Source organism: Sphingopyxis sp. LARHCG72 (assembly GCF_052871675.1).
This window is the reverse complement of sequence record NZ_JBIXJU010000009.1, coordinates 112,814-153,515: the sequence shown is the minus strand read 5'-3', so window position 1 is coordinate 153,515 and position 40,702 is coordinate 112,814. Positions and strand designations below refer to the sequence as shown.

Sequence of the window (40,702 nt, the reverse complement as noted above, 5' to 3'; positions counted from 1 at the left end):
GAATGCTTCTACAACCCGACCCGGCGTCACTCGACCCTGGGTTACCTCAGTCCTATCGACTTCGAACGTGAAGCTGGGGTAGCCTGAATGAACTTATCTCGGCGTCCATCAAACCGGCAGCAGGCCAAAGGTCGGCACCGCCGAACTGACAAATGCCCAAATCGAAGCCTATCTCGCGATCGCCAGGGCCAACGGGATCGACGCGGTCATTACGGTCTCGAACCAGTTCACCCCGCTACCGACCCACCATCCGCTCAACGTCAGCGCGGCGCTCACGCGGAAGGTCGCGCTATTCCACTGGTCGTGGGGCTATGTCATCACCCAGGCGCAGCTGCTTCGCGAACTGGGCGAAGTCGAGGATCGCGAACAATTGATCCTGCTCGCCGAATTACAGCGCTTCCTTCTGCATCCGAGTTCCGGCGTTAAGGAGTTCCACCAGATGCCCCCGGCATGGTCCGATCTCAGTGCGAGCATTGCGGCGGGAGGAACAGCAAACGCCAAAAATCCGCTAAGCCAGGACGTCGTCGGATCCTGGCATCAGGCGCTAGACCGGCTAACAAGCGTCCTCAGCCGGCAAATCGGCAATCACGTCAAACTCGTAATGAACAAGGCGGACGCGATCGACCCCGCGCAGCGTCAGAAGACAGCGCTCGCCGAGCTGGCGTCCTTCAGCTGCCTTCGCAGCGAGCTCCTCGTTCCGGACGCCGCCGCGCCGGTCCAGATATGTGCGGACTTCGGAAAAAGGGCGCTCAGCTTCCAGATGCGCCTCAAGGCCCCAGCCGACAGGAAGTCGACAAAGGCGCGACTATCCTGGCTGCTGCGCCAGCTTGCCGATACCGAACCCGCGGACCTCCATGTCCGTCTGCTGTGGCCGGGCCGCTCGCCGTCCACCCAATATCCGCTGCAAAGTCTGCTCGCCGATCCTGAAATCGCCGCTGCCGATCGCCCCGGCATGGCTGTGCATAGCTTTGAGATATTGCTCGTTCGGGACCTTGGCGCCAAATTCGGACAGCGCAAGATCATCATCAGCGAATTGCTGGGCTCGGCCAGCTCCTTTCACGACAGGGTCGGTGCGAGGCTCGCCGCGTGGCGGGCGAGACCGCCCAAAATCTCCGAAGGCAAGCTCGAACCTGTTTCGGTCAGCACCGAGGCGATGCGCGACCAGGTCGAGCGAGAAGCGCTGGACCGGGCGGGATAAGCATGCCCGTCGATGTGGAAAACCGGGACACGGCACCCTTCCGGACCGCTGCGCGCATGCGAGACATCCCCGGTCTCGGCACCTGCCATGTCTCGGCGGCAGGCAAGTTCGCGCTCGAACGCGAAAGCGCAAAGCACCGGCCTGCCGCAAGCCGTCCGGCTCCCTCTTCCGGTTCGGCTGACCGGCTTTTCGCGCTCAGCGAGCGGGCCCAAGCGGCCGCGCGGCTCGCGGAAGCCTCTGAACTCGATTATCTTATCTTGGTGCCGACGCTGCGCTGCAATCTCAGTTGCAGCTATTGCCAGGTCTCGCGGGCCCCTGTCGATCAACCCCGCTTCGACTGGAGCGACGAGACACTCGGCCAGGTGCTCGCACTCCTCGCATCGCTCCCGACGCCTTCGATCAAGATCGAGTTCCAGGGCGGCGAGCCCACCTTGCGGCTTGATCTCGTTGAGGCGATCATCGCCGCCTGCGACCGGTTCGAGGAGAAGCAGTTCGTCATCTGCACGAACTTAAGCAGGCTCGACGAACGGTTGATGGCGCTCCTCGACAATCCCGACGTCTTTATATCGACGTCGCTCGATGGTCTCGCCGCAACCCACACGGCCCAGCGCACTGGCAGCGCTGAACGAACGAGCGAGTTTTTTGCCAACGCCCGCGCCATCATCGCCGAGCATGGTGCCGACAAGATTTCCGCGCTTCCAACAATCGACCAGACGCGCCCGACCGATCCCGACGAACTGATCGACGCTTATCTTGCGCTTGGCCAGACGAACATCTTCCTGCGTCCGATCAACTATCAGGGATTTGCGCGCAAGCGCCACGCGGCGGCGAACGCCGACCATGACGATTGGTGGGCCTATTATGATCGCTTCATTACCCGCATCATAGCGCGCAATTTCGCCGATCGGTCGGTCGTCTTCGAGGAGAGCTATCTCACGCTCTGCCTTGCTCGAATCTTCCAAGCCGGACACGACCGCCATGTCGATCTGCGCAACCCCAACCCGGTCGGCGCCGACTATGTTCTCGTCGATTTCGACGGCACCGTCTATCCCACCGACGAGGCGCGAATGCTCTCGCGCTCGGGCGTTGTCGACCTCGCGATCGGGACCGTCGCGACAGGATGGGATACTCCGGCGCGCGCGCTTCTCGACCGCCATTCGACGAACATCGGCGACCCGGCATGCGATTCCTGCGCCTACCAGCCCTGGTGCGGACGCGACCTCGTCGACGATCTCTCGCGCTACGGTACGATCGCGGTGCCGCGGCACGAGACATTCTTCTGCCGGAAGCATCTCCACATGTTCGATCTTGCGATGCGCCTGATTTATGATCCCGATCCTGCGGTTCGCTACTCGCTCGCGAAATGGACGGGGCTCGCGGGCGATCGCCTACCTGAAATGGTCGAGCTTTCATGATCCCGCTTCTCGTCCCCGCCAGCAGCGACGCGCCGGCACGCTTCGTGACGCGCCTCGTCGGTGCAGGAGCGGCAGGCCAACGAGAGTCGGCGCTAATCGAGCGCTCGAGCGACGCGGCGCTGTTCGCCGGCGAGAACGGCCTGTTCTCGATCACGACCGACCAGCCGCTCATCGGCGATGTCGTCTGCATCGATCCCGCGCGGCGTACGGCAGAACGGCTCATCCGGGCAAACTCGCCGCACAATACGTTTCTCATCACCGAGCAATGCGACCAGCTCTGCGTGATGTGCAGCCAACCGCCGAAAAAACGGCACGACGACCGGTTCGAGGAATATCGTCAGGCGATAAGGCTCGCGCCGGAGGGTGCGGTGATCGGCCTTTCGGGCGGTGAGCCGACGCTCCACAAGACGGCGCTTTTCGGGCTGCTCGCCGAGGCGAAAGCCGATCGCCCCGACATCTTCTTCCATATCCTTTCGAACGGCCAGCATTTTGAGGCCGACGACATTCCAGATATCCGCGCCTCAGCCGCGAACAGCCTGTGGGGCATCCCGCTCTACAGCCATCATGCCGGAACGCACGACGCGATCGTCGCCAAGCCCGGCGCCTACGACCGGCTTTTCGACTCGCTGGCTCACTGCCTTTCGGGCGGGATGCGGATCGAACTGCGCACGGTTCTCCTGCAAGCAAACATGTGCCAGCTCCCCGAGCTTGCACGCCTGATCGGCAACCATCTCGGCTTCCTCAGTCAATGGTCGATCATGCAACTGGAGAATATTGGGTTCGCGAAGAACCGCTTCGGCGCGCTCTATGTCGATCACGGTCTCGACTTCGCGCCGATTGCGAACGCGATCGACGTCGCGACGCTCTTCGGCATTCGCGTCTCGCTGTTCAATATGCCGCGTTGCTCGGTGCCGACAGCGTACCGGTCCTACGCCGCCAATTCAATTTCGGACTGGAAGCGCAAATATGCGCCCGCGTGCGAGACGTGCAGCGACCAGCCCTCCTGTCCCGGTTTCTTTGCCTGGTATCCCGACAGTCATATGCGAGTGACGCCCCTATGAGTACACGTCAGTTTCTCATCCCGAGCCTGCTTCTTGCCGGTTTCATCGCGGCCCCCGGCGAGGCGGCCGCGACGCGCCCCGGTCTCACGGCTGCGGACGAGACCGGTGAGCCGGTCTCCGACGAAGCGCGCCAGCTCTTCCGTAGCCCGCCCGTGATGGAACTCGCGCGGCATCGCTCGCACAGCAGCCATCGCAGCCACTCGAGCCATTCCAGCCACCGGTCGAGCAGCGGCGGGAGCAGCATTTACAGGCCTGCACCCATTTATGTGCCTGCTCCGGCACCGCGCCCGGCACCCGCACCGATCTTCCGCCCGGCCCCAGCCCCCTCGCCGAATCCTTCTCCGGGCCATATCGTTCCCGAAGCAGTCTCGCCGTCCGGCGACGCGCCCTGGACGCTCTACGGCGGAAGCGCCGCGGCGAAGGAACCGTTCACGGCCAAGGTCAAACAAGTCCAGAAAGGCCTCAAGGCGTTCGGCTATTATGGTGGCGAGATCGATGGCATCGTGGGGTCGGCCACCAAGGCGGCGCTCGAACGATTCCAGGGCGCCTTCGGCCTCAAGATTACCGGAACGATTACACCCGAGGTCCTGACGACGCTCGAGATCGGGAACTGATCGGCAGGAGGCCGACGAGCTCATATCGACAACGCCGGCGCGTCCCCACGTCTCAGTCGGCGGGCGCCGGATACACGGCGCCCGACCGGCGCTCCACGCTCTTGTCGATCGTGACAGGTGCGACGCGCTTCAACCCGCACACCCATCGATCGGGAGAGAATGATGAACGCTTTGATCCAGTGGCTGGAAGCCCATGACAAGCTCGCCGGCTGGGCGCAATTTGCCGGCGCGATCGCGGCGATGGCGGTCACCTATCTCACCGTGTTCATTCCGATCTGGCGCCGGAAACGGCAATTAAACGAAGCCGGAACGCGCCTGATTTCGCACGGGTATGAGGCCATAGAAAGCTATCATCGCGCGCTTTGCAATTTCGTGCCCTTCCCCATCTCGATCAAAGGCGCGGCACTCCACATGGGCATGGTCATCGAAGAACTGGGCCGCTTTCCGGCGCATGAACTCGATGACCAGGGCAGCCGGTCCGTCGCCAGGAACATCGTCGCGACTGGCGCGCTGCTCGCCGGCCTCAAGCTTTTCCTCGAAGCGACGGCAAGCGAGATGGGCGATCGGCAGGCAACGGCGGAAGAGCATCAGTCTCTTCGCGACTTCGTCGCACAGCAGCTGGACCTGCTCACCAAGATGATCACAAATCAAGAACTCAAGCGTCCATGGCCGGACGCTCCGGCCCCGGTGCCGTCGTGAAGGGTCACGGCCGCCCCGTTCCGCTTCGATTTCCGACCCCCGCGCTCGCGGTTCACCTCTGGCGGAACGAACATCTCAATAGAACGAACATCTCAAACGCCATTATACTGTCCAAAGGCGTCAGATTCGACGGCGATCAGGGTCGCTTTAAGCTAGTTTCCACATCTAAATATTAGCCGAGGCTCGCTCAGTTCGTCAGGAGGCGCGATTGGACCCACCCTGCTCCGCCCCAGAGCGCACGTCCGATCGCCGGCGATTGGCCCGGGTCCGCAACCACGAAAATTGCCGCGCGCTCCATCTCGTCATCCGCCGCCGGCATCGCGGGGCCGATCGCCATGCCGATCACCGGGTCGGTGTCCTGCTCGTAGCGCCACTTCAGCGTCGTGCTGGTGACCGCGATGAAGCGCGACTGACTGTTGGCGCTCAGCGCGAGCGTCCGCTGATGGGCCCACCGTCCGCCGGCGAGATTGCAGTCGAGAACTGGCACGAGAACCCAGTCTGGTTGGAAATCGTCGATGAGCTGCGCCGCGATCGAGAGCTGCGTATCCTGGCAGATCAGGACGACGACGCGCCCGAACCCGTCCATGTCAGCGACATGGATCGCCTTCGCCGCGGCATTATTCTCCAGCACGGAGTCCGGGTTTTCAGGGCAGCAGAGACCCAGCGCCTTGGCTTTGTCGGCACCAATGGCAGCAGGCCATAGCTTGCGTTGGCGGCAAAGCTCCTTACCGACGCTATTGACGAGGACTGCTTCATTAAAGCGCTGGCCATTTTCCTCTTCAAGGCTGTGCTGCGTGCCGAGCAAAAGAAGCTTGGGCGCGCCGGGCATCGTCACCAGTCCCCGGCTGATCGACTGGCGGTGCGCATCGGACATCACGAGTTCGGGCGCGACGGCGATATCTTGGCCCGCATTCGCTGCAAGCGCTGCCATGAAGCGGTCGGCGCCGTCGAGGTGTTCAGATGGGCCATAATAGGCGAAGCGATTGCCGCCAATCTCAACTGGGTGAATATCGAGGTCTTCGGCGGTTTCGGCAAGCGGTATGAACAGAATGCGTTCAGCGCCCGGCGACGATACGGGTTCAACGCCGTCGATGAAATCCATTCCCACATGGCCAAGGGTGACCTCGACGGTCCGCCCCTTCTCCTGCAGTTCAAGGGAAACGACGCTTAAGTAGCTGAACCGGTCGGCGAGGGTCTCGGCACTGCTTGCATGCGGATGCCGGGCAGTTCGCAGAAGCGGCCCGCGCGCAACGAGCGCTTGGGAGGCGTCGACATGATAGGCGCCGGTACCTACTCGAAGATCGCGAAGGTCGCGCAGCCAGTCGGGTATTAGCAGGTCGGCCGCTGGCGCGCGCGGCGTGCGCGGATGGATGCGTCCGAACAGGTCGTCGATTGCCACCATCGCCGCGAGCTGGCGTCCGAGCGTATCGGTGCTGCCCGACGCGATCAGCACTTCCAGTCCTTCGGCCGCCTTGACGGGGTCGGCTTGGCCGGCAATGTCAAGCGCGGCACCCCTGAAGCCGGAGCCTGGCGAGACGGCGACGCTCCGCGCGCTCGGCGTCAAGGCCGCGACCTCGCGCCACAACATCATGAAAAGATGCGCCGGCGTAGGCGCCGTCGCTGCCCCGGTCATTCCGCGTTACCGTGTCCGCTCTCATCCCTTCCGCGCGCGCGCGGCGAGTAGACTTTCTCCAATTCGGTGAGTTCGGCGAGCGCAGGCATGTCGCCGGCAGCGCTCAGGGCCTCGATCATCTTGCGCAGCCCCGATGCGAGATGCGGGTCGCCTTGGCGCGGTGATATCGTCGCGCGTCGGCGCCCCGCGAGCCGGGCAACGGTTGCCGAGACGCGCCCGAGGTTGCGGACGGCATCGTTCCATCCGGGCGGCCGATCACGTGCGAGCAATTCGACAATACCCCCGGCAGTGTATAGGAAGGGCGCGACAGTCCTCGGCAGGCGAGCCTGATTGTTCGCAAAAGCGGTTAGCCGTTCGGGGCGCAGCATTACTTGGACGAACTCGAGAAGCTTTTGAGCGTCTCCAAATTCGAGGAGGGGCTGGGCGAGCTCGACGAAAAGATAAGATGCAGTGCTGAGGCCTATGCCGGCTCTGGCTGCTTCGACCGAGAAATTGGCCCGTTCGCCTATGCCGATCCGGGTAGGAAAGCGGGTCGCAAGGCGCACGGCGAAATCATAGCGGAGCCGCGCAAATTCCGCGCGGTCGGCGCCGAGTTGCACGGTGCGCTCGTAGCCCCGCAAATATTCGCCGATCGCGCGTTCGGCGTTCGAACGCTCCCCTTCTTGGCTGGCATAGGCGTCTCCGCGCAGCAGATGCATGTCGATCTCGGCGGCCAAGCGCTGCGCATCCTGATCCGGCGACAGGTCGTGGCGATCGAGCCCGTCAATTAGCTGGGAGATTTCGGCCAGAGTCTGGAAGATGGCATTATCTTCCCGCTCCAAGACATGAATCCGCGCCGCGCGGCGGCGATAGCGAAGCCGCTGCAGCCTAGTCGCGATCGTCGGGTCGGGCGCCAATAGCGTTTCGAGCTCGTCAAGCAGCGAGAGCTCTTCGTCGTCGGCGAGCACATAGCCGACCTGATCGAGGATCTTAATCAGCGTGTCCACGAGCGGCAGGCGCCATTGGCTTCCGCGCTCAAGGTATCGCGCCCGCAGCAGGTCGGCGAGCTGGTTAAGAATGTCGAGAGCCTCGAAACTCCCCATCTCGTCAGCGATATCCACAGCCGCCTTGGCGAGCGCCGCTATATAATCATCATCCAGTTCGGCGTCATGTTCGAGTTGGGCATCCAGCGCGCTTTCGACGAGATGGGCGATTTCTTCCATGGCGCGCTCGGGAACCGATTCCTGGAGTTCGAGCAGGTAGCTCGCCGTGGCGTGCCGCGGCTGCAGGCGCCGGCGGATACGCTCCACCCAGTTTTCAAAGAGTGCGGGCATCGTAAGGTCGCGCCGCAGCAGCCCGCTTGCGAGCTGCAGATAGTTTTGGGACAGGGGATCTTTGAGAGGGTCGTTCGCCATAATCGGCGCAAGTGCTTCGTAAAAGGGCACGTTCGGTGCAGCGTTGACGCCGAGAAGCCGAAAATCCTCGTCGAACGCGTCGCCGGAAAAGCCGCCGGTGGTTGTGAGATCGTGCCGGGCCCGCGCGCGCGCGCTCGCTTCTTCAGAGGTGCCGCTGCTTGAGAGCCGCATAGGCACGACCCTGAGCTTCACCTCTTCCGAACGCTTTGTACGGATGGCGCCCGCGACCTGCGCAATGCCTTCCATATTCTGGCGGTTAAGGACGAAGCAGAGCGCCACCTCGTCGGGAAGCTGCATCGTGCAGATGCCCGCCACGTCGGCGAGCCCAGTCCGGCTGTCGATCAGGACTAGATCATAGTTTGCTTTGGCCCACCTCCGGAGCGCATTTAGCAAGATGCCGCCGGCATCCTTGCTGAAAAAGGTCGTCCAAGAGAAGACCGACAGCGCTTCCTCATAGGCAAGCTTGCCGGCGACATGATCGGAGCCCGCCCGCAGGATGTCGAGCCGGCCGCCGTTTTCATTCATTTCATTATCGATCAGCGACCGAGCGAGATCATCAAATGCTTCACCGGTTTCGACGCGCTGGACAAATTCACCAAGCGCAAGCTGGTCTTCTGGGCCCCGAATGATCTCAACCCATTTCCATGCAATGTCGAGAATGCCCGGCGCCGTCTTGAGCGCTTTCGCTTCTTGCGGTTCGACAAGGCCCTTGAAATAATATCCGACGCCGGGCGCCTCAAGATCCCAGTCCATCACGAGGACGCGCAAATTGTTCATCGCGGCGATGAAAGCGACATTGGCGAGTGCCATGCTGCGCCCCACACCTCCCTTGTACGAATAGAAAGTGAGGATGCGACCGTCACGATTGCCGCTCAAGAGGGTGTATCCGACAAAGCTGGCACATCCGAAAAGACGCCGTCAGTCGAAAAGGTCTGCGCGACAGACCAGTGCGCAGGCAGTTTGTCGAGAGCGTTCGTCAACATATCATCGAGCGTTGCGCGCGGGCGCGGTAGCGCCAGAACGGAACGCGCGTTCGCACGGCCCACAGCTTCTGCCGCAGGCGTCAGGAAATTATGCACCGCCTGCCCGTCGCGACGAAAATCGGCAGCGCCGATCTCGCGCAGCCGGGCGAGTTTGCGGCTGACCGTCTCGAGACGTTCGCCGGTAATTTTCGCCAAGTCACTATTGGTGAGCGAACCGCCAAGCAATGCCTCGACATATGGCGCATAGCCCTCCTTCGCGAGCGTTTCCGCAAATTCCTCGCCGCAGCGACGATCGATGGCCTGCGCCGCGATCGTCTGCGCCATGCCGAGCTGCCCGAGCAGATAAGCGATGCGATGCGGATTCTGGATGTCGCCATCGCGAATGGCATCGACGACCTCGGAGGGCGCCTTAGCGAGACCATCGCGCAGCCCCGCGACGAGTTGCGCGCGCAGTTCGGCGACAGGCGCATCGCGCGGATCAACGATTGCCTCTTCGATGCGAATAGCGAGCAGGTTAAGCACATCCGCCGACACCTCGGCGACGCCTTTTCCACGTTTAAGGGCCGCCGCAAGCGGCGCACAGCTATGGGTCGGTCGGGTCATGCGGGGTCTCCTAGGACCGATATAGACCGAAATTGCTACCGATCAATTACCGATCATTGATCGCTGATTGACTAGATAGCGTTTCGTCGCGATTCGCAAGCATGTTAACCTATCGCCTAGTCCTAGGGTTGCGCTCCTCTTTCGCGGGAACATTCGATCCGCATCCGACGATCGTCCGCTTTCAAACCGTGCCGATCCAAAATTCTAGCGCCAGACCTCACGCGAGCGGTGATCGACACAATGACAGCTTTCGGGCGTCGTCCGATCACGCCTTAAAAGACCGGCATGAGGCGCAAAGCTGCGGTGCGCCACAATACCAAAACGCCCTATCCAACACCGTCAAAGGCATGAAACCCATCGACAAGAATCGGCTAGTCTGGCATAGTGAAACAACAGTCTGAAACCCGCATCGGAAATGCGTGAGGTAGGATGTGTGGTAAGAATTTCGAGTGAGCGAGTTCGCCTAACCACCATTACAAATGGTTGGGTTTTCTGTCCAGAATTCTCACTCCCCTCCATTTTCTCCCCTTAACGGGGCTGAAATGACTGGCCTTTTCGACCGGGGCCGCAAACATCCCTCAGCCATCGACGCGAGCTCCGCGTGCGAGTTCATGCCTCGATCGGCGAGGTCCCCTTGACCAGCGCACCCGCGCCGACGCACTCGAACCGGGCGGTGCCCGATGCGACGGTCTTACCCACGACGGTGGGCCAGGCGGGTTGAGCCGAAGTTTTCCCGCCAACGATACATTTATAGGCATAGCCGTTGTCGGCAGTCGGCAAGATATATTGACCCTTGCCATATTTGGCGGCCGAAACGAAAGTGAAGCCGAAGATGCCGGCGCGCACGCATAAGTTATATTCATAGCCGCCAGCGGCGGGATCGCGGTCGATTTTGAGACCGACGGGCAGCCAACGCCCATTCTGCCCACCTGCATCACGCTGGGCAAAACCGCGAAACCGTGCGCCGTTCGACACCGTGACCTGGGCGGTTTCCAAAGCGCCGTCCCAGACGTCGCATTCCGAGTTAAAACGGACATATCCGCTGAGCGCGATCGACGAATTGATGTAATTCCCTACCGACAGCACGCGCGTAATGCCGGTCACTTCGATTGGCTGGTTCACTACATTGCCACGCAGATGGATCTGCCCCTGGTCGTTCGTCGCCGAATAGGTGAGGAACTTGCCGCCCCTCCCCTCACTCTGACAGCTTTCGATGATGACCGGATCCGGCCCACCGCCACCGATCTCGAACATTTTGGAGGTGTCGGAGACAAGTCCCGCGGCGCATTGGCTAATCCGCATGAAACCGGGGGTGATCAGCTTGAAAGCAACGCCCTCCAATTGCTCGAACCCGATGCGCTCGATGACGGAGAAATCCGCCGCATTGGTCGCGTCGATGACAAAACCGTTCACACAGCTGTGAAACGTGCTGTCTCGAAAGCTGATCTCGTCGCACTGCTCGAGCGGCGCCTTTTTGCTGCTGTCGCCCCACTGCACCGCGGTTCCGGCGCCGAATATGAGAAGATCGTTGAAGACCAGGCCCTTGGTTGACGGCTTGTTGTCGGACCCGATGCTGATCGCCCGGGTATGCGCAACGGCGTTGCAATCGATGCCGAGACGCGAGAGGCGGCACGTCTGGACCGATCCATAGCGGATGGCAGGCGATGCGGCAGGCCCGCGATACCGGATCCATGTCCCTTCGAAAATATTGCCATTGTCGTAGCGATAGCAGGCGCCCTGGCCTTCGAGCGAAATACCGCTGGGTATGACAAGCGTGGAACCGGTGCGGAAACGACCGTTCAGCCGGACCGTGCCGATTCCATTCGCATGCGCGAAATCGATCGCCGCCTGGATCGCCGCCGCCGCGTCGGTCTTTCCGGTCGGGTCGGCATTATAGGGCGCATCGGTAACCCAGACTTCCTGTGCAAGGCGCCGGCCGACGCTGTTCCCTTCATTTTTCGCGTCATGCGAAAAGCCCACCATCTCTCCGCCGGTGGTCGAACGGAGATGGTCGATATAATCCTGGACGCTGCCCCCGCCGTCGACCGCGACATAGTGCGCTATCGACGGAACGCCCTGCGCCGGGGCAGTCGGGGGCGCCGCACCTTCAGCGGCGCCGAGCTTCTTCGAAGAGTCCCATACGGCCCAGGAGCCGGCCACTGCCAGCATACCCCGCCGCCCGATCTTTCCACCGCGATATTCCATAATGTCTCCGTCCATCAGGCGGATATCTGGAAGCCACGGCAGCGCAAGGCCCATACCGCCTCGCCTTCTCCCGTTTTTCTTTCCTTCCGACGTCGGGCAGGCGGGCGCCCCGACCGCTGTCGGGACGACCCTGCCCGCTTTTAGCCGCGAATGCTGAGCAGCGACGGCGCCGTCAGCGAGGCGACGACGGCGCCGACGATCAGGAACAGCACGATCGCGACGATAACGACGACCACCGTGTAACCGACCGCCTTGTCCTGCGGCGCCTTCATCAGCACTGGCAAGCCGAGGTAGAGCAGATACAGGCCGTAGAGGCCTAACAAGGCACCGATCAGCCCCAGCGCGGGAACGAGCCCGAAGATGCCGCCCACCCAGCCTGCGGTCGCCGAATAGGCAGCGACCTTAAGCGCCTGCACCTGATCCTTCTGGCCGCCGAAATTCGGGGCCAGCCCGTCGATGACCAGCGCAAGGAGGAACACGGTTGCCAGCGTCAGGCCATAGGACAGGATCGCCGACACCAGCGCGCTGGCGATCGGCGGGTGATAGGTCACGCCGAACGCGGTAAATCCGAACACCTGGCCGCCGATGAATTGCGCAACCGGCCCGATCGCGGCGAGCGCGACCACATAGGGCACATAGATCGACTGCGTCGTGGCGGGCTCGGCCGCGATAACGGGCCAGGTCTCCTTCGGCTTGAGAAGGATGTCCTTTGCGCGCTGGATAATGCCCGACGCCGGGCTGCTGTTCTTGGGTGGTAGGTCGGCCATCATGCGTCTCCCCTGATCGTGGCGGCCCGCGGAATGCAATGGCCAGAGGAGCGTCGTAGCCCGAATGGCCAGCGTATCTGTAACCTCAATCACAGCCCGATTCGGCAAACCGCAGCCGGATCGAATGTAACGGACTTGAAACGTGCGTAAACCGCCATAGATTGAGTGGATGACGCTCGAATCCCCATCCGAACTTCCCGCAACGGTTACGGCCCCATTGATCGGCCGCGCACGTTTCGCGCCGGGCGATATTGTCCGCCATCGCATGTTCGATTTTCGCGGCGTCGTCTTCGACATCGACCCGGTCTTCGCAAACAGCGACGAATGGTATGAGGCGATCCCCGAGGAAATCCGCCCGGCGAAAGAACAGCCTTATTATCATTTGTTCGCCGAAAACGGCGATTCATCGTACATCGCCTATGTCAGCCAGCAGAATCTGGTCGCCGACGGCGATGGCGGGCCGATCGACCATCCGCAGATCGACGCGATGTTCGACGGGCTGGACCACGGCCGCTACCGCGTCCGCGCCATCCACCGCCACTAGGCGAATATCAGGCCTTCAGCTTCCATCCCGTGGCCAGCAGGCGATAGGTCAGCAGCCCCAATCCGATATTCACCGCGACCAGCACCAACGCGGCGGTGAGCACGGGGTTCGCGATCGTCGAATCGACTGTGCCGATGAAGCCGTAGCGAAAGCCCATGATCGCGTAATAGACCGGATTGCCGTGCGCGATCGTCTGGAACCAGGGCGCGAGCTTGTCGACCGAGTAGAAGGTGCCCGAAAGCAGCGCGAGCGGGGTCACGACGAAATTGGTCACCGCGGCGGCATGGTCGAACTTTTCCGCCCAGATCGACGTCATCAACCCCAGGAAGGCGAGCATCATCGCGCCAAGCACGCCGAAAACCGCCACGGCCCACAGATGATTGGTGCCGACATGGACACCGGGCCAGAGCAGCATCGCGAGCCATAGCGCGAGGCCGACGAGGATCGCGCGCGTGACCGCGGCGCCGACCAGCGCAATGATCAGCTCGCCGACCGCAAGCGGCGGCATCAGATAATCGACGATCGTCCCCTGGATCTTGCCGACGAGCAGCGAAAAGCTCGAATTGGCGAAACTATTCTGCAGCATCGCCATCATGATCAGCCCCGGCGCGATGAAATCGGCGAACGGGACGCCGATGACCGTGCGTCCCGCGCCGCCCAGCGCGACGGTGAAAATGACGAGGAACAGGAGGGTGGTGATCGCAGGGGCCCAGATTGTTTGCAGCTGGACCTTGAAAAACCGCCGCACCTCCTTGACATATAGCGCCTGCATGCCGGGCACGTTCAGCGTTCGAATATGGGGAACGCCGGGTTCGGCAAAGGTTGGAGTCGCGGCGGAATTTGTCGAGTCGGGGCGCGAAATTTGGGGCTGGTCGTTCATGGCGTTCTCGCCTATCGCCTCCCCGATCTTACCGCAAGCTGGGCAGCGACTGGCGCCGGTCCCGAAGGGATCGGCAAGGCGGATCGTCTAACCGCCCGCGGCGTGGAATGATAAGGAATTGAACATGTCATGGACCGATGAGCGCATCGAAAGCCTGCGCACCATGTGGGAAAAAGGGCTGACCGCCAGCCAGATCGCCGACGAGCTTGGCGGTGTGAGCCGCAACGCGGTGATCGGCAAGGCGCATCGCCTCGGCCTGAAATCGCGCCCCTCGCCCGTCAAGGCGACCGAAAAAGTTGCCAAGCCGGCCAAGGCGCCCGCGCCTGCTGTGCCGCGTCCTGCGGCGCCAGCCCCCCGTGCTGCGGCTCCGGTGGCCCCGCGCCCCGTCGCCCCGCTCCGGCCCGAACCGAAACCTCCGGTGGACGCTCCCGAAGCGGACGCGGCATCGGGTGACGCGCCGCCGAAGGCCGACACCCCGCGCATCGTTTCGATCGGCCCGGGCGGCTTTATCCGTCAGGGACCCGGCGACCAGCAGGCGCCGATCCCCCCCGCGCCGCCGCGCCGGCTGGTGCCCGCTAAGCCGAGCCCCGAAATCGCCGACAAGACGACTTTGCTCGACCTTAACGACCGCATCTGCCGCTGGCCGATGGGGCATCCGGGCGAGCCCGATTTCCATTTCTGCGGTGAAGCCGTGAATCCGGGCTTCCCCTATTGCGTCGAACATTGCGGCCGCGCCTATCAGGCGCAGCTGCCGCGCGGTACGCGCCGTCCGCCCCCGCCCCCGCCGTTCGGTGGTCCCCGAGTTCGTTAAGACGCATTCGGTGAGGCCTTTCAGCCAGGATTTCCAGTTCGCACGTGCCCTCGGCCTGCAAATGGTCGAGCGCGGCGACGGGCGTTGCACGATGGCGATCGACATCGAACGCGAGCGCCATTTCAACCCGAACGGCGTCGCACATGGCGGCGTGGCTTATTCGCTCGCGGACACTACCATGGGCGGCGCGCTGATGAGCCTGCTCGGCGAGGGGCTGGTCTGCGCGACGCTGGAGATCAAGTTCAACTATCATGTCGGTGTCCGCGAAGGCCCGCTGACCTGCGAGGCCACCGTGCTCCATCAGGGCAAACGGATCGCCAATATCGATGCGCGGCTCTTTCAGGATGGCCGCCTCGTCGGCAGCGCGAACGGCAATTTCGCGATTTTTCCGATACCGTCGGCCCAATAGGCGAAAGGCGCCGGGTCTTGCGACCCGACGCCTCCCGTGTCCACTCCCAAGAGGTCAGAAGCGGAGACTCAGCGAACCGCGCACACTGTGCGTGCGGAAATGGGGATTGCTGCGCTGGATGTCCGTCCCGCCGCCATTGAGCAGGAACGGGTTGGTCGGCGGCGCGGTGCCGGGGCCGACGTTGACGACATAGTCCTTGTCCTTGAGATCGGTGTAAAGATACTCGAGGCCGACCGAGATGTTGTTCGTCACCATCAATTCGGCACCACCGCCCGCGGCGTAGCCCCAGCCGTTGGTCTTGCCATTGTCCGAAAAGCTGTTGGCGGTGTTGCTCGTCGTGAACTTGTTGTCGAGCCGCGCATAGGCGCCGCCGCCGGTCACATAGAAGAGCGCACCGCCGCCGGGCGTGTAACCCGCACGCAAGCGGGCGCCCGCCTGATAATCGGCCTCGCGGCTCATCGTGTAGCTGGCCGGCGTGGTCGAAAAACCGCTGACGCTGTCGCGCGCATGGCTGCGGCCGCCTTCCAGCACCGCGCCGATGACGAAATTGCCCATGCGCTTATCGTAGCCGAGCCGCGCATAATATTCGGGGCCATCCTTGTCGTTCTTGCACCCGAGATTGGCGGTGCCCGTCGCAGCGCCGTTACAGAATCCCGGCGAGAAAGCGTTGGCGCCACCCGAGGTCGTCACCTGGTCGCCAAAGGTGCCGTCGCGGTTGGTGTCGAAGACGAGCGTTTCGCCGCGGTCGCTGCCTTGCAGCGTACCGCCACCGGCGATGCTGATGTAGGGTCCGTTGAAGTCCTGCGAGGTGTCGCGGCCTTCCTGCGCCATCGCGGGCATGGCCATCGCGGTGGCCGCAAGCGCGGCGAGGAGAGAGAGGTTTTTCATTTTTTACTCCACTTTTTGAGTGACTTTGCAGTCGGCACCCCAACCCGCGGGCTTTGTCCAAAGTTCCCTCCTGCCATGAAAACGGGACGAGCCGAGCCGCCGGCAGGCGCCGAAAAGCGCCTTGCCAGCCGCCTTGGCGCCCTCCTATAGCTGGGTCATGAGTCACGATTTGTTCGACGCCGCAAACCCCGCCACCGACAGCTATAACGCTTCGCAGATCGAGGTGCTGGAGGGGCTCGAACCCGTCCGCCGGCGCCCCGGCATGTATATCGGCGGCACCGACGAACGCGCGCTGCATCACCTTGCCGCCGAAGTCATCGACAACAGCATGGACGAAGCGGTCGCCGGTCACGCGACGCGGATCGAGATATCGCTCGATGTCGGCAACCGGCTGACCGTCGTCGACAACGGCCGCGGCATGCCGGTCGATCCGCACCCCAAATTCCCGGGCAAGTCGGCGCTCGAGGTCATCATGACGATGCTCCATTCGGGCGGCAAGTTCGAGGGCAAGGCCTATGCGACCTCGGGCGGCCTCCACGGCGTCGGCGTCAGTGTCGTCAACGCGCTGTCGACCGAAACCGTCATCGAAGTTGCGCGAAACAAGCTCCTCTATCGCCAGCGCTTTTCGCGCGGCACCCCGCTCGGCGGGCTCGAGGAACTGGGTCCCACGCCCAATCGCCGCGGCACCAGCGTCTCCTTCATTCCCGACCCCGAAATCTTCGGCGAGCATGGCCGCTTCAAGCCGCAGCGCCTCTATCGCATGGCGCGCTCGAAGGCCTATCTGTTCGCGGGCGTCGAAATCCGCTGGAAATGTGCGCCCGAACTGATCGGCGACGACACCCCTGCAGAGGCGGTGTTCCAGTTCCCCGGCGGCCTCGCCGACCATCTGAAGGAACAGATCGGCACGCGCGAATGCGCAACCGCCGAGCCTTTCGTTGGGAGGCAGGAGTTCCCGGGCGATCAGGGCCGCGCCGAATGGGCGATCGCCTGGCCCTTATGGTCCGACGGATCGTACAGCTGGTATTGCAACACTATCCCGACCCCTGCCGGCGGCACCCACGAAGCGGGCCTGCGCGCCGCGCTGACCAAGGGATTGCGCGGCTTTGGCGAACTGATCGGGCAGAAGAAGGCGGCGCAGATCACGGCCGAGGACGTGTTCAACGGCGGCGAAATGATGCTGTCGGTGTTCATCCGCGATCCGCAGTTCCAGAGCCAGACGAAGGATCGGCTGTCGAGCCCCGAGGCCGCGCGCTTCACCGAAAATGCGGTCCGCGACCATTTCGACCATTTCCTGTCGGACAATATGGATCGCGGCCGCGCGCTGCTCGGCCTCGTCCTCGACCGGATGGACGAGCGGCTGAAGCGCAAGGCCGAACGCGAGGTCAAGCGCAAGACCGCGACGAGCGGGCGCAAGCTGCGCCTGCCCGGCAAGCTGACGGACTGTGCGAACGACGGGCCCGAAGGCACGGAACTGTTTATTGTCGAAGGCGACAGCGCAGGCGGCAGCGCCAAGCAGGCGCGCGACCGCAAGACGCAGGCGATCCTGCCGATTCGCGGCAAGATATTGAACGTGGCGAGCGCCAGCGCCGACAAGATCCGCGCCAATCAGGAAATTGCCGACCTTGCGCTCGCACTCGGCTGCGGGATGCGCAAGGATTGCGACGCCGATCGCCTCCGCTACGAAAAGATCGTGATCATGACCGATGCCGACGTCGACGGCGCGCATATCGCAACGCTGCTGATGACCTTCTTCTTTCAGGAAATGCCCGACATCGTGCGCGAGGGGCATGTCTATCTGGCGCAGCCACCGCTCTATCGCCTCACCGCGGGCAACACATCGGCCTATGCGCGCGACGACGCGCACCGCGCCGAGCTGGAAGCGACGCAGTTCAAGGGCAAGAAGGTCGAGGTCGGACGTTTCAAGGGCTTGGGAGAAATGAACCCCAACCAGCTGAAAGAAACGACAATGAATCCCGCGACGCGCTCGATGCTGCGCGTCACCTTGCCGCAGGAATATGAAGAGCGGCATCAGGTCAAGGATCTGGTCGACCGACTGATGGGCAAGCATCCCGAGCATCGTTTCCAGTTCATCCAGGCGAATGCTTCGACGCTCGACGAGGCGGCGATCGACGCCTGACGAATAATCGCCCACCCTCCTGTCAGAAAGTCGCGCCGCGACCGACTAAATAGCCAGACGACGATAGTTGCTGGAGATTTCAGGTGACCGAAGCCGAACAGGATCAAGCCTTTTCCGACGCGCTCGCGCGCTTTGGCGGCGCAATCGCCCGCATGGCGCGCGGCTATGAAGCCGATCCCGACCTTCGCCGCGACCTCGAACAGGATATCTAGGTCGCGCTCTGGCAAAGCCTTGCTCGTTTCGACGGGCGCTGCGCGCTCAGCACGTGGGTGTGGCGGGTCGCGCACAACCGCGGTATTTCGCACATCATCGCGCGGCGGCGCCATAGCCGACGCCGCTGGTCCAACATCGAAGATATCGACCTGCGCGACCCCGACCCGACCCCGTTCGACCACGCGACGAGCGATCGGGCGATGACCCTGATCCTGTCGATCATCGAGCGGCTCGACCCGCCCGACCGGCAGATATTGTTGCTCTATCTCGAGGGCGTCGCTGCGACGGAGACCGGCGAAATTACCGGCGTCTCGCCCGAGGTCGTCACAACCAAGATCCACCGCTTCAAGGCCATGCTCACGCGCCGCTTTGCCCCGATGGGAGACACATTATGACCAGCCTGAATGACGACGGCCTGCGCGGCCTGTGGCGGCAGGATAGCGATGCCCTGGGCCCATTGCCGCTCGCCGAGGTCAAGTCGCGCGCGACGGCGTTCAATCGCGCGATCGGCAGGCGCAACCGCCGCGAATATATCGCGGTCGCCTTCGTTGCCCTGATCTTCGGCCTCTATGCCGCGATCCTGCCCGGCATGCTGCTCAAAATCGGCAGCCTGCTCATGATCGGCGGGGGTTTCGTCATGGCATGGCAGCTGTCACGTCATACCTCACGGCCCGACCCCGGCGCCGAAGCGGCCGACGTCCACGCCTATTACCGCGCGCAGCTCGTTACCGAGGAGCGAATGCTGGCGCGCGTCGACCTCTGGTATATCGGCCCGCTGATCCCCGGCCTCGCGGTGTTCATGGCCGGCCTTGCCAGCCAGTTCGACAGCACGCTCGGCTTCGCCGCCTTCACGGCGATTCCCGTGCTCGCCATCCTTGGCGTCTGGTTGCTCAACCGCCGCGCCGCCGCCATGCTCCGCGAACAGATTGCCCGGCTCGACGCCGCGACGGAAGGACAGTGACAATGACCCGCCTGCTCGCATCAACCGCGATCGCCGTGACCATCGCACTCTGCACGCCGTCGGTGACGCTCGCGCTCCAGCCCCCCGCACCGGCGCCAACGACCGACAGTGCTTTTGACAAACGCGCAGCGCAACTGGTCGACCTGTTGGCCGGCAGAATCGCCTATACGGACTATTTCGACCCGCATTTCCAGGCCGCCGTCCCCGAACCGCAATTCAAAGCCTTCAGCGCCAGTTTGATCGCGCAATATGGCAATCCGGTCGCAATCGACCGCGCCACCCGAACGCACGGCCGTTCGGGTACCGTCCTGCTGCGCTTTGAAAGGGGCATCGCAACCGTCTTGCTCGACGTCGGCGCAGCCGCCGACGCGCGCGTAACGGGACTACGCGTCACCGGCGTCACGGTGGCCAATGACAGCTTCGACAAGATCGCGGCCGAAATCGCGGCGCTGCCCGGTCAAACCGGTTTCCTCGTCGCCGAACTCGACGGCACCGCCATCCGCCCGCTCGCCTCGGCGGCTCCTGACCGGCAATTCGCTATCGGGTCGACGATTAAGCTCTATATCCTCGACGAACTTGCCGCACAGGTCGCCGCGGGCAAGCGGCGCTGGTCCGACGTCGTGCCGCTGTCGCACCTCAGCTTTTCGTCGACGGCAACCGCCAACTGGCCCGTCGGCACGCCGGTGACGCTGCAGACGCTGGCGAACTGGATGATTTCGGCCAGCGACAATGGCGCGACCGACACGCTGATCCACCTGATCGGCCGCGCACCGATCGAGGCGCGGATGCGCGCCGCGGGACATAAAGATCCGTCGCGCAACACGCCGCTGCTCACCACGGTCGAAGCCTTTGCGCTGAAAGGCGATAATTTTGCCGACCTGCGCCCACTTTTCGTGCGCGGCGACGATGCGGCGCAGCGCCGATTGATCGAGAGCAACCGGAAGCGACTGATCCTCGCCAACGTCGACGGCGTCAGCTTCACCGAGGGCCCGCGTTTCATCGACAGCCTCGGATGGTTTGCGAGCCCGAACGATATCGCCCGGCTAATGGTCGACCTGCGCGCGCGCGGATCAAAACCCCTGCTCGCCGCGATGGCGATCAACAACGGCGTCGGCCCGGTGGCGGCCGCGGACTGGAGCTATCTCGGCTACAAGGGCGGATCCGAAAACGGCGTGCTGTCGATGAGCCTGCTTGGTCAGCGCAAATCCGACGGCAAATGGTTCGTGGTAACCGGGAGCTGGAACAATCCCGATGCCAATGTTGCGACCGAGCCATTCGTGGGGCTGGTCACGCGCCTGCTTGCCCTCGCAGCCAATCAGGCGGTGAAGCCGGCGGCGCGTTGACGCAGTCCTTTGCCGGCGTGCAGCGTCAGGGCCAGGCAGCCGGCGAGCAGGGCCGCGTCCTTGAACAGGAATTGCGCGGTCGAAGCCATGAAAGGGAAACCATAGCCTTCCTGCCATAATGGCACGCCGAAGCTGAAGCTCAGCGTCACGAGGAAGGTGGCCATGCCCATCAGCCCGCCGAGCAGCCCGGCGCGATGCGACCACGCCCCCGATGCGATCAACGCACCTGTTGCCAACTCGATCGTCCCGATGACATTGCTCGTCCCCTGAACGCCGACCAGCGGGTACATCCACGCGAACAGCGGATAGTGCATGGCGATATCGGCGACGCCTTCCGCCTCATAGGTCGCAAATTTCGCGACTCCGAAAAATGCGAAGACAAACACCAGCGACCAGCGGAGCGCCCCGATCGCGAAGGCCGCGGGCGGAAGCCGGTCCAAAACTTTGAGCATATGAATGTCCCCGAATGATGATTTCAGGGAGTATTCGGACGTCCGCCCGGCCGGGTTACATCAGGCGGCGACCAAAGCCGCGACCAGCGCCTTGACCTTCGCCTGCCGCCATTGCGGCGTCGGCGCGACCAGCCAATAACCTTGCTTCACGGCGAAAGCGTCCCCCACCAGCCGCACGCGTCCTGCCGCGATGTCGGCCTCGGCGAGCATCGCCGGGACGTTCGCCTGCCCCAGCCCGTTCGCGGCCGCGTCGATCGCAAGGCCCGCATCGCCAAGCCGCAACGCGGGTTCACCGTCAGCGACGGGACAGCCCGGCCAGGCAATGCGCGTATCGCTGCCCGCCCCCGGCCCCGCGACGGTGACCATCAACGCCTCGGCGAGCGCCACGCCCTCATGCTCGCCAGCCCCGTCGGTCCAGAAGATCGCGAGGTCGAGGTTCGCTTCGGTAAAGTCGATGCCGCTGTCGGCCGACACCAGGGTGAATCGCACGTCGGGCGCCTGCTGGCTATACCGTGCAAGCCGCGGCGCCAGCCATTTGGCGGTCAGGTCGCGCGGCGCGGCGATCGTCAGCGACTGCGACGATTGTCCGGCCTGCATCGCGCGCACCGATTCCTCGAACTGCAGGAAACCCTGCCGCAACGCGTCGAGCCCCGCATCGGCCTCGCCCGTCAGCTCGAGCCCCTTGGGCGTGCGGCGGAACAGCACGACGCCGAGCATATCCTCGAGCGCGCGGATCTGCTGTCCGACCGCGGCAGGCGTCACCGCGAGCTCGTCGGCGGCGCGCGTAAAGCTCAAATGCCGGGCAGCGGCGTCGAACACGCGCAGGGCGTTGAGCGGCAGGTGCGTGCGCTTCATGACGCGGTCGCAGGCGCCACGAGCGGGAAATGCGGGATCGCGACGAGCATCTGCGATCCGTCGCCGAGTTCCATCGCATAGCTTCCGACCATCGACCCTTCTGGGGTCGGAAGCGGGCAGCCCGAGACATAGTCATAGGCGCCGCCGGGGACGATCAACGGCTGTTCGCCGACAACGCCCTCGCCCTCGACTTCGCTGATCTGGCCGCGCCCGTCGCTGATCCGCCAATGACGGCTGATCAGCTGCACCGCGGTCTCACCATGGTTTTCGACGCGGACATGATAGGCCCAGAACCAGCGCCCCAGCGCGGGATGCGACTGTTCGGGCAAATAGCTGACCGCCACGCGCACGGTGATCGACCCGGTGGTCGCCGCAAAGGGGAAGAAGGAGTCGATCATCGTGGTCATGGCGCCAGCGTCGCTCAAAGCCCGACCTTGGTCAATGCCTGGTCCAGATCGGCGATCACGTCGCGCGGATCTTCGAGGCCGATATTGATACGCAGCATACCCTCGACGACGCCCATGTCGATCCGCGCGTCTTCGCTCACGCCAAAATGCGTCGTCGTCCAAGGGTGGCAGCATAGGCTGCGCGAATCGCCGATGTTGTTGCTGATATCGACGAGTTCGAGCGCGTTGAGGAATGCCATCGCCTGCTCGCGCCCGCCATCGAGCACGAAGGAGAAGATCGGGCCGCACGCGCTCGACTGGCTCATCGCCAGATTATGCTGCGGATGGCTCGCGAGCCCCGGATGGAGCATCCGTGCAACGCGGCCTTCGATCGCCTTGCCAACCGCGAGCGCATTTTCCGACTGGCGGTGCGCGCGCAGGTCGAGTGTCTCAAGCCCTTTCAGCACCACCCACGCGTTGAACGGCGACAGGTTCGGCCCGGTGTTGCGCTGGAACGGCAGCAGCACGTCGTTGATGAACTTTTCGGTCCCGCACACCGCACCCGCGAGAACGCGCCCCTGTCCTTCCATCAGCTTCGTCGCCGAGTAAGCGACGACATCGGCGCCGAAATCCATCGGGCGCTGGAGCGCTGCGGTCGCGAAGGCATTGTCGACGACCGTCGTGATGCCGTGCGCTTTCGCGATGCCGCACACATGTTTCATGTCGACGATGTCCATCGTCGGGTTCGCGGGGGTCTCGAAGAAGAAGACCTTGGTGTTCGGCTTGATCGCCTTTTCCCACGCGTCATTGTCGCGGCCGTCGACGACGGTCGTCTCGATTCCGAAACGCGGACAGAGATGGTCGACGAGCCAGCGGCACGACCCGAAAGCGGCCTTCGCGGCGACGATATGGTCGCCCGCCGACAGCTGGCAGAGCAAGGCGGTGGTCATCGCGGCCATGCCCGTCGCCTGCGTGCGGCAAGCTTCGGCGCCTTCCATCAGCGCGATGCGTTCCTCGAGCATCGAAACGGTCGGGTTCTGGAGGCGCGAATAGGTCATGCCCTGTTCTTCGCCGGCAAAGCGCGCCGCGACCTCCTCGGCGCTGTCATAGGTGTAGCCCGAGGTCAGGAAGAGCGCTTCGGACGTTTCGCCATGCTCGCTGCGCCAGGTGCCGCCGCGCACCGCCTGCGTCGCGGGGTGCCAGTTCTTCGTCTTGCTGCGATCGAAACCCGTCGTCTTTTTCATTTTCTTATCCGTTCAAAGCCGAAACCACCGCATCGCCCAATGCCGCCGTTCCCATATTGCCCCCCAGATCCGCACCGCGACAACCGTCCGCCAGCACCTTCGCCACCGCCGCCTCGATCCGCGCCGCGCTCGCCTCGTCGCCGCCCGAATGGCGCAGCAGCATCGCGAGCGACAGGATCATCGCGAGCGGGTTGGCGACGCCCTTGCCTGCGATATCGGGCGCGCTGCCGTGGATCGGCTCGTACAATCCCAACTTGCGGTCGCTGAGCGAGGCCGAGGCGAGCAGGCCGATCGACCCGACGCACATCGATGCCTGGTCGGAGAGGATATCGCCAAAGAGGTTGCCGGTCACGACGACATCGAACTGGCCCGGATTGCGCACCAGCTGCATCGCGGCGTTATCGACATACATATGGGTCAGCGCGACGTCGGGATAGTCGGCGGCGACCTCGATCACCACATCACGCCACAGCTGCGAGGTTTCGAGCACATTCGCCTTGTCGACCGAGCAGAGGCGCTTCGCACGCCCCTGTGCAGCCCGGAACGCGACATGCGCGATGCGGCGCACCTCATTCTCGCTGTACGACATGACGTCATAGCCTTCGCGCTGCCCGTCTGTGGTCGTGCGCGTACCCTTTTCACCGAAATAGACGTCGCCGTTGAGTTCGCGGACGATCAGCAGATCAATCGCCGACGCAACTTCGGGGCGCAGCGCCGAGCTGTCCTCCAGCCCCGCGAACAGCTTTGCCGGGCGCAGATTGGCGAACAGGCCGAGTTCCGATCGCAGGCCGAGGATCGCCTGTTCGGGGCGCAGGTGGCGCTCGACATTGTCGAAGCGCGGATCGCCGACGGCGCCAAACAGAAGCGCATCGGCGGCTTTTGCCTTCGCCAGCGTTTCGGGCGGCAGCGGATGGCCCGTCGCTTCATACGCCGCCCCGCCGACGAGCGCGCGGTCGAGCGTCACCGGCAAGGCAAGCGCGGCGAGAACCTTCTCGGCCTCCGCCATGATTTCCGGACCAATGCCATCGCCAGCCAGCAGGAGGATTTTCAACGCGTCGCCCTTTCGTATCTCGCCAGCCGCTTAGACAGCGGCGGCGTGTCACGCAACCGCCCTGCCCAGCCGGTCGAGCAATCTTTCCCTTACGGACAGCAAGTCGCGGTTGCGGCCGTCGAGAATGTCGCGGTCGAGGAAGTGGCCGGTGATCGCCAGTCCGTCGATCACATCGGGCAAGGACGGGTTCGCATCGGCGGCGCGCAGGAAGGGCGGCAGGCGCATCAGCCGCGCCTCATAACCCGCCGCCGCGGCCGCGCTCACGGCACCGCCCGATTTCGGGCTGACGAAGGCAAGGTCGTCGGACACGCCCGTGACGACACATTCGTCGAGGTTCATCCCGAACCCCAGTTCGGCGAGCAGCAATTGCTCGTACCGCGCCAGCGCACCCGCCCATTGCCGCGCCGACGAGGCCGCGCCGATCGCGTCGAGCACTGCCGAAAGCGCGGCATAAAGCGCCGGATAGGGCTGGTTTTCGGGCAGGGTCGCCGCGGTCAGGCTCGTCGCCCAGTCGATCGCCGCGGCGGGCAGCGGCTCGGCGAGCAACGGTGCACGGCTCGTCAGCAATTCGGCGGTCGCGCCGGCAAGCTGCTCCTCGGTCCGCGCGCGCAGTTCGAGCGCGACCAGATTGCCCGGCATCAGGATCGGGCGCAGCCGCCGCGACCGCCCGCCGCGTACATAGCCCGCGACCAGCCCCGCCTCTTCGATCAGCGCGCGCACGATCGCGCCATGCTCGCCGTGCGCGCGCACCGCGCAGACAATGGCATCGGCGCTCAGGCTGGTCAAAGCACCATCTGCGTCTGCGTCACCAGCGCGACCTCGGCGCCCTCCTCGGTGCGGATGCGCGTCTGCCAGACCGACAGGCGTTTGCCGATCTTCACCGGGGTCGCCTCGCCGACCAGCACCGATCCGACCGGGCCGGCGCCGAGGAAATTGGTCTTGCTCTCGATTGTCGTCGTGCCATTCGCGCCTTCGGGCAAGGTCAGGAAGGCGCCGACCGCGCCGAGGCAGTCGGCAAAGGCCATGATCGCCCCGCCATGGACGATCCCGCCCGCGGTGCAGATCTCGGGCCGTACGGGGAGTTTGCCCGCGACGCGATCCTTGCTGCCATCGTGAATCGTGACGCCCAGCGTTCCCGCAAGCGGCATGGCGGCTGCAAAATCCATACTCATCCCCTTCACCGTCCCGAATGATAGAAATCATGCACCGCTTGCGCGACCGCGGCGCTCACACCCGGCGCCTTGCGGAGATCTTCGAGGCTCGCGCCGCGCACCGCGCGCGCGGTGCCGAAATGCATCAGCAGCGCCCGTTTGCGCGCCGGGCCGATCCCCGGCACCTCGTCGAGCGGCGATGTTCCCATCGCCTTCGCGCGCTTTTGCCGGTGCGCGCCGATCGCAAAGCGATGCGCCTCGTCGCGCAGTCGCTGGATGTAGAAGAGCACCGCATTGTTCGGCGGCAGCGTGAATTCGCGCCCGTCGGGATGGTAGAAGGTTTCGCGCCCGGCGTTGCGGTCGGGGCCCTTGGCCACCCCGACAAAGGTCAGGTCGTCGATCCCCAGTTCGGCAAACACCCCCGCGACCGCCGACACTTGCCCCTTGCCGCCGTCGATCAGCACGAGGTCGGGCCATTCGCCCTTGGTGCGTTCGGGATCCTCCTCGATCGCGCGCGCGAAGCGGCGCTGGAACACCTCGCGCATCATCGCGAAATCGTCGCCCGGCTGCGTTTCGGCGCGCTTGATGTTGAACTTGCGGTACGCGCCCTTGATCCAGCCCTCGGGGCCCGCGACGACCATCGCGCCCAGCGCATTGGTGCCCTGGATATGGCTGTTGTCGTAAATTTCGATCCGCTGCGGCGGGTTTTCGAGGTCGAACAGGTCGGCGAGTTCGCGCCCGAGCTTCGCCTGGCTGCTGCTTTCCGCCAGCCGCCGGTCGAGCTCCTCGCCCGCATTGCGCACCGCCTGTTCGAGCAGCCGGCGGCGGTTGCCGCGTTGCGGAACGCTGATCTCGATCTTGCGGCTGCCGCTCTCGCCGAGCGCCTCGGCGAGCAACGCGCATTCCTCGGGCTCGCGGTCGACAAGGATCAGTTTCGGCGGCGGCACGCCTTCGTAGAATTGCATCAGGAAGCTCGCCATCACCTCGGCCTCGGGCACCCCCGACACATGCGCCGGGAAGAAGCTGCGATGCCCCCAATTCTGCCCGCCACGGATGAAGAAGCCCGCGATACACAGCTGCCCGCCCTTCGCCGCGAGCGCGAACACGTCGGCATCGCCCAGCCCGTCGGCATGGACCGACTGGCTGCCCTGGATAAAGGTCAGTGATTTCAGCCGGTCGCGGATCACCGCGGCCTGCTCATAGTCCATCGCGTCGGCCGCCCTGGTCATCGCATCCCCCAGCCGCTTCTGGACCGCCGTCGAGCGTCCCTCGAGGAAATCCTGCGCATCGCCGACCAGCCCGGCGTAATCTTCCTTCGAGATACGGTCGACGCACGGCGCGCTGCACCGCTTGATTTGATACAACAGGCACGGTCGCGAGCGGTTGGCGAAGAAGCTGTCGGTACAGCTGCGCAGAAGGAAAGTCTTCTGCAGCGCGTTGAGCGTCTGGCCCACCGACCCCGCGCTCGCGAACGGCCCGTAATAGCGCCCCTTCGCGCGCCGCGCACCGCGATGCTTCTGCACGCGCGGAAAATCATGGTCGGTGCGGAGCAGGATGAAGGGGAAGCTTTTGTCGTCGCGCAAAAGGACGTTGTAGGGCGGGCGATAGCGCTTGATCAGCTGCGCCTCGAGCAGCAACGCCTCGGCCTCGCTGGTCGTCGTGACGATTTCCATCGCGCGCGTCTGCGCCACCATCCGCTGGAGCCGCTGCGGCAGCCGCGCGACCTGCGTGTAATTGGTCACCCGGTTCTTGAGCGCGCGGGCCTTGCCCACATAGAGCACGTCGCCGCGCGCATCGAGCATCCGGTATACACCGGGACGCGTCGGCAATTTGCGCACGACGCTGCGGATCGCTTCGGCACCGCGTTCGAGGTCAGGCTGGTCGCCCTCCCCGTCGCCGCCGCGCATCACATAGGTCGCTTTTTCTTCGTTGAATCGGTCAGGAGCGTTCGGGCCAGCCATGATTTTGCATGTAGGCGATGGCGGTGCGACCCGCCATAGTGCGCGAAGTAAAACATAGGAGGGGTCTTATGGAAATTCGCGGCAAACTGGCGCTGGTGACAGGCGGCAGCGACGGGATCGGGCGCGAGATCGCGCTGCAATTGCAGGGCGCAGGCGCCAGCGTCATCGTCACGGGCCGTTCGGCCGAGAAGTTGCAGGCGATGGCCACGCTCGGTTTCGGGACGATCGCGGGCGACCTGTCGACTCCCGCGGGTATCGATGCAGTCGTGGGCGGCGTTGCCGACAAGCCGCTCGCGCTGCTCGTCAATAACGCCGGGGTTGGCAGCGAATATGAGCTCGACAAGCTCGAAACGCTGGAGAGCGCCGCGCATTGTATCCGCACCAACCTCGACGCGCCGATCGCGCTCTGTACGCGGCTGCTGCCGGTGCTTCGCGCCCAGCCCGAAGCGGCCATCGTCAACGTCACCTCGGGCCTCGCGATCGCACCCCGCGCGGGCGGTTCGATCTATTGCGCGACAAAGGCGGGGCTGCGCAGCTACACGCAGGCGATCCGTTACCTGCTCAAAGACAGCAATGTCGCCGTGATCGAGGCGCTGCCGCCCGTCGTCGAGACGAACATGACCGCGGGCCGCACGGGCAGGAAGATGAGCGCACACGACTGTGCCGCCGAAATCGTTCGCGGCATCCGCACCGGCAAAAGCGAGGTCAACGCCGGCATGGTGAAGATGCTCCAGTTCGTCCACAGTGTCTCGCCCGCGCTTGCGCGGCGGATCATGATCAAATTTTGAGGATGGCCGGCATGATTACCCTTTACGGCGAAGGTCGCGGCTTCCGCGTCGCCTGGTTGCTCGAAGAAATGGGGCGTCCCTATCATATGCGGCCGGTCGACCTGCTCGGCGACCTCGAAAAGGATAGCGAATTTCTGGCGATCAACCCGGCTGGATTCATCCCTGCGATCGTCGACGGCGATACTGTGATGGTCGAATCGATCGCGATCATGGAGTATTTGCTCGCACGTTACGGACCGACCCCGTTTGCGCCGACGCCGGACGACCCGGCCTTCCCAGCCTACCAGCAGTTTCTCCATATGGGCGAAGCAGGACTCGCCGGTCCGATCAACGCCATTGTCGCGACGCACATCCTCGCCCCTGAAACCGAACGTGAAAACCGGACGACGGAGTGGGCGCTCGACATCTTCAGGAGCCGCCTCGGCCTTGTGAGCCGCCAGCTCGCACGAACGCCCTATATCGCCGCCGACCATTTCACCGCAGCCGATATCTCGGTGACCTATGCGCTCCAGTTCGCCCAGCGAACGATCGGCTTCACCTTCGGCGCGGCAGAGCTGGACTATATCGAGCGAACCACAGCGCGCGCGGGATATCAGCGCGCGATGGACAATTTCCCCGCGACCAAGGCATGGGTCGCGGGTCTGGCCGGCAGCAAATAGCCGCTGCAAGGCAGAAGCCACTGATCATTTACGATATGGGACGTCGGCTTTGGGGTGGGAAGCCGCCATAGGTTTGGTAGGTCTATAGCCCTAGGAGACCCCACACGATGAGCGCCAAGAAAACGCGTATAATGTATATCGAAGACAAGTCGGCAGGCCTCAATGGGCCAGCAAGGATCGGCCGGGTGACTTATTCAAAAACTGGCCAGTCGATCTATTACGGAGGTCGCACCTTTCAGCGACTGGGTGGCGATGGCTTTAAGGCCAACTATTTTGACGCCGACACAGGCGATCACTTTTGGATCTCCGGTCCCCGAAAAGATGGTCAAGACCGGCTATATCCATCCAGCTCCATGCCGGTGGAAATCGACCCCGACGTTCACGATGAATATTGGAGCGACATTCGAGGTCGAGCCGCCGCGCAATGACCGCAACCGGTCGAAAGCCGCCATAACATCAAACAAAACGCCCGCGGAAATCCGCGGGCGTTTTGTTGTCGGAAATGTCGAAGCGGTCAGCCCTGAGCGACGCCCGCGATCGCCTGGTCGACGAGCGCCTTGTCGGCCGCGGCGTCATGCTTGTCAGCGATCAGCTTCGCCGCCGCATCGGTCGCCGCCTTGGCGGCTGCGGTACGGACTTCGGCAAGCGCACCGGCTTCGGCAGCGGCAATGCGGTCTTCGGCCATCTGCTTGCGGCGCGCGATCAGCGCGGTCGCATCGGCCTTTGCCTTCGCAACCAGTGCTTCGGCTTCGGCGTCGGCGCGGGCGCGCATTTCGTCGGCTTCCTTTGCCGCGTCGGCGAGCTTGGCTTCATATTCGGCCTTCAGCGATTCCGCGTCGAGACGCAGCGCTTCGGCTTCCTTGAGCTGCTTCGAAATCTCGGCAATCTTGTTGTCGAGCATGCCCGCGACCATCGCCGGCACCTTTTTCCAGAGCAGGATAGCGATGAAAATCGCCATCGCGATCGACACCCAGACGGTCGCGTTGATGAAACCGAAGGATGCCGGCTCGGCCACGCCCTCCGAGAGGATCAGAAAATTAGCCATGGAGCACCGCCTTCACCGCTGCCTTGGCATCTGCCGCAGCGACCTTCACGCCCGACAGCTTGGCAACGAGGTCGCCCGCTGCTTCGGCCGCGACCGATTCGATTTCGGCCATCGCCGACGTGCGCGCTGCGCTAACGTCCGCTTCGGCTGCCGACAGCTTGTCGGCGAGTTCGGCGTCGACCTTGGCCAGACGCTTTTCGGCGTCCTTCGCAGCCTTGTCCTTGGCGTCCGTTACCGCTTTCTGCGCAGCGGCGCGGCTGGCGTCGCTTTGCTGGCGATAGCTTTCTTCCAGCGCATCGGCGGCAGCATGCGCAGCCTTCGCTGCGGCCAGATCGTCGGCCACCTTGCGGTCGCGCGCGTCCACCGTCGCCTCGATCTTCGGCAGCATGCCGCGGCCGATGACGAAAAAGACGAAGCCGAAGGTCAGCAGCACCCAGAAAATCTGTGATGCGGCATACCAGTTTTCAGCGAATTGGCTGATTTGAGGCATGGATACTCTCGACCGACAAGGAAAAATTCAGTCGCGGGGCCGCACCCGAACGGCCGGCCCCGCAAACGGGATCAGGCTGCCTTCAGGTACAGCAGGATCGCGATAAGGAACGACAGCAGGCCGAGAAGTTCGGCAGCCGCGAAGCCGATGAACAGGCGGCCCTGCTGGCCGTCGGCAGCAGCCGGGTTACGCAGCGCGCTTTCGAGGAAGCTACCGAAGACGTTGCCCACACCGATGGCGGCCATACCGGCACCGATAGCGGCCAGACCGGCGCCGATGAGCGAAGCAGCTTGAACGTCCATTTTATACTCCTTGGGAAAAACGTTGATTATACAGTTGAAATATCAGTGCAGATTGATCGCGTCGTTCAGATAGAGCGACGTGAGCAGCGCGAACACATAGGCTTGGATACCCGCGACCAGCAGCTCGAGCCCGCTGATGCCGACCATCAACGCCATGCTGGGGATGCCGACACCGAGCCCGACAGCGGGACCTGCGGCGATACCGTCGATGATGAACGAGGCGAACACCTTCATCAGCACGTGGCCCGCGGTCATCGCGACGAAGAGTCGCAGCGCGAGGCTGAACGGGCGGACGAGGAACGACACGAGTTCGATCACCGGGATCAGCCACAGCAGCCACCAGGGCGTGCCGTGCGGGACGAACAGCGAGAAGAAATGCAGGCCGTGGCGCCAGAAACCGACGATCAGCACGATCGAGAAGCTCAGGATCGCAAGAAAACCGGTGATCGCGAAGTGGCTCGTCACGGTGAAGGGATGCAGACCGAACAGGCCGAACGGCATCAGGCCGATCACGTTCAACATCAGGATGAACATGAAGAGCGAGAAGACATAAGGCGTATATTTGCGGCCTTCGGGACCGATATTGGCGTTCATCATGCCCGAAATGAAGCCGGTGAAGCCTTCAACGGCGACCTGCCAACGGCCGGGGACGAGCTGGCGCTTCATCCCGCCGATCATGAAGACCCAGAGGAGAAGGCCGGCAATGACCATCCACATCGCGCTCGTCGTAAAGGCAACCTCGTGATTGCCGACATGGAACATGTCGAACATCTTCTGCACCTCGAACTGGTGCATCGGGTCCACTTTGCCTTGATCCGCCACGCGATACCTCGCCTTAAATCCCCGTCAGTCCGGCTTTGTCGGCCGGACGTTCGCAATCCGAAATATGTTTCTGAAGGCGACGACTATTCCGAGGAACAGTACCGCCAACAGGCCCCAGGGTGCCGTGCCCGCAAAATGGTCGATCGTCCAACCAACCAGCGCGCCGCCACCGATCCCGCCCAGCAGTTCGGCCAGAACGCGGTTACCGAGCTTGTAATTCGCATCGGTCTCCGGTCCGGCGTTCACTGCGGTCCGTTTCGCTTCTGCGGCTTCGGCCCGGTCCAATCGCTCTTCGAGCGAGACCAGGCGCGAATCCTCCGAAGCTGGTTCCGGATCGCTGCCGTTCCCCGTCATTTGTGCCATCCTCCTGAAACAGAGCCGATATCCATCGATTCCGCCTGCGAAAAAAGGCCCGAAAATTCGGGGGACCCCTAAGGCGCGGTCCGTTTAGGAACGACGCCCGATGAAGTCAATGCTTGTGCGCAGGTGCACAAAATTGAGGTAGCACAGGCACGCAAAAATGCCGCCGCGTTTAGGGGCGCGGCGGCATCTGAGGGCCCTCGAGCCCCATTATGCGGTTCGGCGGTTTACGGGCAGCGCGCGTCGCGTTCGGGCGGGCCGCTGTCGCGGGTTTTCCACGCGCCACCGGGAGTCTGGTATTTCTCGCCCGGCTTAGTCTGCGCGATCAGGTTGCAACCGCTGGTGAATGCGAATTGCTGCACGGTGCTGCCGGTCGACTGCGCGCTCGCGGTATAGGCCGCCTTGCGCTTGATGTTCAGGTCCTCGACCAGTGCGCGGATCGCCGGGGTCGGCGTCGTTGCAAAGCCGAGATAGCCGTCGACCTGCTCGCCGATCTGCCCCGCGGCGCGTGCGGCGGCATAGGCGGGATCGCGCTGCGCCATCGCCGACGGCACAGCCAAAGCAACGGCCGCGGTCGCCGCAATCGCGGCAAGGGCCAGTCCGGTCGGTTTCCACTTCGTCATACGCATCTTCTTATTCCCCATCAGAATATCTCGCTATTCTGCTCGATGAGCTTCTTGGCATCGCCATCCAGCCTGTACACCACTTCCTGACGGATGTTGATGTTCAGGTTGATCTCGATCGGCTTGTCGGGCGTTTCGATCTGGACGCAGCCCGCAAGGGCCGACATTCCCGTCATCAGTGCCAGACAGCGACCGCTTATGGCCAGCCTCCTTGCTCCAGTCTTGGTTTTCTTCATCGCATGGGCTCGCTTTCTGGAGGCTGAACGGGTGGTGGCGCGCCTTTTTTGGCGGCTTCGGCTTCTTCTTGCGCGCGCATCAACGCGGGCAGATTTTGTTCGATCAACAGCGAAGGGTCGTAAAAGCCCTTCGCCGAGGTGAGCAACTGGCGGAACGGCGCCTTGATCTTCACATTGAAGACCAGCGGCAGTTTCGCAACCTGGTTGGTCAGGAAATTGCGCGTCGCGCCCACCCCCTGCCCCACGCCGCCAAAACGGATGTCGGTTACCATCTCGCCGTCGAGGTCGCCGTTCAGGATGATCGTGAGGTCGTCATATTTGAGGCTGCGCAGCGCGCCAAAGGCAAAATTGGCTATCGCGCCCAGGTTACGGTTCGACAATTCGCCGACATAGGCGAGCGTGCCACCGCCCGCGCGCGAATCGATCCGACCGCCCACGATGCGCCCCCCCAGCCCGTCGAATTCGACCGGCAGCGTCCCGTCGAACACGCCGGTCGCGTTGATATTTTCGAAGCCGAAGCTTTGCAGGAAGACCGCGGCGTCGACCCCCACGATATCGAACGACAACCGCCGCGCGTTTTCGGCGCTGAAATCGAGCGTCGTCGGATGGAGCAACAGCTTGCCCCCGGCGAAGGGCCAGCTGCCGCCCTCGACCCGCACGCGGTTGTCGCCGAGCAATCGATATTCGATCTCACCGTCGAGCACCGGAATGCCGGGGTTGATCTCCTTGATCTTCGCGATCTGCCCCGGCGCCGACTTGAGCCCGATCAGGTCGTCGAAGCTGAGCGTGGTGGTCAGGCCGGTCACCGGGCCGAAGGCCGCGGCGAGGCTGGCGTCGGCGGTCGCAAAGGTGCCGCGGCTGGTGACGCCGTCGGCGGTCCATTCGATACGCCCGTCGCCGACCACCGACCCACGGACATTGGCGACGACACCGAGCGCGAGACTGGTCAACTGGTCAGGCTGAAACGCCTCGTTGAATCGCAGTTCCTTGACGGTCAGGTCGGCCGAGCCGCTGCTGTCGGCGAGCCGGTGGCGGATCAGCGTGTCGAGAATCTTCGTCCCCGTCTTCCGTTCGTTGAAACCTGCCTTCGCTTCGATAATTCCGTTCGCAAAGCGCAGGCTCGCATCGTTGCTAACGAGTGGGAAAAAGCGCGGATCCGGCGCGGCGTCGGTGAGTTGCAGCCCGCCGTAGAGCGTCAGCGCGCCATTTGCAAAGCGCCAGGTCCCGGCGATCTCGCTCATATCGAGCGGCACCGCGCCGATCTTTCCGTTCGCGCCGCGCAGCTCGCCCGCCATACCCTGCGGCGCCCGACGCCCGCTCAGGCTATCGGCAGCAAAGCGCGTAACGCTTTCCCCCTCGCCGAGCCGGATATCGGCGCGCGCGAGCGACCAACGCATCGCCGACAGGTCGATATTCGCTGGCCCGCTTCGCAGGCTGAACGGCGAGCTGCCGCTTGTGCCGCGCAGCGATAAGCCCGGGATGCGGACATTGCCGCGCAGCCCGTCCGGCCCCGCGCTCAGCAGCGGCGTGCCCGGGCGGCTGCACAGGTCGATCGCGCTTCGGCCGAGCCGGAAACCGCCGACCTCGATCCGGTCGGCGCCGACGCGGCTGCATCCTCCGTCGAACGCCAGCGCACCCGTCGGCGCAAGGAAGCCGTTCAGTGGCACCGTCAGCCGCTCGACGCGCCCGCTCGCCAGCGGTCCCGACAGCGCCGCGGCGGTCGCGAAGCGAAGCAAGCCCCCCGCACCGCCCGAAAAACGGACCGGCGTCAGCGCCAGCCGCGCCCCTTCGGCGATATAGGGATCGAAGCTGGCGAGGCCGGTCACCCTGCCCTCCTCGTTGCGATCGATGCTCAGCGTTCCCGAGGGCAGGTCGCCGCCTGCGATGCCCCAGCGTCCCGTGGCGATCACGGCGGGCTCGTCCGCACCATAAAGATAGCCGATGCGACTGTCCGCGCTGCCGACGAAGCGTGCGCCGCTGGCGCTCGTCAGGACCGGCGCGATCAGGTCTACGCGCGCCGTCGGCCCCTCGCCCGCGATGGCGAAGCCCGCGCTGCCGCTCGCATCGGCGAGCACGCGGCTGAGCGCGCCGACGGCCTTCGCCGCCAGCGGACCCACCGGCGAACCCGCCAGCCCGCGCGCGCTTTCGGCGAGCGAGCGGCGCAAGTCGGCGCTGCCGCTCGCCCGGACAAAGCGGACCTGCCCGTCGAACTTCGGCGCCGCACTGCCGACGCTGCCCTTGGCGTCGAGATTGACCGTCTCGGCCACGAAATCGGCGCCGCGCAACTGCGCCATGTCGGCATCGACGTCGAGCTTTGTCAGTACCGCGGTCCCGTCGAAGCTCGCGCGCATACCCATCCGATCGGCCGCCACCGGCCCCGCGACAAGCCGCGCGATGCTCGCGTCGGCCTTGCCCTTCCAGCTTTGCAAATCTTCGGACAGCGACAGGTCGAGAGCGATTTGCGGCGACGCGGCGGTGACACCTCCGTCGGCGCAGCGAAGGGCGCCGCCTCGCAACGGGCCGACGAGCCGCGGCCGGACATCGCGGACGAGAACCGCGCCGTAGAAGCTGATATCGTCGCCGCTGCACCCCGCGGCCGCGATACGCGGGGCGACAAGCGCGAGCTTGCCCGTGAAATCGCGGCGCAGATTTCCGCCGCCATTCAGCGCCGCGCCGACGTTGCCCCACGGCGTCTCGACCCGCGCCCTCGCATCGCGGAGCGCGACCGACAGGTCGGGCAGAGCAAAAGGATCGGTGCTCGCAGGGTCGCGAAATTTGTCGAGCGCGCCGAAGGAAAGGCGGTCATCGACGAAGCGGCCGTAGAGCCGGACCCCTTCGGCGCGGATTTCCGAAACATAGGGTCCGCGCCAGCCATAGCCGAGCAGGACTTCGACCTTTTTTGCGGTCAGGTCGGGACGCTTGGGGTCGCCGATGACGATGTTGGACAGTATCTCGCTGCGAAAACCGATCCGGTCGATGGTGTAGCGCGCGGGGACGCCGCGGCTTTCGAGCTGGTCGGCGATGAATTCGTCGGCGATCGGCTCGCGCGCGATCCACACCCCCGCGACAAGGATGATGACCGCGCCGGCCGTCAGCCAACGTTTCTTGAACAGCACAGTCCGGTACTTCCACCGCGGCGCAGCGCCGTCTTCCACATCAGTCATAGAAGTTGGCCAATGACGTCATGGCGGCAAAATCTCGTCCCTCGACCCGAACCCCGTTCAGGGCAGAAACGCCGGAAATTCCGTTTCGATGCAGGAAATTGATCCGGTTCGCCATCTTCCTTTTCCTATGACCGTTGAGTGCGCCTCACAAGGCGGTTATTCCCGCGTCATGGGGGACAGGGAAACGCCCTTTCATCTGGGACATCGCGCGCGGTAGCGCGCGCGCCTGCTCGACGACGCCGACGGCCTCGCCGATTACGAGCTGGTCGAATATCTCCTTGCGCTCCCGATCCCGCGCCGCGACACCAAGCCGCTGGCGAAAACGTTGCTCCGCGAATTCGGATCGCTGGCACAGCTTGTCAGTGCCGATCCCGAATCGCTTCGCCGCATCGACGGGCTGGGCGACACCGGCATCGCCGCGCTCAAGATCGTACTGGCGACCGGACTGCGCCTGCCGAAGGGCGAGTTTCGCGACAAGCCCCTGCTTTCCAGCTGGGATGCGCTGCTTGACTGGCTGCGTGCCGACATGGGACCGATCGACGTCGAGCGCGTCCGCGTCCTCTATCTTAACGCGCGCAATATGCTGATCCGCGACGAAGTCGCGAGCGAAGGATCGATCGACCAGTCGGCGATCTATGTTCGCGAAGTGATCAAGCGCGCGCTCGAGCTCGGCGCCTCGGCGATCATCCTGGTCCACCCCCCCCCCGAGCGGCAGCCCCGAACCGAGCCGGCAGGATATCGCAATCACCAAGGACATTACGAGCGTCGCGGCGAAACTCGGGACCGCGCTGCACGACCATATCGTCATCGGTGGTTCCGATTATCGCAGCTTTCGCGCAATGGGGCTTCTCTAGGCGACGGTCAGAAACCGGGGCGGCGTTTGACTTCCGCCCGCCCCTGCCTCATCATCCTGCCATGCAGATTCGACGCGGTCTTCTCCGCTTCCGTTTCCACGGGGGACAGCTTCTCGCGGGCTTTTAGCCCCGGGTTCCGGCGCGACTGCCCCGAACCCGGGGCAAATTCCGTCCAATACAGCCACGCGCGGAGAACCGCCGCGCGTCAGCCGGAAAGTCCGCGCCATGACCAAGAAGAAAAAGGGGGCCGTGATGCCCCCGATCCGCATGATCGACAGCGAAGCCGATGCGCTCACCGAAATGACGCTGCACCAGCAACGCGATTCGATCCGATTTTATGAACTGCTGCTCGGCGAGATTGACCGCGCCGCCATCTGCGACCGTTCGGCTATCCCGCCCGACGTGGTGACGATGGGGTCGAAGGTCACCTTCAGTGACGAGAAAAACGGCACCGAACGGACCGTTCGCCTCGTGTATCCGGCGGAGGCCGATATTTCGGCGGGCCGGATGTCGATCCTGACCCCGGTGGGTGCAGGACTGATCGGCCTGAGCGTCGGCCAGTCGATCAACTGGCCCGATCGCGGCGGCATCGAACATCGCCTGACGATCGTCGCGGTGGAACAACCGGGCTGACTGGAACAGCGATGCAGCCGCCGGATCGCTCCGACGGCTGCACCACCCCGCGGGACGCCGTTAGGCGCCGCGCGACAGGAAACCGGTCAGTTCGGTCTTGTTCACACCGCCCGACTTGTCGCCGTCGGCCGATGCAAAGGCCTGACCGATCCAGCTTTTCACTTCGGCCGATTCGACATCGGCGCTGGGATCGGTGGCGGCGCGCAGCTTTTTCATCCACGCGCCGAACTCGGCTTCGTTCAGGTCGCCATTCTTGTCCCCATCATAAGTGGGGAATTCCTGCTCGACGATCTGGGCGATCTGGGTGGGCGTTGCCGCGGCACCCGACGGGGCGGGCTGGCTCGAAGCCGGCGGTGTTGTCGAGGCGTCGGGGGCCGGCGCCGGGCTCGCCGTATCCGGAGCCGGCGCGGGTTCGGTGGCCGTCGGCGGATTTGCCGGGTCCGACGCGGGCGCGGTGGTTTGCGCAAGGGCCGGGAAGCTGAGGGCGGCTGCGCCGACCAGAAGCATCTGCTTCAACATGATCTATCTCCTGATTATGGGGTTACTGCGGTTCGGATTCGGGCTTTTCCTCGGAATCCGGTGCGGGCTGGTCCGCCGGAGGGGTCGGTTCAGCCGCGGGGGGCGTCTCGCTCGGTGCTGCGTCCTCGGTCGGGGCCTGATCGGTCGGTTTGGTTTCGTCCGTCGGCTTCTTCTCGGGTTCGGGGGTCGTCGTGTCGGTCGGCGCCGGCTGCGACTGCGTGCTCGGGGCAGGTTCGTCGGCCGGAGCGGTCGTCTGGGCCAGAGCGGGGAAGCTGATGGCCGCGGCGCCGATCAAAAGCACTTGTTTCAACACATTTATTCTCCTGTAACGACGACTTCGGCGGTCGGTGCGACCTGTCGCCTTTCTGATGGGGCATGAAGGCAACCCATCGTGTTTGCGCAAAGTTGCGGCTGCTCCGCATTTGGCGAAACGCCCCGTCCCTGCTACGGGGCGCCCCGTCGTGGTTCCGCAGGGATTCCACGACGAGGCGCCCAAAAAGGAAGGAAATTCAATGGTTCCGCGTTACGCACGGCCGGAAATGACCGCGATCTGGTCGGCCGAGAATCGCTTTCGCATCTGGTTCGAGATCGAAGCGCACGCGACCGATGCCCTTGCCGAGCTGGGCACCGTGCCGAAATCGGCTGCCAAGGCACTGTGGGATTGGTGGGCAACCAACCCGGTAATCGACGTCGCGGCGATCGATGCGATCGAGGCGGTCACCAAGCATGACGTCATCGCCTTCCTGACGTGGGTGGCCGAGAATGTCGGCGACGAGGCGCGCTTCATGCATCAGGGCATGACGTCGAGCGATGTGCTCGACACTTGCCTCGCGGTCCAGCTCAGCCAGGCGGCCGACATCTTGCTCGCCGACCTCGACGCACTGCTCGAAGCGATCAAGCGCCGCGCCTATGAGCATAAGCTCACCCCGACGATCGGCCGCAGCCACGGCATCCACGCCGAACCGGTGACCTTCGGGCTCAAGCTCGCCGAAGCCTATGCCGAATTCTCGCGCTGCAAGATCCGCCTGCAAGCCGCGCGCGCCGAAATCGCGACCTGCGCCATCTCGGGTGCGGTCGGCACCTTTGCGAACATCGATCCGCGCGTCGAAGCGCATGTCGCCGCGAAGCTCGGCCTCGCAATCGAGCCCGTCTCTACCCAGGTTATCCCGCGCGACCGCCACGCGATGTTCTTCGCCGTGCTCGGCGTCGTCGCCTCGTCGATCGAGCGCCTGTCGGTCGAAGTCCGCCACCTCCAGCGCACCGAAGTGCTCGAGGCCGAGGAATATTTCTCGCCCGGACAGAAGGGTTCGTCGGCGATGCCGCACAAGCGCAACCCCGTGCTGACCGAGAATCTGACCGGCCTCGCTCGCATGGTGCGCAGCGCCGCCATCCCCGCGATGGAAAATGTCGCGCTGTGGCACGAACGCGACATCAGCCACTCGTCGGTGGAACGCTTCATCGGTCCCGACGCGACGATCACGCTCGACTTCGCGCTCGCACGCCTGACCGGCGTCGTCGACAAGCTGCTCGTCTATCCTGCCCGGATGCAGAAGAATCTCGATCGCATGGGCGGGCTCGTGCATTCGCAGCGCGTGCTCCTTGCTCTCACGCAGGCGGGCGCGAGCCGTGAGGAAAGCTATGTCCTCGTCCAGCGCAACGCGATGAAGGTGTGGGATTCGGACGGCCAGCTTTCGCTGCTCGAATTGCTCAAGGCCGATGCCGACGTCACCGCGAAGCTGTCGGCCGACGAGCTGACCGCGCTGTTCGACCTTGGCTATCATATGAAGCATGTCGACACGATCTTCGACCGGGTGTTCGGGGCGGCATAGCCCCGGACTGGAATCGCGCGGCAATCTGTCATAGGGTCGGCGCCAGACCGACAGAGGAGCAAGACGAAGTGGGAATCCTGCGCACGATCATCTGGGTCTTGTTGACCGCCATCCTCGTCATTTTCGCGATGGCGAACTGGATTCCCGTCACCGTCACGATCTGGCCAGGTCAGGTGCTCGACACCAAATTGCCCGTCCTGATCCTCACCGCATTCCTGATCGGCAGCGTGCCCATGTGGATCGCGCTGCGCACGACGCGCTGGTCGATGAAGCGCCGCCTCGACGCGAGCGAGCGGCAGGCGGCCGACCTGCGTGCGCTTGCCAACCGGCCCGTCGAGGTCACGCCGACCGCGCCGGTCAACGACGTCCCGCCCACCCCCACCGATCTTTTCTCAACGGACAAGCCATGACCTCACCGCTTTATCTCGCCATCGACACGACGCACCTCGACGCCGCGCTGACGCTGGCGCAGAAGGTGCGGCGCCATGTCGGCGGGTTGAAGCTGGGTCTCGAATTCTTC

General features: G+C 64.0%; 45 protein-coding genes and 2 pseudogenes (1 of these 47 only partly in view). 21 read left to right on the top strand and 26 right to left on the bottom strand.

The window, feature by feature from the left end:
* The first annotated feature begins 370 nt into the window (after positions 1-370).
* The 5 genes from ACIPPQ_RS18845 to ACIPPQ_RS18825 all read left to right on the top strand — a co-directional run bounded on the left by ACIPPQ_RS18845 (position 371) and on the right by ACIPPQ_RS18825 (position 4,987).
* A complete protein-coding gene (locus ACIPPQ_RS18845; protein WP_446545589.1) occupies positions 371-1,198 on the top strand; it encodes a hypothetical protein in 828 nt (275 codons plus the stop codon).
* Positions 1,199-1,254: 56 nt separating this feature from the next.
* Positions 1,255-2,613 (top strand): radical SAM protein, encoded by a 1,359-nt coding sequence (locus ACIPPQ_RS18840; protein WP_446545588.1) that lies wholly within the window; start codon positions 1,255-1,257, stop codon positions 2,611-2,613.
* A complete protein-coding gene (gene hxsC, locus ACIPPQ_RS18835) occupies positions 2,610-3,674 on the top strand; it encodes a His-Xaa-Ser system radical SAM maturase HxsC (RefSeq protein WP_446545587.1) in 1,065 nt (354 codons plus the stop codon). The genes ACIPPQ_RS18840 and hxsC overlap by 4 nt, the downstream gene beginning before the upstream one ends.
* Complete coding sequence (gene hxsA, locus ACIPPQ_RS18830) at positions 3,671-4,288, top strand: His-Xaa-Ser repeat protein HxsA (protein ID WP_446545586.1); 618 nt, start codon at positions 3,671-3,673, stop codon at positions 4,286-4,288. The genes hxsC and hxsA overlap by 4 nt, the downstream gene beginning before the upstream one ends.
* A gap of 162 nt (positions 4,289-4,450) precedes the next feature.
* Positions 4,451-4,987: a hypothetical protein gene (locus ACIPPQ_RS18825; protein ID WP_446545585.1), complete on the top strand. Its 537-nt coding sequence runs from the start codon at positions 4,451-4,453 to the stop codon at positions 4,985-4,987.
* A gap of 187 nt (positions 4,988-5,174) precedes the next feature.
* Here ACIPPQ_RS18825 and ACIPPQ_RS18820 read toward each other — a convergent pair whose 3' ends face one another.
* The 5 genes from ACIPPQ_RS18820 to ACIPPQ_RS18800 all read right to left on the bottom strand — a co-directional run bounded on the left by ACIPPQ_RS18820 (position 5,175) and on the right by ACIPPQ_RS18800 (position 12,572).
* A complete protein-coding gene (locus ACIPPQ_RS18820; RefSeq protein ID WP_446545584.1) occupies positions 5,175-6,620 on the bottom strand; it encodes a hypothetical protein in 1,446 nt (481 codons plus the stop codon).
* Complete coding sequence (locus ACIPPQ_RS18815) at positions 6,617-8,890, bottom strand: KGGVGR-motif variant AAA ATPase (protein ID WP_446545583.1); 2,274 nt, start codon at positions 8,888-8,890, stop codon at positions 6,617-6,619. The genes ACIPPQ_RS18820 and ACIPPQ_RS18815 overlap by 4 nt, the downstream gene beginning before the upstream one ends.
* A complete protein-coding gene (locus ACIPPQ_RS18810; RefSeq protein WP_446545582.1) occupies positions 8,887-9,600 on the bottom strand; it encodes a helix-turn-helix domain-containing protein in 714 nt (237 codons plus the stop codon). Before ACIPPQ_RS18810 ends, ACIPPQ_RS18815 begins: the two co-directional genes overlap by 4 nt.
* A 609-nt stretch (positions 9,601-10,209) precedes the next feature.
* Positions 10,210-11,859, bottom strand: a complete 1,650-nt coding sequence (locus ACIPPQ_RS18805; protein ID WP_446545581.1) for a hypothetical protein — start codon at positions 11,857-11,859, stop codon at positions 10,210-10,212.
* A gap of 86 nt (positions 11,860-11,945) precedes the next feature.
* A complete protein-coding gene (locus ACIPPQ_RS18800; protein ID WP_446545580.1) occupies positions 11,946-12,572 on the bottom strand; it encodes a Yip1 family protein in 627 nt (208 codons plus the stop codon).
* A gap of 169 nt (positions 12,573-12,741) precedes the next feature.
* On the opposite strand from ACIPPQ_RS18800, the gene hspQ reads away from it, so the two are divergent.
* A complete protein-coding gene (gene hspQ / locus ACIPPQ_RS18795) occupies positions 12,742-13,116 on the top strand; it encodes a heat shock protein HspQ (protein ID WP_446545579.1) in 375 nt (124 codons plus the stop codon).
* A 7-nt stretch (positions 13,117-13,123) separates the two neighbouring features.
* On the opposite strand, the gene ACIPPQ_RS18790 is transcribed toward hspQ, so the two are convergent.
* Entirely contained in the window at positions 13,124-13,996 is an 873-nt protein-coding gene (locus ACIPPQ_RS18790) for an ABC transporter permease (protein ID WP_446545578.1), read from the bottom strand.
* 124 nt (positions 13,997-14,120) lie between these two features.
* Here ACIPPQ_RS18790 and ACIPPQ_RS18785 point away from each other — a divergent pair, with 124 nt between their 5' ends.
* Together ACIPPQ_RS18785 and ACIPPQ_RS18780 are read left to right on the top strand one after the other, a co-directional pair.
* The gene (locus tag ACIPPQ_RS18785; RefSeq protein ID WP_446545577.1) at positions 14,121-14,807 is read left to right on the top strand and encodes a GcrA family cell cycle regulator; all 687 of its coding nucleotides are present in this window, start codon (positions 14,121-14,123) and stop codon (positions 14,805-14,807) included.
* A 10-nt stretch (positions 14,808-14,817) separates the two neighbouring features.
* Positions 14,818-15,216, top strand: a complete 399-nt coding sequence (locus ACIPPQ_RS18780; RefSeq protein WP_446545576.1) for a PaaI family thioesterase — start codon at positions 14,818-14,820, stop codon at positions 15,214-15,216.
* 54 nt (positions 15,217-15,270) lie between these two features.
* On the opposite strand, the gene ACIPPQ_RS18775 is transcribed toward ACIPPQ_RS18780, so the two are convergent.
* Positions 15,271-16,104, bottom strand: coding sequence for an outer membrane protein (locus ACIPPQ_RS18775; protein ID WP_446545575.1), 834 nt, complete (start codon positions 16,102-16,104; stop codon positions 15,271-15,273).
* A gap of 157 nt (positions 16,105-16,261) precedes the next feature.
* On the opposite strand from ACIPPQ_RS18775, the gene parE reads away from it, so the two are divergent.
* The 5 genes and pseudogenes from parE to ACIPPQ_RS18750 all read left to right on the top strand — a co-directional run bounded on the left by parE (position 16,262) and on the right by ACIPPQ_RS18750 (position 20,758).
* On the top strand, positions 16,262-18,241 hold the full coding sequence (gene parE, locus ACIPPQ_RS18770) for a DNA topoisomerase IV subunit B (RefSeq protein WP_446545574.1): 1,980 nt from the start codon (positions 16,262-16,264) through the stop codon (positions 18,239-18,241).
* A gap of 83 nt (positions 18,242-18,324) precedes the next feature.
* Positions 18,325-18,453 carry a hypothetical protein gene (locus ACIPPQ_RS18765; protein WP_446545573.1) on the top strand — a complete coding sequence of 43 codons (129 nt, stop codon included), beginning with the start codon at positions 18,325-18,327 and terminating at the stop codon, positions 18,451-18,453.
* A gap of 15 nt (positions 18,454-18,468) precedes the next feature.
* Positions 18,469-18,849 (top strand): annotated as a pseudogene (locus tag ACIPPQ_RS18760) (RNA polymerase sigma factor); the annotation flags it as partial.
* Positions 18,846-19,415, top strand: a complete 570-nt coding sequence (locus ACIPPQ_RS18755; RefSeq protein ID WP_446545572.1) for a hypothetical protein — start codon at positions 18,846-18,848, stop codon at positions 19,413-19,415. The pseudogene ACIPPQ_RS18760 and the gene ACIPPQ_RS18755, both read left to right, overlap by 4 nt.
* 2 nt (positions 19,416-19,417) lie before the next feature.
* On the top strand, positions 19,418-20,758 hold the full coding sequence (locus tag ACIPPQ_RS18750) for a serine hydrolase (protein ID WP_446545571.1): 1,341 nt from the start codon (positions 19,418-19,420) through the stop codon (positions 20,756-20,758).
* On the opposite strand, the gene ACIPPQ_RS18745 is transcribed toward ACIPPQ_RS18750, so the two are convergent.
* From ACIPPQ_RS18745 to uvrC, 8 genes are read right to left on the bottom strand one after another with little or no spacing between them, the layout of a single operon-like run.
* Positions 20,731-21,210 (bottom strand): DUF417 family protein, encoded by a 480-nt coding sequence (locus ACIPPQ_RS18745; RefSeq protein ID WP_446545570.1) that lies wholly within the window; start codon positions 21,208-21,210, stop codon positions 20,731-20,733. The genes ACIPPQ_RS18750 and ACIPPQ_RS18745 overlap by 28 nt on opposite strands.
* Before the next feature lie 60 nt (positions 21,211-21,270).
* Positions 21,271-22,065: a LysR family transcriptional regulator gene (locus ACIPPQ_RS18740; protein WP_446545569.1), complete on the bottom strand. Its 795-nt coding sequence runs from the start codon at positions 22,063-22,065 to the stop codon at positions 21,271-21,273.
* On the bottom strand, positions 22,062-22,463 hold the full coding sequence (gene apaG / locus ACIPPQ_RS18735; protein WP_446545594.1) for a Co2+/Mg2+ efflux protein ApaG: 402 nt from the start codon (positions 22,461-22,463) through the stop codon (positions 22,062-22,064). The genes ACIPPQ_RS18740 and apaG overlap by 4 nt, the downstream gene beginning before the upstream one ends.
* A 23-nt stretch (positions 22,464-22,486) precedes the next feature.
* The gene (locus ACIPPQ_RS18730; RefSeq protein WP_446545568.1) at positions 22,487-23,695 is read right to left on the bottom strand and encodes a trans-sulfuration enzyme family protein; all 1,209 of its coding nucleotides are present in this window, start codon (positions 23,693-23,695) and stop codon (positions 22,487-22,489) included.
* Between the two features lie 4 nt (positions 23,696-23,699).
* Positions 23,700-24,746, bottom strand: coding sequence for a 3-isopropylmalate dehydrogenase (leuB, locus tag ACIPPQ_RS18725; RefSeq protein ID WP_446545567.1), 1,047 nt, complete (start codon positions 24,744-24,746; stop codon positions 23,700-23,702).
* Between the two features lie 48 nt (positions 24,747-24,794).
* Entirely contained in the window at positions 24,795-25,532 is a 738-nt protein-coding gene (recO, locus tag ACIPPQ_RS18720; RefSeq protein ID WP_446545566.1) for a DNA repair protein RecO, read from the bottom strand.
* Complete coding sequence (locus ACIPPQ_RS18715; RefSeq protein ID WP_446545565.1) at positions 25,529-25,912, bottom strand: PaaI family thioesterase; 384 nt, start codon at positions 25,910-25,912, stop codon at positions 25,529-25,531. The genes recO and ACIPPQ_RS18715 overlap by 4 nt, the downstream gene beginning before the upstream one ends.
* A gap of 11 nt (positions 25,913-25,923) precedes the next feature.
* Positions 25,924-27,858 (bottom strand): excinuclease ABC subunit UvrC, encoded by a 1,935-nt coding sequence (gene uvrC / locus ACIPPQ_RS18710; protein WP_446545564.1) that lies wholly within the window; start codon positions 27,856-27,858, stop codon positions 25,924-25,926.
* Positions 27,859-27,926: 68 nt separating this feature from the next.
* On the opposite strand from uvrC, the gene ACIPPQ_RS18705 reads away from it, so the two are divergent.
* The 3 genes from ACIPPQ_RS18705 (at position 27,927) to ACIPPQ_RS18695 (ending at position 29,733) form a co-directional block, all read left to right on the top strand.
* Entirely contained in the window at positions 27,927-28,646 is a 720-nt protein-coding gene (locus ACIPPQ_RS18705; protein ID WP_446545563.1) for an SDR family oxidoreductase, read from the top strand.
* A gap of 11 nt (positions 28,647-28,657) precedes the next feature.
* Positions 28,658-29,305, top strand: a complete 648-nt coding sequence (locus ACIPPQ_RS18700; RefSeq protein WP_446545562.1) for a glutathione S-transferase family protein — start codon at positions 28,658-28,660, stop codon at positions 29,303-29,305.
* A 107-nt stretch (positions 29,306-29,412) separates the two neighbouring features.
* Entirely contained in the window at positions 29,413-29,733 is a 321-nt protein-coding gene (locus tag ACIPPQ_RS18695; RefSeq protein WP_446545561.1) for a 1-deoxy-D-xylulose-5-phosphate synthase, read from the top strand.
* Between the two features lie 86 nt (positions 29,734-29,819).
* Here ACIPPQ_RS18695 and ACIPPQ_RS18690 read toward each other — a convergent pair whose 3' ends face one another.
* From ACIPPQ_RS18690 to ACIPPQ_RS18650, 9 genes are all read right to left on the bottom strand, one after another.
* Entirely contained in the window at positions 29,820-30,350 is a 531-nt protein-coding gene (locus ACIPPQ_RS18690; RefSeq protein WP_446545560.1) for a F0F1 ATP synthase subunit B family protein, read from the bottom strand.
* Complete coding sequence (locus tag ACIPPQ_RS18685; protein WP_446545559.1) at positions 30,343-30,840, bottom strand: F0F1 ATP synthase subunit B family protein; 498 nt, start codon at positions 30,838-30,840, stop codon at positions 30,343-30,345. Before ACIPPQ_RS18685 ends, ACIPPQ_RS18690 begins: the two co-directional genes overlap by 8 nt.
* Before the next feature lie 71 nt (positions 30,841-30,911).
* Positions 30,912-31,142 carry a F0F1 ATP synthase subunit C gene (locus ACIPPQ_RS18680; protein ID WP_037515205.1) on the bottom strand — a complete coding sequence of 77 codons (231 nt, stop codon included), beginning with the start codon at positions 31,140-31,142 and terminating at the stop codon, positions 30,912-30,914.
* Between the two features lie 42 nt (positions 31,143-31,184).
* Positions 31,185-31,937 carry a F0F1 ATP synthase subunit A gene (locus ACIPPQ_RS18675; protein ID WP_327455017.1) on the bottom strand — a complete coding sequence of 251 codons (753 nt, stop codon included), beginning with the start codon at positions 31,935-31,937 and terminating at the stop codon, positions 31,185-31,187.
* A gap of 51 nt (positions 31,938-31,988) precedes the next feature.
* A complete protein-coding gene (locus ACIPPQ_RS18670) occupies positions 31,989-32,318 on the bottom strand; it encodes an AtpZ/AtpI family protein (RefSeq protein WP_327454453.1) in 330 nt (109 codons plus the stop codon).
* Between the two features lie 233 nt (positions 32,319-32,551).
* A complete protein-coding gene (locus ACIPPQ_RS18665) occupies positions 32,552-32,953 on the bottom strand; it encodes a YdbL family protein (RefSeq protein ID WP_414713279.1) in 402 nt (133 codons plus the stop codon).
* Positions 32,954-32,967: 14 nt separating this feature from the next.
* Positions 32,968-33,183 (bottom strand): YnbE family lipoprotein, encoded by a 216-nt coding sequence (locus ACIPPQ_RS18660; protein ID WP_446545558.1) that lies wholly within the window; start codon positions 33,181-33,183, stop codon positions 32,968-32,970.
* Positions 33,180-36,347 (bottom strand): intermembrane phospholipid transport protein YdbH family protein, encoded by a 3,168-nt coding sequence (locus ACIPPQ_RS18655; RefSeq protein ID WP_446545557.1) that lies wholly within the window; start codon positions 36,345-36,347, stop codon positions 33,180-33,182. The genes ACIPPQ_RS18660 and ACIPPQ_RS18655 overlap by 4 nt, the downstream gene beginning before the upstream one ends.
* Positions 36,340-36,462, bottom strand: a complete 123-nt coding sequence (locus tag ACIPPQ_RS18650) for a hypothetical protein (protein WP_446545556.1) — start codon at positions 36,460-36,462, stop codon at positions 36,340-36,342. Before ACIPPQ_RS18650 ends, ACIPPQ_RS18655 begins: the two co-directional genes overlap by 8 nt.
* A 111-nt stretch (positions 36,463-36,573) precedes the next feature.
* Here ACIPPQ_RS18650 and ACIPPQ_RS18645 point away from each other — a divergent pair.
* Positions 36,574-37,201, top strand: a pseudogene (locus tag ACIPPQ_RS18645) (JAB domain-containing protein).
* Positions 37,202-37,426: 225 nt separating this feature from the next.
* A complete protein-coding gene (rnk, locus tag ACIPPQ_RS18640) occupies positions 37,427-37,834 on the top strand; it encodes a nucleoside diphosphate kinase regulator (RefSeq protein ID WP_446545555.1) in 408 nt (135 codons plus the stop codon).
* 60 nt (positions 37,835-37,894) lie between these two features.
* Here rnk and ACIPPQ_RS18635 read toward each other — a convergent pair whose 3' ends face one another.
* Together ACIPPQ_RS18635 and ACIPPQ_RS18630 are read right to left on the bottom strand one after the other, a co-directional pair.
* The gene (locus ACIPPQ_RS18635; RefSeq protein ID WP_327454441.1) at positions 37,895-38,353 is read right to left on the bottom strand and encodes a calcium-binding protein; all 459 of its coding nucleotides are present in this window, start codon (positions 38,351-38,353) and stop codon (positions 37,895-37,897) included.
* A gap of 22 nt (positions 38,354-38,375) precedes the next feature.
* On the bottom strand, positions 38,376-38,666 hold the full coding sequence (locus tag ACIPPQ_RS18630; RefSeq protein WP_446545554.1) for a hypothetical protein: 291 nt from the start codon (positions 38,664-38,666) through the stop codon (positions 38,376-38,378).
* A gap of 199 nt (positions 38,667-38,865) precedes the next feature.
* Here ACIPPQ_RS18630 and purB point away from each other — a divergent pair, with 199 nt between their 5' ends.
* The 3 genes from purB to pyrF form a co-directional block, all read left to right on the top strand.
* The gene (gene purB / locus ACIPPQ_RS18625) at positions 38,866-40,182 is read left to right on the top strand and encodes an adenylosuccinate lyase (protein WP_446545553.1); all 1,317 of its coding nucleotides are present in this window, start codon (positions 38,866-38,868) and stop codon (positions 40,180-40,182) included.
* 68 nt (positions 40,183-40,250) lie between these two features.
* A complete protein-coding gene (locus tag ACIPPQ_RS18620; RefSeq protein ID WP_446545552.1) occupies positions 40,251-40,592 on the top strand; it encodes a lipopolysaccharide assembly protein LapA domain-containing protein in 342 nt (113 codons plus the stop codon).
* On the top strand, positions 40,589-40,702 hold the 5' end (the start) of the coding sequence (pyrF, locus tag ACIPPQ_RS18615) for an orotidine-5'-phosphate decarboxylase (RefSeq protein ID WP_446545551.1). Its footprint extends 561 nt past the window's final position; the window shows 114 of its 675 coding nt (coding positions 1-114); the start codon lies at positions 40,589-40,591; its stop codon lies off the right edge, out of view. The genes ACIPPQ_RS18620 and pyrF overlap by 4 nt, the downstream gene beginning before the upstream one ends.

Excerpts from the sequence above, each read along its gene's own strand:
- ACIPPQ_RS18790 (WP_446545578.1), bottom strand. The coding sequence starts at position 13,996 with ATGAACGACCAGCCCCAAATTTCGCGCCCCGACTCGACAAATTCCGCC.
- ACIPPQ_RS18705 (WP_446545563.1), top strand. The coding sequence starts at position 27,927 with ATGGAAATTCGCGGCAAACTGGCGCTGGTGACAGGCGGCAGCGACGGG.
- purB (WP_446545553.1), top strand. The coding sequence starts at position 38,866 with ATGGTTCCGCGTTACGCACGGCCGGAAATGACCGCGATCTGGTCGGCC.
- ACIPPQ_RS18745 (WP_446545570.1), bottom strand. The coding sequence starts at position 21,210 with ATGCTCAAAGTTTTGGACCGGCTTCCGCCCGCGGCCTTCGCGATCGGG.
- uvrC (WP_446545564.1), bottom strand. The coding sequence starts at position 27,858 with ATGGCTGGCCCGAACGCTCCTGACCGATTCAACGAAGAAAAAGCGACC.
- ACIPPQ_RS18675 (WP_327455017.1), bottom strand. The coding sequence starts at position 31,937 with ATGCACCAGTTCGAGGTGCAGAAGATGTTCGACATGTTCCATGTCGGC.
- rnk (WP_446545555.1), top strand. The coding sequence starts at position 37,427 with ATGACCAAGAAGAAAAAGGGGGCCGTGATGCCCCCGATCCGCATGATC.
- ACIPPQ_RS18655 (WP_446545557.1), bottom strand. The coding sequence starts at position 36,347 with ATGACTGATGTGGAAGACGGCGCTGCGCCGCGGTGGAAGTACCGGACT.
- ACIPPQ_RS18805 (WP_446545581.1), bottom strand. The coding sequence starts at position 11,859 with ATGGGCCTTGCGCTGCCGTGGCTTCCAGATATCCGCCTGATGGACGGA.
- ACIPPQ_RS18785 (WP_446545577.1), top strand. The coding sequence starts at position 14,121 with ATGTCATGGACCGATGAGCGCATCGAAAGCCTGCGCACCATGTGGGAA.
- ACIPPQ_RS18820 (WP_446545584.1), bottom strand. The coding sequence starts at position 6,620 with ATGACCGGGGCAGCGACGGCGCCTACGCCGGCGCATCTTTTCATGATG.
- ACIPPQ_RS18690 (WP_446545560.1), bottom strand. The coding sequence starts at position 30,350 with ATGGCTAATTTTCTGATCCTCTCGGAGGGCGTGGCCGAGCCGGCATCC.
- ACIPPQ_RS18775 (WP_446545575.1), bottom strand. The coding sequence starts at position 16,104 with ATGAAAAACCTCTCTCTCCTCGCCGCGCTTGCGGCCACCGCGATGGCC.
- ACIPPQ_RS18635 (WP_327454441.1), bottom strand. The coding sequence starts at position 38,353 with ATGTTGAAGCAGATGCTTCTGGTCGGCGCAGCCGCCCTCAGCTTCCCG.
- hspQ (WP_446545579.1), top strand. The coding sequence starts at position 12,742 with ATGACGCTCGAATCCCCATCCGAACTTCCCGCAACGGTTACGGCCCCA.
- ACIPPQ_RS18670 (WP_327454453.1), bottom strand. The coding sequence starts at position 32,318 with ATGACGGGGAACGGCAGCGATCCGGAACCAGCTTCGGAGGATTCGCGC.
- ACIPPQ_RS18750 (WP_446545571.1), top strand. The coding sequence starts at position 19,418 with ATGACCCGCCTGCTCGCATCAACCGCGATCGCCGTGACCATCGCACTC.
- ACIPPQ_RS18650 (WP_446545556.1), bottom strand. The coding sequence starts at position 36,462 with ATGGCGAACCGGATCAATTTCCTGCATCGAAACGGAATTTCCGGCGTT.
- parE (WP_446545574.1), top strand. The coding sequence starts at position 16,262 with ATGAGTCACGATTTGTTCGACGCCGCAAACCCCGCCACCGACAGCTAT.
- ACIPPQ_RS18825 (WP_446545585.1), top strand. The coding sequence starts at position 4,451 with ATGAACGCTTTGATCCAGTGGCTGGAAGCCCATGACAAGCTCGCCGGC.
- ACIPPQ_RS18715 (WP_446545565.1), bottom strand. The coding sequence starts at position 25,912 with ATGGATTTTGCAGCCGCCATGCCGCTTGCGGGAACGCTGGGCGTCACG.
- hxsC (WP_446545587.1), top strand. The coding sequence starts at position 2,610 with ATGATCCCGCTTCTCGTCCCCGCCAGCAGCGACGCGCCGGCACGCTTC.
- ACIPPQ_RS18755 (WP_446545572.1), top strand. The coding sequence starts at position 18,846 with ATGACCAGCCTGAATGACGACGGCCTGCGCGGCCTGTGGCGGCAGGAT.
- ACIPPQ_RS18800 (WP_446545580.1), bottom strand. The coding sequence starts at position 12,572 with ATGGCCGACCTACCACCCAAGAACAGCAGCCCGGCGTCGGGCATTATC.
- ACIPPQ_RS18665 (WP_414713279.1), bottom strand. The coding sequence starts at position 32,953 with ATGCGTATGACGAAGTGGAAACCGACCGGACTGGCCCTTGCCGCGATT.
- ACIPPQ_RS18810 (WP_446545582.1), bottom strand. The coding sequence starts at position 9,600 with ATGACCCGACCGACCCATAGCTGTGCGCCGCTTGCGGCGGCCCTTAAA.
- ACIPPQ_RS18700 (WP_446545562.1), top strand. The coding sequence starts at position 28,658 with ATGATTACCCTTTACGGCGAAGGTCGCGGCTTCCGCGTCGCCTGGTTG.
- ACIPPQ_RS18685 (WP_446545559.1), bottom strand. The coding sequence starts at position 30,840 with ATGCCTCAAATCAGCCAATTCGCTGAAAACTGGTATGCCGCATCACAG.
- apaG (WP_446545594.1), bottom strand. The coding sequence starts at position 22,463 with ATGATCGACTCCTTCTTCCCCTTTGCGGCGACCACCGGGTCGATCACC.
- ACIPPQ_RS18680 (WP_037515205.1), bottom strand. The coding sequence starts at position 31,142 with ATGGACGTTCAAGCTGCTTCGCTCATCGGCGCCGGTCTGGCCGCTATC.
- ACIPPQ_RS18740 (WP_446545569.1), bottom strand. The coding sequence starts at position 22,065 with ATGAAGCGCACGCACCTGCCGCTCAACGCCCTGCGCGTGTTCGACGCC.
- ACIPPQ_RS18660 (WP_446545558.1), bottom strand. The coding sequence starts at position 33,183 with ATGAAGAAAACCAAGACTGGAGCAAGGAGGCTGGCCATAAGCGGTCGC.
- ACIPPQ_RS18695 (WP_446545561.1), top strand. The coding sequence starts at position 29,413 with ATGAGCGCCAAGAAAACGCGTATAATGTATATCGAAGACAAGTCGGCA.
- hxsA (WP_446545586.1), top strand. The coding sequence starts at position 3,671 with ATGAGTACACGTCAGTTTCTCATCCCGAGCCTGCTTCTTGCCGGTTTC.
- ACIPPQ_RS18840 (WP_446545588.1), top strand. The coding sequence starts at position 1,255 with ATGCGAGACATCCCCGGTCTCGGCACCTGCCATGTCTCGGCGGCAGGC.
- ACIPPQ_RS18730 (WP_446545568.1), bottom strand. The coding sequence starts at position 23,695 with ATGAAAAAGACGACGGGTTTCGATCGCAGCAAGACGAAGAACTGGCAC.